At 70.3% G+C, this 57,671-nt stretch carries 42 protein-coding genes (1 of these 42 running past the window's edge); 26 read left to right on the top strand and 16 right to left on the bottom strand.

The window, feature by feature from the left end:
* The 4 genes in view from ACYVIP_RS39925 to ACYVIP_RS39910 are tightly spaced (at most 31 nt apart) and all read left to right on the top strand, a layout consistent with a single transcriptional unit that may run on beyond the window.
* Window positions 1–677, top strand: partial view of a TauD/TfdA family dioxygenase gene (locus ACYVIP_RS39925; RefSeq protein ID WP_460406235.1) — the 3' portion only. It extends 331 nt beyond the left edge of the window; the window shows 677 of its 1,008 coding nt (coding positions 332–1,008); its start codon lies beyond the left edge, outside the window; its stop codon occupies window positions 675–677.
* A gap of 31 nt (window positions 678–708) precedes the next feature.
* A complete protein-coding gene (locus ACYVIP_RS39920) occupies window positions 709–1,938 on the top strand; it encodes a phenylacetate--CoA ligase family protein (RefSeq protein ID WP_460406233.1) in 1,230 nt (409 codons plus the stop codon).
* A gap of 2 nt (window positions 1,939–1,940) precedes the next feature.
* A complete protein-coding gene (locus ACYVIP_RS39915; protein ID WP_460406231.1) occupies window positions 1,941–2,750 on the top strand; it encodes a fumarylacetoacetate hydrolase family protein in 810 nt (269 codons plus the stop codon).
* Window positions 2,751–2,764: 14 nt separating this feature from the next.
* Window positions 2,765–3,280 carry a hypothetical protein gene (locus ACYVIP_RS39910; protein ID WP_460406229.1) on the top strand — a complete coding sequence of 172 codons (516 nt, stop codon included), beginning with the start codon at window positions 2,765–2,767 and terminating at the stop codon, window positions 3,278–3,280.
* Window positions 3,281–3,283: 3 nt separating this feature from the next.
* Here the strand turns inward: ACYVIP_RS39910 and ACYVIP_RS39905 are convergent, their stop codons facing one another.
* On the bottom strand, window positions 3,284–3,733 hold the full coding sequence (locus ACYVIP_RS39905) for a YdeI/OmpD-associated family protein (protein ID WP_460406227.1): 450 nt from the start codon (window positions 3,731–3,733) through the stop codon (window positions 3,284–3,286).
* Between the two features lie 231 nt (window positions 3,734–3,964).
* Here ACYVIP_RS39905 and ACYVIP_RS39900 point away from each other — a divergent pair, with 231 nt between their 5' ends.
* Window positions 3,965–4,753, top strand: a complete 789-nt coding sequence (locus ACYVIP_RS39900) for an alpha/beta fold hydrolase (RefSeq protein ID WP_460406225.1) — start codon at window positions 3,965–3,967, stop codon at window positions 4,751–4,753.
* A 50-nt stretch (window positions 4,754–4,803) separates the two neighbouring features.
* On the opposite strand, the gene ACYVIP_RS39895 is transcribed toward ACYVIP_RS39900, so the two are convergent.
* From ACYVIP_RS39895 to ACYVIP_RS39860, 8 genes are read right to left on the bottom strand one after another with little or no spacing between them, the layout of a single operon-like run.
* A complete protein-coding gene (locus ACYVIP_RS39895; RefSeq protein ID WP_460406223.1) occupies window positions 4,804–6,093 on the bottom strand; it encodes an acyltransferase family protein in 1,290 nt (429 codons plus the stop codon).
* Window positions 6,094–6,108: 15 nt separating this feature from the next.
* Window positions 6,109–7,215 carry a 2Fe-2S iron-sulfur cluster-binding protein gene (locus ACYVIP_RS39890; protein ID WP_460406221.1) on the bottom strand — a complete coding sequence of 369 codons (1,107 nt, stop codon included), beginning with the start codon at window positions 7,213–7,215 and terminating at the stop codon, window positions 6,109–6,111.
* A complete protein-coding gene (locus ACYVIP_RS39885) occupies window positions 7,212–8,006 on the bottom strand; it encodes an arylamine N-acetyltransferase family protein (RefSeq protein ID WP_460406219.1) in 795 nt (264 codons plus the stop codon). Before ACYVIP_RS39885 ends, ACYVIP_RS39890 begins: the two co-directional genes overlap by 4 nt.
* 3 nt (window positions 8,007–8,009) lie before the next feature.
* Window positions 8,010–8,525, bottom strand: a complete 516-nt coding sequence (paaD, locus tag ACYVIP_RS39880) for a 1,2-phenylacetyl-CoA epoxidase subunit PaaD (RefSeq protein ID WP_460406217.1) — start codon at window positions 8,523–8,525, stop codon at window positions 8,010–8,012.
* Window positions 8,489–9,226: a 1,2-phenylacetyl-CoA epoxidase subunit PaaC gene (gene paaC, locus ACYVIP_RS39875; protein WP_460406215.1), complete on the bottom strand. Its 738-nt coding sequence runs from the start codon at window positions 9,224–9,226 to the stop codon at window positions 8,489–8,491. The genes paaD and paaC overlap by 37 nt, the downstream gene beginning before the upstream one ends.
* A complete protein-coding gene (gene paaB, locus ACYVIP_RS39870; protein WP_460406213.1) occupies window positions 9,223–9,510 on the bottom strand; it encodes a 1,2-phenylacetyl-CoA epoxidase subunit PaaB in 288 nt (95 codons plus the stop codon). Before paaB ends, paaC begins: the two co-directional genes overlap by 4 nt.
* A complete protein-coding gene (paaA, locus tag ACYVIP_RS39865; protein WP_460406211.1) occupies window positions 9,507–10,451 on the bottom strand; it encodes a 1,2-phenylacetyl-CoA epoxidase subunit PaaA in 945 nt (314 codons plus the stop codon). The genes paaB and paaA overlap by 4 nt, the downstream gene beginning before the upstream one ends.
* Complete coding sequence (locus tag ACYVIP_RS39860) at window positions 10,448–11,239, bottom strand: tryptophan 2,3-dioxygenase (protein ID WP_460406209.1); 792 nt, start codon at window positions 11,237–11,239, stop codon at window positions 10,448–10,450. Before ACYVIP_RS39860 ends, paaA begins: the two co-directional genes overlap by 4 nt.
* Before the next feature lie 208 nt (window positions 11,240–11,447).
* Between ACYVIP_RS39860 and ACYVIP_RS39855 the strand changes: the two genes are divergently transcribed.
* From ACYVIP_RS39855 to ACYVIP_RS39805, 11 genes are all read left to right on the top strand, one after another.
* Complete coding sequence (locus ACYVIP_RS39855) at window positions 11,448–12,968, top strand: benzoate-CoA ligase family protein (RefSeq protein ID WP_460406207.1); 1,521 nt, start codon at window positions 11,448–11,450, stop codon at window positions 12,966–12,968.
* A 972-nt stretch (window positions 12,969–13,940) separates the two neighbouring features.
* Window positions 13,941–15,275 (top strand): cytochrome P450, encoded by a 1,335-nt coding sequence (locus ACYVIP_RS39850; protein ID WP_460406205.1) that lies wholly within the window; start codon window positions 13,941–13,943, stop codon window positions 15,273–15,275.
* Window positions 15,276–15,322: 47 nt separating this feature from the next.
* Window positions 15,323–16,423 carry a terpene synthase family protein gene (locus tag ACYVIP_RS39845; RefSeq protein ID WP_460406203.1) on the top strand — a complete coding sequence of 367 codons (1,101 nt, stop codon included), beginning with the start codon at window positions 15,323–15,325 and terminating at the stop codon, window positions 16,421–16,423.
* A 118-nt stretch (window positions 16,424–16,541) separates the two neighbouring features.
* On the top strand, window positions 16,542–19,178 hold the full coding sequence (locus ACYVIP_RS39840; protein WP_460406201.1) for a cholesterol oxidase substrate-binding domain-containing protein: 2,637 nt from the start codon (window positions 16,542–16,544) through the stop codon (window positions 19,176–19,178).
* Window positions 19,179–19,180: 2 nt separating this feature from the next.
* Window positions 19,181–20,284, top strand: a complete 1,104-nt coding sequence (locus ACYVIP_RS39835) for a terpene synthase family protein (RefSeq protein ID WP_460406199.1) — start codon at window positions 19,181–19,183, stop codon at window positions 20,282–20,284.
* The gene (locus ACYVIP_RS39830; RefSeq protein WP_460406197.1) at window positions 20,271–22,976 is read left to right on the top strand and encodes a cholesterol oxidase substrate-binding domain-containing protein; all 2,706 of its coding nucleotides are present in this window, start codon (window positions 20,271–20,273) and stop codon (window positions 22,974–22,976) included. Before ACYVIP_RS39835 ends, ACYVIP_RS39830 begins: the two co-directional genes overlap by 14 nt.
* A 333-nt stretch (window positions 22,977–23,309) precedes the next feature.
* On the top strand, window positions 23,310–24,734 hold the full coding sequence (locus ACYVIP_RS39825) for a family 2B encapsulin nanocompartment shell protein (RefSeq protein WP_460406195.1): 1,425 nt from the start codon (window positions 23,310–23,312) through the stop codon (window positions 24,732–24,734).
* A gap of 27 nt (window positions 24,735–24,761) precedes the next feature.
* The gene (locus ACYVIP_RS39820; RefSeq protein WP_460406193.1) at window positions 24,762–26,180 is read left to right on the top strand and encodes a family 2B encapsulin nanocompartment shell protein; all 1,419 of its coding nucleotides are present in this window, start codon (window positions 24,762–24,764) and stop codon (window positions 26,178–26,180) included.
* Window positions 26,181–26,208: 28 nt separating this feature from the next.
* Window positions 26,209–27,240, top strand: a complete 1,032-nt coding sequence (locus ACYVIP_RS39815; RefSeq protein ID WP_460406191.1) for a family 2 encapsulin nanocompartment cargo protein polyprenyl transferase — start codon at window positions 26,209–26,211, stop codon at window positions 27,238–27,240.
* A gap of 15 nt (window positions 27,241–27,255) precedes the next feature.
* Complete coding sequence (gene ispH / locus ACYVIP_RS39810) at window positions 27,256–28,263, top strand: 4-hydroxy-3-methylbut-2-enyl diphosphate reductase (protein ID WP_460406189.1); 1,008 nt, start codon at window positions 27,256–27,258, stop codon at window positions 28,261–28,263.
* Window positions 28,260–30,056 (top strand): 1-deoxy-D-xylulose-5-phosphate synthase, encoded by a 1,797-nt coding sequence (locus ACYVIP_RS39805; protein ID WP_460406187.1) that lies wholly within the window; start codon window positions 28,260–28,262, stop codon window positions 30,054–30,056. Before ispH ends, ACYVIP_RS39805 begins: the two co-directional genes overlap by 4 nt.
* Window positions 30,057–30,063: 7 nt before the next feature.
* Here ACYVIP_RS39805 and ACYVIP_RS39800 read toward each other — a convergent pair whose 3' ends face one another.
* Window positions 30,064–30,633, bottom strand: coding sequence for a TetR/AcrR family transcriptional regulator (locus ACYVIP_RS39800; RefSeq protein ID WP_460406185.1), 570 nt, complete (start codon window positions 30,631–30,633; stop codon window positions 30,064–30,066).
* 125 nt (window positions 30,634–30,758) lie between these two features.
* On the opposite strand from ACYVIP_RS39800, the gene ACYVIP_RS39795 reads away from it, so the two are divergent.
* Entirely contained in the window at window positions 30,759–31,712 is a 954-nt protein-coding gene (locus tag ACYVIP_RS39795; RefSeq protein ID WP_460406316.1) for an ArsR/SmtB family transcription factor, read from the top strand.
* A 152-nt stretch (window positions 31,713–31,864) separates the two neighbouring features.
* The gene (locus ACYVIP_RS39790) at window positions 31,865–33,589 is read left to right on the top strand and encodes a phospholipase D-like domain-containing protein (RefSeq protein WP_460406183.1); all 1,725 of its coding nucleotides are present in this window, start codon (window positions 31,865–31,867) and stop codon (window positions 33,587–33,589) included.
* Window positions 33,590–33,653: 64 nt separating this feature from the next.
* Here ACYVIP_RS39790 and ACYVIP_RS39785 read toward each other — a convergent pair whose 3' ends face one another.
* From ACYVIP_RS39785 to ACYVIP_RS39765, 5 genes are all read right to left on the bottom strand, one after another.
* Window positions 33,654–35,042, bottom strand: a complete 1,389-nt coding sequence (locus tag ACYVIP_RS39785; RefSeq protein WP_460406181.1) for a pectate lyase family protein — start codon at window positions 35,040–35,042, stop codon at window positions 33,654–33,656.
* A gap of 46 nt (window positions 35,043–35,088) precedes the next feature.
* Window positions 35,089–36,252, bottom strand: coding sequence for a right-handed parallel beta-helix repeat-containing protein (locus ACYVIP_RS39780; protein WP_460406179.1), 1,164 nt, complete (start codon window positions 36,250–36,252; stop codon window positions 35,089–35,091).
* Window positions 36,253–36,283: 31 nt separating this feature from the next.
* Window positions 36,284–36,496, bottom strand: a complete 213-nt coding sequence (locus tag ACYVIP_RS39775; protein ID WP_460406177.1) for a hypothetical protein — start codon at window positions 36,494–36,496, stop codon at window positions 36,284–36,286.
* Complete coding sequence (locus ACYVIP_RS39770) at window positions 36,493–37,485, bottom strand: right-handed parallel beta-helix repeat-containing protein (protein WP_460406175.1); 993 nt, start codon at window positions 37,483–37,485, stop codon at window positions 36,493–36,495. The genes ACYVIP_RS39775 and ACYVIP_RS39770 overlap by 4 nt, the downstream gene beginning before the upstream one ends.
* Before the next feature lie 175 nt (window positions 37,486–37,660).
* A complete protein-coding gene (locus ACYVIP_RS39765; protein WP_460406173.1) occupies window positions 37,661–38,635 on the bottom strand; it encodes an alpha/beta fold hydrolase in 975 nt (324 codons plus the stop codon).
* 634 nt (window positions 38,636–39,269) lie between these two features.
* Here ACYVIP_RS39765 and ACYVIP_RS39760 point away from each other — a divergent pair.
* The 3 genes from ACYVIP_RS39760 (at window position 39,270) to ACYVIP_RS39750 (ending at window position 46,873) form a co-directional block, all read left to right on the top strand.
* Window positions 39,270–40,835, top strand: a complete 1,566-nt coding sequence (locus ACYVIP_RS39760; protein ID WP_460406171.1) for an AfsR/SARP family transcriptional regulator — start codon at window positions 39,270–39,272, stop codon at window positions 40,833–40,835.
* A gap of 111 nt (window positions 40,836–40,946) precedes the next feature.
* Entirely contained in the window at window positions 40,947–44,309 is a 3,363-nt protein-coding gene (locus tag ACYVIP_RS39755) for a non-ribosomal peptide synthetase (RefSeq protein WP_460406169.1), read from the top strand.
* Between the two features lie 2 nt (window positions 44,310–44,311).
* A complete protein-coding gene (locus ACYVIP_RS39750) occupies window positions 44,312–46,873 on the top strand; it encodes a penicillin acylase family protein (protein WP_460406167.1) in 2,562 nt (853 codons plus the stop codon).
* 52 nt (window positions 46,874–46,925) lie between these two features.
* On the opposite strand, the gene ACYVIP_RS39745 is transcribed toward ACYVIP_RS39750, so the two are convergent.
* Complete coding sequence (locus ACYVIP_RS39745) at window positions 46,926–48,320, bottom strand: cytochrome P450 (RefSeq protein ID WP_460406165.1); 1,395 nt, start codon at window positions 48,318–48,320, stop codon at window positions 46,926–46,928.
* A 147-nt stretch (window positions 48,321–48,467) separates the two neighbouring features.
* On the opposite strand from ACYVIP_RS39745, the gene ACYVIP_RS39740 reads away from it, so the two are divergent.
* The 5 genes from ACYVIP_RS39740 to ACYVIP_RS39720 form a co-directional block, all read left to right on the top strand.
* The gene (locus ACYVIP_RS39740) at window positions 48,468–50,384 is read left to right on the top strand and encodes a B12-binding domain-containing radical SAM protein (protein ID WP_460406163.1); all 1,917 of its coding nucleotides are present in this window, start codon (window positions 48,468–48,470) and stop codon (window positions 50,382–50,384) included.
* Window positions 50,381–50,527 (top strand): hypothetical protein, encoded by a 147-nt coding sequence (locus tag ACYVIP_RS39735; protein ID WP_460406161.1) that lies wholly within the window; start codon window positions 50,381–50,383, stop codon window positions 50,525–50,527. The genes ACYVIP_RS39740 and ACYVIP_RS39735 overlap by 4 nt, the downstream gene beginning before the upstream one ends.
* A 140-nt stretch (window positions 50,528–50,667) precedes the next feature.
* A complete protein-coding gene (locus tag ACYVIP_RS39730; protein ID WP_460406159.1) occupies window positions 50,668–51,432 on the top strand; it encodes a thioesterase II family protein in 765 nt (254 codons plus the stop codon).
* A 2-nt stretch (window positions 51,433–51,434) separates the two neighbouring features.
* Window positions 51,435–55,733 carry a condensation domain-containing protein gene (locus tag ACYVIP_RS39725; protein WP_460406157.1) on the top strand — a complete coding sequence of 1,433 codons (4,299 nt, stop codon included), beginning with the start codon at window positions 51,435–51,437 and terminating at the stop codon, window positions 55,731–55,733.
* A 1-nt stretch (window position 55,734) separates the two neighbouring features.
* On the top strand, window positions 55,735–57,671 hold a 1,937-nt coding region (locus ACYVIP_RS39720; RefSeq protein WP_460406155.1), incomplete at its 3' end, for an AMP-binding protein.

Here is a 57,671-nt window from a genome sequence, read left to right as displayed (position 1 = left end):
TGGTCGGCACCCCGCTGTTGTCCTACGGGATGCGGTTCAACGGCGACTTCTTCATCGACGTGATCGCGATCAACCGGTACCGGGGCAAGCAGACCGGCTACAGCGACGGGGAGTTGGCCTTCCACAACGACCGCACCGCGCATCCGGTGCGCGCCGACTACATCACGCTGCTCGGGATGCGGTGCCCGGACGAGGACATCACCTACACCGGGTTCGCCTCCGGGCCGAGCGTGCTCGCGCTGCTCAGCGACCAGGAGCGGCACACGCTGCGCCAGCCGTACTTCTACACCCCGTTCGACGTGCTGTCCCGAGACCAGAACACGTCGTTGACCGTCTCGGACAACCACCCGATCTTCTACGACGAGCACAGCGTGCGCTACGTCGACACGCACACCACGGTGGCCGCGGACGCGCCGGGCGAGGCGAAGGACGCGCTGCTGTCGCTGAAGAACGCGTTGGTGCGGGTGGCGAAGGTGCGCCACCGCATCCGCACCGGCGACCTGTTCACCTTCGCCAACCAGCAGGGCCTGCACAACCGGGAGCACATCGAGATCAACGACCAGGAACGGGCGCGCACCCGGTGGCTGCTCAAGACCTACGGCTTCCGGGACCAGGCGGCCGCCGACCGGTTCGCCGACCGCTGGCTGGACGGCGTGCCCGGCCGCGTCGGCGACTGAGCCGCACCACGATGAAACGGATGGTGAACACATGACGGCACAGGTGGATCCCGCGGCGCTGCGCGCCATGCTCGAGCGGGTCGTGGCCGGATCGACCTACCTGCGCAAGAAACTCGACGCGGCGGGCATCCGGCCACCGCAGGTCACCGAGCCGGGTGACCTGTACCGGCTGCCGTTCACCACCAAGGAGGAGCTGCGCGCGACTCCCGTGATGGAGTACGCCGCCGTGCCGGACGAGCGGATCGTGCGCGTGCACGCCTCCACCGGCACCACCGGACGCCGCACCGTCTGCGCGTACACCGCCCAGGACGTCGAGGACTGGACCGAGATGGTCGCCCGCTGCCTCGGCTACGCCGGTGTGACCGCCACCGACCGGGTGCAGATCGCCGTCGGCTACGGGATGTGGGCGGCCGGCACGGGTTTCCAGGCGGGGATCGAGCGCCTCGGCGCGCTGGCCGTGCCCACCGGTGCCGGCAACACCCAGCTGCAGCTGGAGATGCTGGCGGAGCTGCGCGGCACTGTGTTGTGGGCCACCTCGTCGTTCACGTTGCTGCTCGCGGAGCTGATCGCCAAGCAGGACCTGCGATCCGAGCTGGCGCTGCGGATCGCGCTCACCGGCTCGGAACGGTGGGGTGAGGCCACCAGGACGCGGATCGAGTCGCTGCTCGGCGTGCGGACCTTCGACCTGTACGGGCTGACCGAGCTGTGGGGTGGTGGCGTCGGCGTGGAATGCGCCCGCCACGACGGCATCCACGTGTGGAACGACCACTTCCACGTCGAGGTGATCGACCCGGACACGCTCGAGCCGGTGCCCGCCGGCACCCCGGGCGAGCTGGTGGTGACCACGCTGCGCAAGGAGGCGACGCCGCTGATCAGGTACCGCACCAGGGACCTGACCTACCTGTACCCCGACGCGTGTCCCTGCGGCAGCCCGTATCCGAGGATCGGCCGGATCCACGGCCGGTCCGACGACCAGATCAAGGTGCGCGGGGTGATCTTCCTGCCGATGCAGGTGGACACCGTGTTGGCCGAGCTGCCCGGTGCCGGGCCGGAGTTCCAGGCGCACGTCGACCGGGACGCCGGCGGCCGCGACAGCCTGACCGTCCGGGTGGAGGCCGAGGACCTCGGCCTGACCGGCGAGCTCGAGCGCAGGCTGCGCGACAAGGTCGGCCTGCGGATCGGCGTGGAGCTCGTCGAGCCGGGCTCGTTGCCCAGGAGCGAACGGAAGACCCAGCGGGTCTTCGACCACCGCGTGCTCTGAGCATGCGCTACACCCGGGTCCGGCACGACGGCCGGCCGCACTGGGCCGTGGTCGAGGACGACGTGGTCGGCCTGCTGTCCGGCTCACCGATCGGCACGGTTCCGGTCCGGACCGGAACCGTGCCGCTGGCCGAGGTGACACTGCTCCCGCCGGTACTGCCGTCGGTCTTCTACGCCGTCGGCCTGAACTACGCGGCCCACCTCGACCGCGCGCGGGCCGGCGGGCTGCCCGGCGCGTCCCGTCCCGAACGGCCAGAGGTCGGCTACCGGGCCAACAACGCGCTCGTCGGCAGTGGCGGGGCGATCCTCGTCCCGCCCGACCTCACCGGCCCGCTGGAGGCCGAGGGCGAGGTCGTCGCCGTCATCGGCAGGCGGCTGCGGCAGGCCGGCCGGGCCGAGGCCATGGCGTCGGTGTTCGGCTGGACGATCGGCAACGACGTCAGCGCACGAGCCTGGCAGCGCACCGACCGCGGCTTCTGGCGCAGCAAGAACAGCGACACCTTCAAACCGATGGGCCCGTGGATCGAGACCGATGTCGATCCGTTGGCGCAGACCACGATCGTCCGGGTGAACGGGGTGGTTGGCGCCCGGTTCGCCACCGGCGACATGATCTTCGATCCCTGGGACTACCTCGTCGAGGCGTCCCGTTACGTGACGTTCCACCCTGGCGACGTGCTGTGGCTTGGCGCCGACTCGGCCTGCCGGATCGTGCCAGGTGACGTGGTCGACGTCGAGATCACCGGCATCGGCACGCTCTCCAACCCCGTTCGGGACCGGTCCCCGGGCGCGCGGCCTAGCGTCCCCGGGAGGTGACCGAGGAGGCTGGCATGGATCCGATCGTGGTCCTGGGGATCGTCCTGGTGCTGGGCATCGTGGTCGGCGTCGCGATCCGGTACCGCCGGCGTTCCGCGCTGGCCACGCACCTGACCACGCCGGTCTGCGTGTTCTGCCTGCGGCCGATCGCCGGCACCGACCAGGTCGCGGCGATGAAGAAGACCGCGGTGCGTGACCTGCTCGGCCGGGTGCCCAGCACGCAGTCGCCGAGCACCGACCCGCTCGGCAACCCGCGCTGGCTGGGCCACGTCGACTGCGCCAGCAGGGCGGGCGCGGACCTGCGGGTCGCCGGGAAGGTCGCCGGAAAGGTCACCGACGGGTCGGCGCCGCGCGGCGCCGATCCGATGGAGCTGACCTGCCCGGCGTGCGGGCACGGCTTCCGCAAGCCGGATGTCGTGATCACCACCGAGGCCGTCGCGCGCAGGTACGGCTCGAACGCCGAGCAGTGCCCGCGCTGCGACCACATCTGGGACCCCGGCGGTCCGCCGAGGCACATCATCCGCGGCTGAGCGTCAGCGAGCCCTGCCCGCCCGCAACAGCGTGACCGACTTGTCGATGCGCCGTTGGCGGGTCTCCGCCGTCCTGGCGCCGTCGATGTTCAGCACGTGCCAGCGCTGGTTGCTGTAGGACAGCCCGTCGAAGAACGCGCGGGCCGCCGGCTCGGCGGCCAGCGCGGCCGCGAAGTCGGCCGGCACCTCGACCGTGCGCTCCTCGGTGTCCAGCGCGACCTCGACGTCCACCTCGTCGCCCGCGGCGACGGCCGCTCTGGCGCGGTTGTCCGCGGACAGCGGCAGCATGAACCGCCCACCCATCACCGCGACCGTGCTGCGGTAGGTGTGTTCACCGATCGTGACCCTGACCTTCGGCTTCTTGCCGGCCCCCAGCGCGGTGACCACCTCGGCCGGTACCGCGACCCCGGTGGCGGTCTTTCCCGCGAGTTCCACGGTGGTGCGAAAACGCATGAATCCCTCCGCTATCTGACCGGCAGTGCGCACGCTGACCAGGTAGTATACGTATGCATGCAGGAAAAGGCAGTTGTTTTTGTTGCTTCTTTGAAAATGCGGAGCTGAAATATCCGCACCGTGTCGATTCCCTGCGACGCCGTTCGTCGTGTTGTGTAGGACGACGCCGCGCGCGGGCGCGCATGACGAGCCGGAAGGCGTCGGCGACACACAGTACTGAAGGGACCTCGCATGCCTAACGTCACGTCGAAGGACGGCACCACCATCGCGTTCGACCGCAGCGGCACCGGCACGCCGCTCATCCTGATCGGCGGCGCGTTCGCCGACCGCAAGGCCGCGCTGTTGGTGGACCTGGCAGAACAGTTAGCCACACACTTCACGGTAATCAACTACGACCGCCGAGGCCGGGGCGCCAGCGGGGACACCGCTCCCTACGAGGTGGCGCGGGAGATCGAGGACCTCGACGCGCTCATCGCCGACGCCGGTGGGTCAGCGTACGTCTACGGTCTGTCCTCGGGGGCGATCCTCGCCATCGACGCAGCCGCCAACGGGTCGAACATCCTGAAGCTGGCCCTGCACGAACCGCCCTACACCGTGGACGACACCCACGAGGGCCCGCCGGCCGGCCTGCGCAAGAGCCTCGCCGACCTGACCGCCGACGGCCGCCGGGACGACACGGTCGAGCTGTTCCTCACCGTGATGGGCATGCCGGCCGAGTACATCGGCCCGATGAAGGACACCCCGGACTGGGCCGGCCTGGTCAAGGTGGCGCACACGCTGTCCTACGAGTCCGCCCTGGTCGGCGAGGACGGCTCGCTGCCGACCGAGCGGGTGGGCGCGGTGACCGTGCCCACCGTCGTCATCGACGGCGCGAACAGTCCGGAGTGGATGTGCAACGCGGTCCAGGCGGTCACCGAGGCGCTGCCCAACGCGTCCCGGCACTCCCTGGAGGGCCAGGACCACTTCACCGTGGACCCGGCGTCCATCGCCCCGGTCCTGCTGGAGTTCTTCACCGACTGAGCACGACGAAGCGGCCGCCTCGCACCCGAGGCGGCCGCTTCTTTGTCTGGCTACACCGGAGCGGGCTGTGCCGGCTCCTCGGTCGCCTTCCTGGCCTCGGCCCGCCGGGAGATCCGCCGCTCACCGAGCAGCATCAGCGGGCGTTCGAAGGCGTAGTAGCTCACCGTGGCCACCACGACCGTGAGCGCGATGACCGACAGTTCCAGTTCCCAGAAGCCGAAGTCGCCGATCACCGTCCGCACGTCCCAGGCCGGCTCGTTGCCGAAGACGCTCCCGCTGCCGAGCACCCAGTAGAGCACCACGAACTGCCACAGGTACACGCCGTAGGAGATCCGCCCGAGGAAGCGCACCGGCCCGTTGGCCAGCACCGCGTCGATGAACTTCGGCTGTGCCCCTGGCGCGATCATCGGCGCCACCAGCAGTACGGGGAAGACCAACAACAGCACGTGTTGCACCAGCCCGGCGGCCAGCGGCGGGTAGTCGCCGTAGGCCGGCCTGCCGAACGGCTGGATGGCGTTGAGCAGGTACACCACGAAAGCCCCTAGCCAGAACAGGTTCGGCCGGAGCGCCGCGCCGCGGAACAGCGCGGGCGTGTCGCCGGGGGAGTGCTCCGACAGCGCGGACAGCACCCCCATCGCCATGCCGATCGCGAGCACGCCGACGTTGGTGATCGGCAACCAGTAGGCGTTGGGGTACTGGCCCATCTCGGGCGAGTGCACGTAGGCCGACCAGCCGAACCCGGCCAGGATGAGGATGGGCACCGGCAGCATCAGCCTGCGCGCCCGCTGTACCGCGGTGACCCCGCGCCGGGCGTACCGGTGGCACAGCCAGGCGATCAGCGGCATGGCGAGGTAGAAGTGCACCTCGGTGGTCACCGTCCAGGTGATGTCCATGCCGGCCATCCACGTCGGCTCATAGTTCTGCATCAACAGGAACGGCCGCAGCACGTACCAGAGCCCGTCGATGTAGTTGAGGTTGAGCGTCAGCAGCGCGGCCACGGTCATCAGGTAGTAGGCCGGCAGTAATCGCAGACCGCGTCTGAGGAAGTAGGGCCCTAACAACGGTTTCGGGGTGCCGGCGATGACCGAGCGGGCGAACGGGCGGTAGAGGAACATCCCGGACAACGTGAAGAACACCCCGACACACACCGGGAACCCGTTGATCAGGAAGCCGGCGAACGGGCTGCTCGGCGGCTGGTCGTACATGCCGATGAGACCGGCGGCGAAGGCGACGTGGGTGATCAGCAGCGCGAGCGCGCACAGTCCTCGGACGCCTTCGAACCGGGGAACGCGTTTGGCCCCTTGTCTCGGTTGGACGGTGGTGGTGTGGACACTCATCATGGTTCCTTCCTTGCCTCAGGTGACGTCGAAGTCGACGGTCACCTCGTCGGACACGGGTACGGCCTGACAGGTCAGCACATAGCCGTCCGCGGCCTCCTGTGTGGACAGCGCCCAGTCGCGGACCATCCGGACCTCGCCGGCGACCACCCTGGCGCGGCAGGTGGCGCAGACGCCGGTCTTGCACGAGTAGGGCAGCTCCGGCCTCGCCGACAGCGCCGCGTCGAGTAGCCGGCCGTCCGCCGGCACCGGCACGGTCGACGCGCGCCCGTCCAGCAGGACCGTCAGCCGATGGGCGCGCTCGGCCGGCGCCCGCGCCTCGGCCGCGGCGGCCACCGCGGCCGAGCCGTCCGCGTGGAACAGTTCGGTGTGGACAGACGACCCGTCGACGCCGTGCTCGGCGAGTACGCGCCGGGCGCCGCGCACCAGGTCCCACGGTCCACACAGGAACCACTCGCGCACGGTGCGCGGGTCGAGCAGGCCGGTGAAGACCTGCCGGAGGGTGTGCTGGTCGAGCCGGCCGCCGGCCAGCCCGATCCGGGACTCCTCCCTGGAGAACACCGGCACCAGGTTCAGCCTGCGCGGGTAGCGGTTCTTCAGGTCGGCGAGGTCCTCGGCGAACATCATCGAGTCGAGCTGGCGGTTCCCGTACAGCACAACGAACTCGCTGCGCGGCTCGACCGCGAGCGTGGCGCTCGCCAGGCACAGCACCGGGGTGATGCCGGAGCCGGCGACGACCGCGCCGTAGCGCCTGCGCCTGGCCGGGTCGGGGACGGTGACGAAGTTGCCAACCGGCGGCAGCACGTCCAATGCGGTGTCCGGGCGCAGCTCACGGCTGGCGTAGGTGGAGAAGGCCCCGCCGGGCACCGCGCGGATGCCGATCCGGATGGTGCCCTGCCGTGCCAGCTGCTCCGGGACCGAACACAGTGAGTACGAGCGGCGGATCTCGGCGCCGCCGATGGCCGCGCGCACCGTGACGTGCTGTCCCGGCGTGAACGCGAACACCGGCCGTAGTGCGGGCGGCACGCGCAGGGTCACCGCGACCGCGCTGCCGTCGAGGGCCACCGGTTCCACCGCCGTGACGGTCAACCGGTGCGGGCGCAGGCTCACTCGGGGAACGCTCATCGCGGGCCGCCGACCAGCCGCGCCGCCGGCCGGGGCAGCTCGTCGAGGTCGAAGCCGAACCAGGTGCGGTAGGCCGCCCGCACGTCCGCCTCGGCGAGCACCTGGGTGGTCCGGATCCCGTGCTCCCGCCGGATGAGCGTGTCGCCGCTGACGGTGACCCGTCCGGTCGCGGTCGGCAGCGTGCAGAAGTCCCTGGCGAGGAACGGCGAGTCCGCCGCGCTGCGAAACCACCAGATGGTCGCGGCGAAGTCGGCGACCGTGCGGGCCCGCCGCTCCAGCCGGTACTGGTGGTGGCCGTCGCGGAACAGGTCCAGGTCACCGTGCGGCGCCGGGCGTACCTGGTAGGTGCCGTGCGGATCCTCCTGCGGCGCGGTCGAGTCCAGCCGCAGCGGATACCGGAAGCACCGGCCGTAGCCGACGTCGACCAGCCACGCCCTTGGCGAGTCCGCGCCGACCACCCGCATGGCGAGGTGGCCGAACGGATGGCCGAACGCGCCGTCGGTCACCACCCGTCCGGACAGGACGGTGACCCGGTAGCCCAGTGCCAGCAACACCTCGGTGAACGCGGTGTTGAGCTCGTAGCAGCAGCCGCCCCGCCTGCGGCCGACGATCTTGCCGAGGGCGTCGGCCCCCAGGTCGATCGCCTTCCCGAGGCCGAAGTCGATGTTCTCGAACGGCACGGACAGGACGTGCCGCCCGTGCAGTTCGCGCAGCGCGTCGCCGGTCGGCGAGACCGGCCTGCGCGCGCCGATGCGGTCGAGGTAGGCGCCGACCGCCGCGTCGTCCAGCATCGCTCAGTGCCCCTTCAGGTGGTCGAACGGTTCCCGGCAGGACTCGCAGCGCCACAACGCCAGGCACGCCGTCGAGCCGAACCGGGCCAACTCCGTGGTCTCGCCCGACCGGCAGCGCGGACAGGACGGCGACGCGGTGACCAACGGCAGCAACGGCCGGCCGTCGGGCGCGGCCGCCGGTGGCGCGATGTCCGCGGCGGCGAGCTTCGCGCGGGCGGTGTCGCTCAACCAGTCGGTGGACCACGGCGGCGACAGCGAGGTGACCACCTCGACGTCGGTGCCGCCGGCGGCCGTGGCCGCGGCGCGGATGTCCGCCGCGATCACCGCCATCGCCGGGCAGCCGAGGTAGGTCGGGGTGATCGTGACGACCACCCGGCCGTCCTCGTGCGCCAGGACGTCCCGCAGGATGCCGAGGTCCGAAATGGACAGCACGGTGAGCTCGGGGTCGCGTACCTCGGCGACCGCCGCGCGCACCCGCTCGATCACCAATGAGCTCCCGGATGTGCTCGATGTACGCATTGCAGCTCCGTGATGAGGTAACTGAAGGCTTCGGTGTGCCGGCCGCGCCGGCCGCCGGTCGGTGCCCAGCCGTCCGCCGGCCGGCGCAGGGTGGCCGTGCCCAGTACCGGCTCGATCCGCGCCAGCCACGGCTCGCGCAGCGCGCCCGGCTCGGGCACCCGGCCGGCCGGCACCGGCCACGGCTCGAACAGCTCGTGGGTGTAGGGCCACACCTCGTCCACGCCGGCCTGGATCCGGCGGTGGGACTCCTCGGTGCCGTCACCGAGCCGCAGGGTCCACGTGACGGCGTGGTCGACGTGGTACCGCGTCTCCTTGACCGCCTTGGCGGCGACCCCGGCCAACACTGGATCGTCCACTGTGGACAACTGGTCGTAGAGCAGGTGCTGGTAGGTGGCGAAGAACAACAGCTTCGCGATGGTGGTGGCGAAGTCGCCGTTGGGCAGCTCGACCAGCAGCGCGTTGCAGAACTCGCGCTCGTCGCGCAGGTAGGCCAGCGCGTCCTCGTCCCGGCCGAGCCCTTCCAGCTCACCGGCGTAGCCCAGCAGCCGGATGGCCTGGCCGAGCAGGTCGAGGGTGATGTTCGCCAGCGCGACGTCCTCTTCGAGCTGTGGCGCCCCGGCGCACCACTGCGCCAGCCGCTGGGCGGCGATGAGCGCGTCGTCGCCGAGCAGGCACACGTAGTCGAACAGCGTGTCGGTCACAGGTGTTCGACCCCCTCCGGCGGCGGGAAGAAGGTGGGATGCCGGTAGGGCTTGTCGGCCGCCGGGTCGAAGAAGGCGTCCTTCTCGTCCGGACTGGACGCGGTGATCTCGGCCGAGGGCACCACCCAGATCGACACCCCCTCGCTGCGGCGGGTGTAGAGGTCGCGCGCGTTGCGCAGCGCCATCGCGGCGTCCGCCGCGTGCAGGCTGCCGACATGCGCGTGCGTCAGCCCCCGGCGGGCACGGACGAACGCCTCCCACAGCGGCCAGTCCACGGCGCTCATGCCGCCTCCTCCTCGGCCCGGTGCCGCCGTTTGGCGGCATAGGCCGACGCGGCCGCCCGCACCCAGGCGCCGTCCTCGTGGACCCGCCGCCGGTGGGCGACCCGTTGGCGGTTGCACGGGCCGTCGCCGGAGATCACCCGCCGGAGCTCGTCGTAGTCGGGCAGGGTGAAGTCGTAGTGGCCGCGCTCGGGGTTCCACCGCAGCTCGGGGTCGGGCAGCACCACGCCCAACGCCTCGGCCTGCGGCACACAGACGTCCACGAACCGTTGCCGCAGCTCGTCGTTGGTGAACCGTTTGATCCGCCAGGCCAGCGACTGGTCCGAATGGGACGACTGGTCGTGCGGCGGGCCGAACATCGCGAGCGTCGGGTACCACCACCGGTTCACCGCGTCCGCCACCATCTCCCGCTGGGCGGGCGTGCCCCTGGCCATGGTGTACACCGCGTCGAACCCCTGCCGGTGGTGGAACGACTCCTCCCGGCAGACGCGGACCATCGCCCGCGCGTACGGGCCGTAGGAGGCCCGGCACAGCGGGACCTGGTTGACCACCGCCGCGCCGTCGGTCAACCACGCGAACACGCCGACGTCGGCCCAGGTCAGTGTCGGATAGTTGATGAACGAGAGGTACCGCTGGCGTCCGTCGTGCAACGCTTCGAGCAGCGCTTCCCTTGCCACGCCAAGGGTTTCCACGGCCGCGTACAGATAGAGCCCGTGGCCGGCCTCGTCCTGCACCTTGGCGATCAGGATCGCCTTGCGGCGCAGGCTCGGCGCCCGGCTGATCCAGTTGGCCTCCGGCTGCATGCCGACCACCTCGGAGTGCGCGTGCTGCGCCATCTGCCGGACCAACATCCGCCGGTAGCCATCCGGCATCCAGTCCCTCGGCTCGACGCGATCGTCGGCGGCGATCAGCGCGTCGAACCGGTCCTGCCCGGTCGCGTTCACGCGGCGTGGCCACGAACCGCGGCCAGGTCGGGGAAGATCGAGGTGAACAGCGTGCTCTGCAGGTAGGCCACGCCGGCGGAGCCGCCGGTGCCCGGCAGGTTGCCGATCATGCGCTGGACCATCTTCGCGTGCCGGTAACGCCACTGCTGCACGACCTGGTCGAGGTCGACGAGGCGTTCGCAGATCTGGGCCGCGACCCCGTCATCCCGGTACACCCGCCGCAGCACGTCCTGCAGCTCGACGGACGGCTCCATCGGCAGCGACACATCCCGGTGCAACTGCTGTGCGGGCACCGGATAGCCCTGTGCGGCAAGGTAGCCGAGCAGGGAGTCGAAAATGGACGGTCGGGTCATCGCGGTGATGATCCGCTTCCGCTCGACGTCGTCCGTCGCGCGCTCGAGCACCCACTCGGCGCGCCGGCCGAGCGACGCCTCGATCTCCCGGAACTGCACGGACTGAAAACCGCTCCCTCGGCCGAGCGCGCCGCGGAACATCGCGAACTGGCGCGGGGTCATGGTTTCGATCACGTCGATCTGGGTTACCAATACGCGAAGTACGGCCAGTATTCGGTGCAATGTTTGCATCGCGGGCGCGGTGTGACCGTCAGACAATGCGCGCTGTAATCTGGCGAACTCGTACAGCAACTGCTTGAACCAGAGTTCGTGTACCTGATGTACGACAATGAAAAGCATCTCGTCGTGCTCGCCGGACCGAGGTCGCTGCGCCTCAAGGACCTCGTCCAGGGCCAAGTACGACGAGTAGGATAAATCGGACTGGTCGACCGTCATGTTCGCCCCCTAGAATAAAAGAAGCTTTACCGAGATTTTTTGGGGTGTCCTGCCGGAAATCGAAGACTACCCGGACCAGCTATCGACCACGAACAAGAGCGCACTTTGGAAGAAGTGGCAGTACCGCACGACAGAAGAAGCCGGGGTGCGCACCACGATCACACAATGCCCCGGACATCGTGCGGGGGCGCGTTCTCAGGAGGTCTCGATGAATCACCCGATCCTGCCCCGAGCGTTCAACATCGCCAGCCACTTCCTCGACCGCAACGCGGCCGACCGGACCGCGCTGATCACCGACACCGGCCAGACGACCTACGGCGAGCTGCGGAGGCTGGCCAACCGGGTGGGCAACGCCCTGCGGTCCATCGGTGTCCGCCGGGGCGACCGGGTGCTGCTGGCGCTGTCGGACAGTGTCGAGTTCGTCGCGACCTGGTACGGCGCGCAGAAGATCGGCGCGGTCACCGCCGAGGTCTACACCTATCTCCAACCGAAGGACTATCGGTACTTTGTGGACTACGCGACGCCATCGGTGGTCGTCGCCGACGCCGGCACCCTGGACCGCCTGCGCACCGCCGGCGTCGGGAACTTACTCGTGGCCGGCGTTTCGCCGGCCGACCTCCGTACGGGCGAGCACCACTTCGGCTCCCTGGCCGCCGCCCAGTCATCCTCGCTGACCGCCGCCGCGACGACGCCGGACGACGTCGCCATCTGGCGGTTCACCACCGGCAGCACCGGCGCGCCGAAGGCGTGCGTACTGGCCGCCCGCAGTCCGCTGCTGAGCTACGAGTGGTACGCCCGCCGGGTGCTCGGCATCCGTGAGGACGACGTCGTGCTGCCGGTGCCGAAGCTGTTCTTCGGCTACGCCAACAACATGACGACGCTGTTCACCTTCGGTGCTGGCGCGACCGGCATCGTGTTCCCGGAGCGCAGCACCCCGGAGCGGATCTTCGCCATGATCGCCAGGCACCGGCCGACGATCCTGGTGAACGTGCCGACCATGATGCGCGCCATGCTGAACCACCCCGACGCGTCCACACAGGACCTGAGTTCGCTGCGGATGTGCCTGTCGGCCGGCGAGGCCCTGCCGGTGGCGGTGCACCGCGAGTGGCAGGACACCTTCGGGGTCGAGGTCATCGACGGCATCGGCGCGTCGGAGACCTACCACGGCTACGTGTCCAACCGGCCGGGCCGTTCCCGGATCGGCAGCCTCGGCACGGTGGTGCCCGGCTACCAGGTGCGGGTGGTCGACCCGCACGGCGCGCCGCTGCCGGACGGGGAGACCGGGGTACTCGAGGTCACCGGCGGCACCGTGGCGCTGGAGTACTGGCGGGCGCCGGAGAAGTCGGCGGTGACCTTCCCGGCGAAGCACACGGTGCGCACCAGCGACCTGTTCCGCCGCGACGCCGACGGCTACTTCTACTACCAGGGCAGGGCGGACGACCTGCTGAAGGTGGGCGGGGTGTGGGTGGCGCCGACGGAGATCGAGAAGTGCCTGCTGACCCACCCCGCGGTGGCGGCCTGCGCGGTGGTCGGCTACCAGCACGACGGGCTGACCCGCACCCGGGCGTTCGTGGTCGCCGACGGCGAGGTGTCCGCGACCGACCTGCAGGACTTCGTCCGGACGACCCTCGCGCCCTACAAGTACCCCCGCGACGTCCGGTTCGTCGACCGTCTACCGGAAACCCCGTCCGGCAAGGTGGACCGCCAGTCACTCCGCCACATCGCCTAGCGAGCGGGCGACAACGTCGGGAGCCGAAGCCCGGCCGTCCCGGGTCCACTGGGCCGGCCGGGGTCGACCCGACCGAAGTCCGGGCCGGTGTCAAAGCCACCCTCGTCCCCACCCATTTCGAAACAGGCGGCTCACCTGAAAGTCGCTGAGATCACCTCACTGGGTCAGGGATGTTACGTTCCGTGAAGACGCGTCGCAGAACAAAACCTGCTCACGACCCGTGTGATGGCCACACTCCGTGACCTGGTGATGGGGTTGATCCGACAAGCCGGCCACGCCAGGATCGCCGCCACCATCCGAAGGATCAGAAACAACCCACCATCCTCGGCCTGCCACAACCCCCAAGAACACCTCATGAACGGCAGAAACGATTCTGCGTGCCACCCTGTTGACGAACACGGCGGGGTCGTCACCGACTGACGGTGACGCGAATTTGGCACAGTTCCTCCTGATCGACACGGTGTGCGTAGGCGCTTTCCTTAATTGTTAGACCAGTAGTGCACATGAGCCACGCACCGTGATTTCCGTCGGCGAAGTCGCGACAAGAAGGGATGCCCCGACATCGGCGCGCCATCGCCACACGCAGTCGAGCAAGATCAACACGTACGGTGCTCGGCGCACTTCACGGCCGTGGTCAACCCGCGCTCTTCAGGTTCCCGCGTAATCACAGTGTGTGCCGGCCAGTGACGGCTCGCGAGGGGTTATTTCTTTATGCCTTCTTGCCGCCCGTGAGCGACCGCGGCAACCGGCCAGCTCCAACGATATGGCACTCGGCACACTCTTTAGTGCGCCCACCCTTCGTGCGACTAGACGGTTTCAAGACTCCACCGCTAGCGTCGTAAACGACGACGGCTGGCATTCGAGGGTCTGCCTGCTGATTCGTCAACTCCTCGACGCTTTACTCGACATCGTCATTCTCTGATTGGGGGCCGGAGATCGTGACCGACAAACACGGGCCGGAGGAAGAGGGATATGACCAGGCGTTCCGTTGAGCTGCTCAGGACCGACCAGTTGCCCCCGGGTCCCGAGCTCGACGAGCGGCAGTGGCTCGAGGTCGAACGCACGCAGCCCACGAGCCTGCAACGCCTGGCCATGCGTTACGGCTCAGTCTTCACCGTCTTCGGCGCCGGCCGGTCCCCCCGGGTCTATGTCGCGGACCCTGACCTGGTTCGCGAGCTGTTCCTGCGTCACGGCGAGGACCTGGAAGGACAGGGCACCAACCTGTTTCGGCCGCTGGTCGGCGAAGGCTCGCTGACGTTCCTGAACGGATCCAGGCACCAGGAGGCGCGCCGCGTACTCGCCCGATCACTCGCGCCAGAGGACTTGCGGCACCGGGCGCACGCCATGGCCGGCGTCGTCGCCGCGGAGCTGTCCGGTATCCCACCCGACGCGGGCATACCGCTACAGGTGTTCACCAACGACGTGACCCGGAAGATCATCGTCGGCCTGACCTTCGGCGGGCTGGTTGCTGACACGTTCGACACGTTGCTCGACGCCTTCGACCGTGCCGTTGCCTCACTGCACCGGAAACAGGCCGCCATCCTCGCTTCCGCCGAGGACGAGGCCCACGAGGCGTTGCAGCGGTTCGGTGAGGCCCGTGCCGACCTCGACGCCATCCTCCGGGAGCTGCTGTGCCGCCACCGCGCCTCCGCCCGCGTGGAGAACACGATCATCGGCAGCTTGGCCGCCACCTCGGTGTCGGGGCGGTCGCTGTCGGACGAGGAGATCATCTGCTTCCTCATCACGATCATGGTGTCCGGGCAGGAAACGACATCGGCATCGCTGGCCTGGGCGCTGCAACACCTCGCTCGCAAGCCGGAGATCACCGTGCGACTGCGTGACGAGCTCCACAGCACAGCCGCCGATCCCGCCGACTTCCAGGATCTGCCCTACCTGCAGGCGATCTGTATGGAGACGCTCCGACACAGTTCGCCGGTGCCGAACGGAAGCGCGCAGAAGGTCGTCAACGAGATCAGCGCGGGCGGGTACGTGTTCCCGCCCGGGGTCGAGATCGTGCCGTCCATCTGCGTGTCGCATGTGGACAACTTCGCCAAAGGCGGGGACTTCGACCCGGAGCGCTTCCTCGACCGGCGCTACCGGAACAACGAGTACATGCCATTCAGCGTCGGCTCGCGGTACTGCCCGGGGTCGGCGTTGGCAATCCAGGAGTTGGCCGTGGCCATCGGCGTCGTCGTCGGCACCCCCGACGTACGGGTGACCGTTCCCGGCGACTCCGTCGAAGGCGTGTCCTTGGGGCCGACGGTGCGGGTGCCGGGCATGGTGATGATCGAACGAGGCCCGTCGTGAACCGCCTTGTCATCTCGTTCACGACCCGGAAAGGATGAACGGCTTTCATGCCACCGTTCAGGATGCCGAAGTTCTACATGCCGTTTCCGGCCCGGCTCAATCCCCATCAGGAGACGGCTCGCGCGCACAGCAAGGCATGGGCCGACCGGATGGGTCTGCTCGGGCCTGAGCAACAGGCGTGGGACGAGGACTCCTTCGACGCCGACGACTACGCCTCCTTCAGCGCGTGGAACTATCCGTATGCGCCGGTGAACGAGCTGAACCTGGTCACCGACTGGCATGTCTGGGGTTTCTTCCTCGACGACGGGTTCGTCGCGCACTACGACCGCGACAGCGACCCGCGGGAAGTCCAACGGTTCCTCGACCGGTTGGCCGCCCTGATGCCGACGTTCGGGCCCAGCTCCGTCGTGCCGGAGAATCCGCTGGAGCGCGCGCTCGCCGATCTGTGGCCGCGCACGGCATACACCAAGTCTCCGGACTGGCGGCGCCGGTTCTCCCGAAACGTGCGTGCCATCGCCGAGAGCGCGGTACTGGAGATGTCCAATGTGGCCTCCGACCATATCCCCGATCCCGTCTCCTACACCGTGATCCGCCGCGAGACGGGTGGCATGGAGTTTTCGGCGTGCCTGGTCGAACACGCTCGGGGCGTGGAGGTGCCCTCCGGTGTCGACCGGACACGGGCGATCCGGGTGCTGAAGGACGCCTGCGCCGACTCCGACCTGTGGCGCAACGACATCGTGTCCTTCGAGAGGGAGGTCGACGAAGGGCAGACGAACAACGGGGTGCTCGTCCTCCAGCAGGTGTTGGGCGGTGGCCTCCAGGAGGCCGTCGACCGCGTCAACGACCTCGTGACGTCCCGGCTGCGCCAGTTCGAGCACACCGCCGCTGTCGAGCTACCGGAGCTGTTCGATCGACTCCAGCTGGATCCGGTGTCACGTTCCCACATCCTGAGCTATGTCGAGGGCCTCGAGGACTGGATGGCCGGTGATCTCCAATGGACGATGACGACCGGTCGCTACGGCAACGCGGCCTCCACTCCACCGCGCGTCACCACCACCGCACCTGGCGAGTACGACCTGTCATGGGCTGCCGGAGGCCCGAGCGGACTCGGGACGGCAGGAACGCGCATACCCTCGTTGACGATGTGAGCTGAGGAAATCCGGTATGTCATCATTCGAAATGCCCGACTTGTACATGCCATTCACCGCTCAGCTCAACCCGCATCTCGAACGCACCAGAGAGCACTCCAAGGTGTGGGCTTCCGCAATGGGAATGTTCGAACCCGAGCAGGGAGAACGGGTGTGGGACGAGGCCGGCTACGACGCGACCGACTGGGCGTTGTTCGCCGCGCTGACGCACCCCACCGCCGACGCGATGGAACTCGACAACGTCACCGAATGGCACGTGTGGGGATGGTACCTCGACGACTACTTCGTGAGGTTCTTCAAGTGGCGCCGCGACCTTCCCGGAGCCAGGGCCTTCGTGGACCGGCTGCTGTCCTTCGCGCCACCGCATCCGGCGCCGACGCCAACACCCCAGAACGGAGTGGAACGCGGGCTGGGTGACCTCTGGGCCCGCAGCGGAGAGCTCCTTCCCCCGGCTGAGCGCCAACAGTTCTGGCGAGGTCTGAGCAGCATGGTCCGCAGCACGCTGTGGGAACTCGCCAACCTGGTGCACAATCGTCATCCCGACCCGATCGACTACCTCGAGATGCGCCGCGAGACCGGCGGCGGCCACTTCGCCATCAACACCTCCCAGATCGGGGTCGGTGTCAGCATTCCGCCGCAGATCTTGCGATCACGCGCCATGCGAGCGTTGAGCGACGCCTTCTCGGACGTTCTCGTCTTCAGCAACGACATGTTCTCCTATGACAGGGAAGTGGAGGTCGAGGACCACCTCAACAGCCATGTGGTCGTCGCACGGCGGTTTCTCGGCTACGACCTCCAGCGTGCGGTCGGGATGGTCAACGACGTACTCACGACCAGGGTCAAGGAGATGGAGAAGGTCGTCGACGACGACCTCCCTCGTCTGCTCGACCACACGGGCGCGGACACCGCGACCCGTGCGAACGTCCTCGAGTACTGTCAGGGCCTGCAAAGGTGGGCGGCCGGGATCTACCAGTGGAGCATCGGCAACCCGCGCTACGCGGACCCCGCGCTGTGGCCCCGACCGCGCAACGCGATGACCGTCGCCACGGACCGGCCGCCCCACTTCCCCGAGGGCATCGCGGTGTCACGCCAGGAGTTCCGCAACTGGGTGGGCGAGCTGCGGGTGAACGGGGCTTGGACCGCCGCGCCCGCCTCGGCCGACGAGGTCGTGACGCTGGTCAACTGGGCGCACACCAACGGGTGGCGGGTCAGGGCCAAGGGCCGGGCCCACAGCTGGGCGCCGCTGATCGTCCAACCGACCGAAGCGGACAAGGTCCTGCTGGTCGACCTGACAGAGCACCTGAACGCCGTGTCGATCAATCCGGGCACTCCGGCTTCGGTGACGGCACAGTCCGGGGTGATCCTGGAAGACCTGACCGCGGAGCTGGAGGCCGCGGGCTACCGCCTCACGGGCTACCCCGAAGTGGGCGACGTCAGCCTCGGCGGGATTCTCGCGGTCGACGCCCATGGCAGCGCCGTGGCTCCGCCGGACGAGACGCCGGCACCGGGAGAGTCCTTCGGGACCGTGAGCAACTCGGTGCTCGAGCTGACGGCGGTCGTCTGGGACCGTGGCACCGACCGGTACGTGCTCAGGACTTTCCGCCGGTCGGATCCGGAGGCCGCCGCGCTCACCGTGAACCTCGGCCGGTCGCTGATCGTGGAGACCACCCTTCAGGTGGCCGCCGACCACAGGATCCGGTGCCAGAGCTTCGACACCATTCCGGCGAGCACGCTCTTCGCCCATCCCGAGTCGGCCGGGGAGAGCTCGTTTGCGGCCTTGCTGGGCAAGACGTGGCATGCCTCCCTGTACTGGTTCCCCTTCGTCGCCGCGCCCTGGCTCCGGGTCTTCAGCGTCGAGCCGGACAAACCAGCGACGTCGAGGGAGGTCACCACCCCCTACAACTACCCGTTCGCCGACAGCATGTCCGAGACGGCCTCGTCATTGCTCACGCAGGTGCTCGCGGGAAAGCCCGCGTTGACGCCGGCCTTCCAGGCGGTGCAGGCGGCACACGTGAGCGCGGGCCTGACCGCGAGCGGCGCCAGGGACGTCTGGGGGTGGTCGAAGAACATTCTCCTGACCGGGCGGCCGAGCACGTTGCGGGTCACCGCGGGCAGCTGGGCCATCATCACCAGCAGGGCGAACATCCAGCGTGCGGTCCACGAGCTCACCTCGTACCTGAGCTCAACGCTCCAGGCCTACGCCCGCCGAGGCGAGTATCCGATCAACCAGGCGCTCGTCCTGCGTTTCAGCGGCACCGACGACCCTGCGGAGGTCGGTCATCCTGGCGCGCGCTCTCCCCAGCTGTCGGCGGCACGCCACCGGTCAGACCAACCCGAGTTCGACATCATCATGTGGTTGGACGTCCTCACCACACCTGGAGTGTCCGGTACCCACCGGTTCTACCACCAGCTGGAACAGTGGCTCGTGTCCAACTACGCGAGCTATGCGGGCATCCGACCGGAATGGTCGAAAGGATGGGCGTTCACCGACACGTCGGCCTGGAGCGATCCCACCATCCTCGACGAGATCATTCCCGCCGCGTATCGGTACCGCCAGCCCGCCGACGACAACTGGGACACCGCGGTGGAAACCCTGAACGCGCTCGACCCACACGGTGTTCTCACCAGCCCTCTGCTGGACCGACTGTTCGGCACCACTCGTCCCGTCCCGGTCTCCCACGGACACACCGGACTGGGCACGAACAGCATCCGATCAGTTCTCGACAACGCTCGGCTCGCCACGGCAAGGGGTTGATCATGGCACCGTTCGAGATGCCTGAGTTCTACATGCCGTTTCCGGCGCGGCTGAACCCACACCTGAGTGCGGCCCGTGACCACGCCAGGAACTGGGCTGAGCGAATGGGCATGCTCGGGCCGGAACAGCAGGCGTGGAACGCGGCCTCCTTCGACAGGGCCGACTACGCCTCGTTCGCCGCCTGGAACTATCCGGACGCCTCCGAGCAGGAGCTCGAGCTGCTGGTCGACTGGCATGTCTGGGGTTTCTTCCTTGACGACGAGTTCGTGGAGAACTACGGCCGCGAGTTCGCCCCGGACGTGGTGCGCGGGTTCCTGGATCGGATGGCGGCGCTCATGCCGCTGTTCCCACCCAGCCCCGTGGTGCCTGCCAATCCGTTGGAGCGAGGGCTGGCGGACCTGTGGCCACGCACGGCGTACTCGAAGTCCGTGCGCTGGCGGCACCGGTTCTCCGGCCACATCAGGCGCCTTGGCGCGAGCGCGCTGCGTGAGAAGACCAACGTCAACGACAAGGTCATCCCGGATCCCATCGACTACACCGCCCTGCGCCGCGCCACCGGCGGCATGGACTTCTCCGCCTGCCTGGTGGAACACGCCCTCGGTGTCGAGGTACCCGCCGGACTGGACCGGACCCGGCCGATCCAGGTGCTCAAGGACACCTTCGCCGACTCCGACCTGTGGCGCAACGACATCGTCTCGTTCCAGAAGGAGATCGACGAGGAGGGACAGACCAACAACGGCGTGCTCGTGGTGCAGCAACTGCTCCGCTGCGACCTGCAACACGCCGTCGATCGGGTCAACGACCTGGTGACCTCGCGCCTGCGCCAGTTCGAGCACACCGCCGAGGTGGAACTGCCGGAGCTGCTCGACCGCCTGCACCTCGACCCGTTGTCGCGCAAGAACATCGGCACCTATGTCAAAGGCCTCCAGGACTGGCTCGCGGGAGATCTGCAGTGGACGGTGACGACCGGGCGCTACAGCGACTCCGCGCACCGGCCGGACTCCGAGACCTTCCGGATCGGGGGGCCGACCGGGCTGGGCACCGCCGCCGCCCGCATCCCATCGTTGGCCGACACACTGCAAGGAGCCGGACATGGCAGCGCCTGAACTGCCGCAGTTCTACATGCCGTTCACCGCGCGGCTGAACCCCAACGTCGACGCCGCCCGCGAACACAGCAAGGCGTGGGCACGCGACATGGACATGTTGTCGGCGGCGCAGGACATCCCGGTCTGGCACGAAGCCGGCTTCGACCGCGCCGACTTCGCCCTGTTCTCGGCGCTCACCCACCCCGACGCTGAAGCCGCCGAACTCGACATCGCCACCGACTGGCACGTGTGGAGCTGGTACTTCGACGACTACTTCGTCGAGGCGTTCAAGCGCGGCCGGGACTCCGCCGGCGCGCGGGCGTTGGTCGACCGGCTCCCCGCGTTCATGCCACTGGTCACCGCGCCGACCCCGGAGCCCGCCAACGTCGTGGAACGCGCACTCGCCGACGTCTGGCGGCGAACCGTGCCCTTCCTGCCGTGGGAGGAACGGGAACAGTTCGCGAGCGACGTGGTGAGCACGGCGCGAAGCTGGCTGTGGGAACTGGCCAACCTGGTGCACGACCGCGTTCCCGACCCGATCGACTACATCGAGATGCGCCGCGAGACCGGCGGCCACCAACTTTCCGTCAACACGGCGCGACTCGGCCTACGCGTGCGGGTGCCCGACACGGTGCTGACCTCGCCGACCTTCCAGGCACTGACCGACACCTTCGCCGACAGCGTCGACCTGTTCAACGACATCATCTCCTACCGCAGGGAAACCGAGTACGAAGGCGACATCAACAACTCGGTGCTCGTCACCCAGCGGTTCCTGAACTGCGGGGCAGGCGAGGCGGTCGAGGTCGTCAACAGGTTGCTCACCGCCAGGGTGCGTGAGTTCGAGAACATCCTCGCCGCGCGCCTGCCCGCGTTGTTCGAGGAGGTTGAACTGGGCGAGCAGGCACGCGCGGAGGTCGTCACGTACGCGCACGGGTTGCGCGACCTGATGGCTGGGGTCCACGCCTGGTCCCACGACAATCCCCGCTACCGCGACGAGTCCCTGTGGAGCAGCCAGCCGCACGCGGCCGCCGAGCCGCCACCGAACTTTCCGCAGGGCATCCCCCTGTACCGGCAGAACTTCCGCAACTGGTCGCGGGAGACCCAGGTTCCCGGTGTGTGGACGGCGACCCCGTCCACCGGCGAGGACGTGGTCACCCTGGCCAACTGGGCCCACCGGCAAGGCTGGCGGCTGCGCGCCTCTGGCAAGAGTCACACCTGGTCGCCGCTGGTCATCCCACGCGACGACGCGAGCGACGTGGTGCTCCTCGACACGAAGGAGCTGACCGCCGTCACGGTGACGCCCGGTTCGCCTGCCTCGGTGACCGCACAGACCGGCGTCACCATGGAGAATCTGCTCACCGACCTGGAGACCGCTGGGTACGGGCTGAGCGGCTACCCGGAGTCGGGAAACCTCACCCTGGGCGGTGTGCTGGCCGTGGACGCGCACGGCCGAGCTGTTTCCGCGGCAGGCGAGACACGGATACCGGGGCAGTGCTTCGGCACGCTGAGCAACCTCGTCCTGCGGCTCACGGCCGTGGTGTGGGACGAGCCGTCCGGGCAGTACGTGCTGAAGACCTTCGTCCGTTCGGACCCGGCGATCAGCGCACTGCTGGCGCACCTCGGCCGCTCCTTCGTGGTCGAGGCCACGCTCCAGATCGGCGCCGACTACCGGCTACGTTGCCAGAGCTTCGACAACATCCCCGCGGGCACACTCTTCGCCGCCCCGGAGGACGCCGGCCCGGAGTCCTTCGCGGCATGGGTCGACCGGGTCGGGCGAGTCGACGTCGCCTGGTGGGCCTTCACCGACATGCCCTGGCTCAAGGTGTACAGCCGCGAACCGGAGAAACCGCCGACCTCGCGGGCGGTCGACGCCCCGTACAACTACCCGTTCATGGACAACCTCCCCGAGGAGGGCTCCCAGCTGATCGCCCAGATCCTGGCCGGGCACGAAGAGCTGACCCCGGCGTTCCAGGCCACACTGGTCGGCGGCCTGAGCGCGAACCTGACGGCTACGGCGAGCAAGGACCTCTGGGGCTGGTCGAAGGACGTGCTACTCACCTCGGGGACGGAGTCATTGCGGGTCACCACCCTCAGCTGCACCGTGCTCACCAGCCGGAGCCAGATTCAGCGCGTGGTCAACGACTTCTACGTCCAGGTCACCTCCATGATCCATGACCACGCGCTCCGCGGCGAGTATCCAGTCAACGGCAGGCTGGCGTTCCGGGTCACCGGCGTCGACGACCCGGACGAGATCGATCTCCCGGACGCCGTCGCGCCGCAGCTGTCCGCCGCACGGCCGCGGCCGGATCATCCGGAATGGGACGTCATGGTCTGGATGGATCTGCTGACCACGCCGGGTGGACGTGGCACACAGCGGTTCTACCGCGAGCTCGAGCAGTGGGCGATGTCCAACTTCGACGGACAGCACGGAGCGCTGCGACTGGAGTGGGCCAAGTGCTGGGGCTTCTCGGGCACCGCACCCTGGGCCAACAGGGACGTGCTGGAACGGTTCATACCCGACGCCTACCGCACTGGTCAGTCCCCCACCGACAACTGGGACACGGCGATCGCCACCTTGGACTCGCTCGATCCACACCGCGTCTTCACCAACGAGTTCCTCGACAACCTGCTCAAACCGTCGCGGCACGCGCGAACCATTCTCGGCGGTCACCCGGGCACAGGCACGCGAACCGCTCGGGTCGGTCCCCTCTAGGTCGTATCCGGAAGGCAGTTTCTGCCACTCGGCGAAAAATCGAGAAACTGGAGTCGAGTCGCACCAACGGTGCGGCGGATCCGAGTACGCCACAACCCGACTAGAGGGGATTAGCGTCGAATTGTTCAGCCAGCACGACAATGGGTTAACCTCGGCGCACGGCCGAGTTTTCGGGCGCGGGCCACACTCTTGGCACTGCTTCGCGCGATTGCGGACGGTCATCTCTTTAGCTCCCCGGAAGGTCACCCCATTGGATAATTGGCAAGTGATCATTGACCTGAGTAACATCAAATCGGCCAGAGAACACAAACCTGATTGGCGGTGTGAGTAATAGTGACTGTGACGGATTCCTCCAGCCCGGGCATTGAGGACACTGAGACCGAGAAGCCTCGGCTCAGTCTTGGCACGGCGGCGGCCCGCAACCTAGCCACGACGACCAAGTCCGAGCCGCAGATGCAGGCCATCTCGTCGCGCTGGGCGCTGCGGGTCCTGCCCTGGGTGGAGGCCCCGGGCGGTACCTTCCGGGTCAACCGCAGGCTCAGCTACGCCCTGGGTGACGGCCGGCTGACGTTCTCGAACCTCGGGGCCGAGGTGAGTGTGGTTCCGCAGGAGTTGTGTGAGCTGCCTCTGCTGCGCGGTTTCGACGACGTGGATGCCTTGTCCGCACTGGCACGGTGTTTCAACCAACGCGAGTACTCGCCGGGTGACCTCCTGGTCGAACGTGGCCGGTCCCAGGACCAGGTGTTCCTGATCGCGCACGGCCGGGTGAACAAGATCGGTCAGAGCAAGTACGGCGAGGACGCCGCACTCGGTGTCATCGGCGACGGTGACTACTTCGGTGAACGAGTGCTCGCCGGACCGCAGGACGAGTGGCAGTTCACCGCCAAGGCGAACACCGCCGTCACCGCGCTGGTGATGTCGTGGCGGGATTTCGAGGAGCTCAACGGCCAGATGGGCGGGATGCGCGCGCACATCCAGCGTCTGCTGAACTCCGAAGGGCGCCGGCAGAACGAGCACGGCGAGGCCGACATCGACATGTCTGCCGGCCACGAGGGCGAAGCCGACATTCCCGGGACCTATGTGGACTACGAGCTCAAGCCTCGCGAGCTCGAGCTGAGCGTCGCGCAGACCGTGCTGAACGTGCACAGCAGGGTCGCCGACCTCTACAACAACCCGATGGACCAGACGGCCCAACAGATGCGGCTCACCGTCGAGGCGCTGCGCGAGCGGCAGGAGGACGAGGTCGTCAACAACCGCGACTTCGGGCTGCTGCACAGTTCCGACCTGCGCAACCGCATCCGCACGCGCAGCGGCCCGCCGACGCCGGACGACCTGGACGAGTTGCTCTCGGTCGTGTGGAAGGAACCGACAGCGTTCCTGGCCCACGCCAAGGTGATGGCGGCCTTCGGGCGGGAGTGCACCAAGCGCGGTGTCTACCCGCAGACGGTGTCGTTCCTCGACCGTCAGGTGATGTCGTGGCGCGGTGTGCCGATTCTGCCGTGTAACAAGCTCCGGATCAGCGACCGCGGCACCAGCTCCATGATGCTGCTGCGCGCGGGGGAGCGGAACCAGGGCGTCATCGGCCTTACCCAGAACAGCCTTCCCGACCAGATCAACCCAGGGATGAACGCCCGGTTCATGGGCATCAACGACAAGGGCATCATCTCCTACCTGGTCAGCGCCTACTACTCCGCGGCGATCCTCACCTCCGACGCGCTCGGTGTGCTCGAGGACGTCGAGATCGGTCGAGAAAACTAGTCGCGCCAACGAGACGGGGAATCTGACGTGACCGTCACCGAGCCGACCTCTGAGGTCGATCCTCGAGCTGGCGAGGCCGAGCAACGGCGGAGCCTCGGCACCGCCGCTGCCCGCAACCTCGCCAGCACCACCAAGTCCCAGCCGCAGACACAGGCGATCACGCCGAGGTGGCTGCTGCGTCTGCTGCCGTGGGTGCAGACCGAGGCCGGCACCTATCGGGTCAACCAACGGCTCGTGGTCGACGCCGGCGACGGCCGGGTGAGTTTCGTCGCCGTCGGCCGGGACGTCCGCGTCGTTCCCGACGAGCTGCGCGAACTTCCGCCGCTGCGCGGCTTTTCCGACGACGACGTGTTGCTCGCTCTCGCGGACAGGTTCGAACAGCGGGAGTTCGGTCCGGGTGACCTCCTGGCGACCCAGGGCCGGCCGCGCGACCAACTGGTCCTGGTCGCACACGGCAAGCTCGAACGGATCGGCAACGGGAAGTATGGGCAGCCGGCGGTGCTCGGCGTGCTTGCCGAGGGGGCGCATTTCGGGTCCGAGGTCCTCGGCAGCACGCCGAGCGACTGGGAGTACACCGTCAAGGCGGTGACCCCGGTGACCGCACTGGTGTTGCCGCACCGGTCGGCCAGGGAGTTGGCCGACCAGTTCGACGCGCTGCGTACCTATCTGGAGCGAGGACCACGCGAGGCGGCCAAGCCGCACAACAGGCGTGGTGAGGCGACGATCGAGGTCGCCTCCGGTCATCACGGTGAGGCGACGTTGCCTGGCACGTTCGCCGAGTACGAGCCGCAACCGCGCGAGTACTCGTTGAGTCTGGCCCAGACGGTGCTACGGGTACACACGCGGGTCGCGGATCTGTACAACGAGCCGATGAACCAGACCCAGGAGCAGTTGCGGCTGACCATCGAGGCCCTGCGCGAGCGGCAGGAGCACGAGATGCTCAACAACCCGGATTTCGGGCTGCTGCACAACGTCGTCCCCACACAGCACCTCGTCGCCAGCACCGGGCCGCCGACACCGAACGACCTGGACGGCCTGATCAGCCGGATACGCAAGCCCACGTTCCTGCTCGCCCATCCACGGACGATCGCAGCGGTCGGCCGTGAGTGCAGCAAGCGCGGAATCTACCCCCAGACCATGGACATGCAGGGCACGCCGGCCATCCGTTGGCGCAGCGTGCCGCTGCTGCCCTCGAACAAGATTCCCATCACCGAGACGGGCACCAGCCAGATCCTCGTGATGCGTGCCGGGATCGAGGACGGCGGGGTGGTCGCGCTGCACCAGACCGGGCTGCCCGACGAGGTCGAGCCGGGCCTGAGCGCCCGGTTCATGGGGATCGACGACCAGGCCATCATCCGCTACCTGGTGAGCACCTACTACTCGGTCGTCCCGCTGTTGCCCACCGCACTGGGTGTGCTGGACCACGTCGAGATCTTCCGCGACTGACCAGCCGGCCCGCGAACAGGAGCGCCCGATGACCAACCTGGAAGTGACGCGCGGGCACCGCTCCGCGCGTGCGGTGTTGAGCTGGAGCCGGACCATGTTCGATCCGGCGTTGCGGGCGACGGTCGACCGGTTGCCGGACTCGATGCGCACGATCGCGGGCTACCACCTCGGCTGGTGGGACGAGCACGGCCTGCCGACCGGCGGGGAGGGCGGCAAGGCGCTTCGGCCGACGCTCGCCTTGCTGGCCGCCGAGGCGGTGGGCGGCACGGCGGTCGACGCGCTGCCCGCCGCGGTGGCGGTGCAGCTGGTGCACGACTTCTCGCTGCTGCACGACGACGTGATGGACGAGGACACCATTCGGCGGCACCGGCCGACTGCCTGGCGGGTCTTCGGCGTGAGCCAGGCGATCCTCGCGGGTGACGCGCTGCTGGCGCTGGCGATGGAGGTGTTGGCCGACAGCGGCCATCCGGCCACGGCGCACTCGGTCAAACTGCTCAGCGAGGCGGTGCAACGCCTGATCGCCGGGCAGAGCGCGGATGTCGCGTTCGAGCAGCGCGCGGATGTCGGGGTCGCCGAGTGCGTGCGGATGGCCGAGGGCAAGACCGGTGCGTTGTTCGGCGCGTCCTGTGCCCTTGGCGCGTTGTTCGGCGACGGCACCGCCGAGCAGGTGGCGCACCTGCGCGGGTTCGGCGAGAAGCTGGGGCTCGCGTTCCAGTTCGTCGACGACCTGCTGGGGGTGTGGGGGGACGCCACGGTGACCGGCAAGCCGGTCTACTCCGATTTGGACAGTCGGAAGAAGTCCCTGCCGGTGGTGGCCGCGCTGAACGCGGACACGCCCGCCGGCCACGCGCTGAGCGCGCTGTACCACCGCGGCGGCCCGCTCGACCTCGAGCACGTGGCGGACCTGATCGAACGGTGCGGGGCGCGCACGTGGAGCCAGGACCAGGCCGACGAGCTGCTCGCGCGGGCGCTGCACCACCTGCACGCCGTCGACCCGCGCGCGCAACCGGCCGACGAGCTCGACGCGCTCGCCCGCCTGGCCACCCACCGCGACCACTGAGCACCCCAGGGGAACGTGATGCGACCCAGCCCCGAGTACGTGCCCGACCAGAACTCCTCATCCCTGACCCAACCAACACTGTGCGGTTCGGGGAGGCGGGTTGGTCCGGTGGTGCTGTTGGCTTCTCCTCGGTCGTTCTGCGCCGGGGTCGAGCGGGCGGTGGAGATCGTCGAACAGTTGCTGCGGCAGCGTGGTGGCCCGATCCACGTGCGCAAGCAGATCGTGCACAACAAGCACGTGGTGGCCGACCTGGAGGCGCGCGGCGCGGTGTTCGTGGACGAGCTGACCGAGGTCGCCGACGGTGCCACGGTGGTGTTCTCCGCGCACGGGGTGTCCCCGGCGGTGCGCACGGAGGCCGCCGCGCGCGGCATGGAGGTCGTGGACGCGACCTGTCCGCTGGTGACCAAGGTGCACGCCGAGGCACGCCGGTACGCCGGTCGGGGCGACACCGTGCTGCTGATCGGACACGCCGAGCACGAGGAGGTCGAGGGCACCTTCGGCGAGGCGCCGGAGCGGACCGTGTTGGTGCAGACCGTCGAGGACGTCGAGACGGTCGAGGTGGTCGACCCGAACCGGGTCTCCTACCTGACCCAGACCACGCTGGCGGTCGACGAGACCAGCGAGATCGTGGCGGCGTTGCGCAGGCGGTTCCCGGCGCTCAAGGGGCCGGCCGCCGCCGACATCTGCTACGCCACGACCAACCGGCAGGACGCGGTGCGCGCGGTGGCCGACGAGGCCGACGTGGTGCTGGTCGTCGGCTCGGAGAACTCCTCGAACTCGGTGCGGCTGGTGGAGTTGGTGCGGCGGCACGGCAAACCCGCCTACCTCATCGACGATGCCGGGGACATCCAGCCGGAATGGCTGGCCGGCAAGCGGGTGGTGGGGCTGACCGCGGGCGCGTCCGCGCCGACCCACCTGCTGAACGAGGTGATCACGGCGTTGGACGCGAGCGAGGTCCGGGTCAGGGAGACGACCAGCGAGACGGTCCAGTTCACGCTGCCGGCGCAGGTGCGGCCGCGATGACGCTCCTGGAGACGGTGACCACGCCGGCGGCGCTCAAACAGCTGCCAGCCGACTCGCTCGCCCCGCTCGCGGCCGAGATCAGGCGGTTTCTCGTCGACGAGGTGTGCCGTGCCGGCGGGCACCTCGGGCCGAACCTGGGCGCGGTGGAGCTGACCATCGCGCTGCACCGGGTGTTCGACTCGCCGAGGGACGTCCTGCTGTTCGACACCGGTCATCAGTCCTATGTGCACAAGATGCTCACCGGACGGGCCGTGGAGTTCGCCACGCTGCGGCAGTCCGGCGGGCTGTCGGGCTATCCGTCGTCGGCCGAGTCCCCGCACGACGTCATCGAGAACTCGCACGCGTCCACCGCACTGTCCTATGCCGACGGGTTCGCGAAGGCGTTCCGGTTGGCCGGCTCGTCCCGCCGGGTGGTCGCGGTCGTCGGCGACGGCGCGTTGACCGGCGGGATGGCCTGGGAGGCGCTGAACAACCTGTCGACCACCGGGTATCCGGTGGTCGTGGTGTTGAACGACAACGGCCGGTCCTACGCGCCGACCGTGGGCGGGGTCGGCGTCCATCTGGCCGCGCTGCGCGCGGGCGGGCGGCGGTCGGTGTTCGAGGAGTTGGGCTTCGCCTACCTCGGGCCGGTCGACGGGCATGACGTGGCCGGTCTTGAGCACGCGCTCGGCCAGGCGGCCGCCCAGCGGCGGCCGGTGGTCGTGCACTGCGTGACCAGCAAGGGAAAGGGCTATCCGCCGGCCGAGCGGGACCAGGCCGACCACCTGCACGCGGTGTCCGCGGGCGGGTCCGCGGGTGGTCCAACGTGGACGGATGTGTTCGGCGAGGAGATCGTGTCGATCGCCGAACAGCGGGCCGATGTCGTCGGGGTGACGGCCGCGATGCGCGGGCCGGTCGGGCTGGACGGGTTCGCCGAACGCTTCCCGGAGCGCGTGTTCGACGTGGGCATCGCCGAACAGCACGCGGTGACGGCCGCGGCGGGGATGGCGATGACCGGTCTGCACCCGGTGGTCGCGGTGTACTCGACGTTTCTCAGCCGGGCCTTCGACCAGGTGCTGCTGGACGTGGCGCTGCGCCGGCTCGCGGTGACGTTCGTGTTGGACCGCGCGGGTGTCACCGGGCCGGACGGCCCCAGCCACCACGGCATGTGGGACGCCTCCCTGTTGCCGGTCGTTCCCGGTCTGCGGCTGGCCGCGCCAAGGGACTGCGCGGGGCTGCGGGAGTTGCTGCGGGCGGCGACCGCCATCGCCGACGGGCCGACCGCCATCCGCTACCCGAAGTCCTCGGCGGGGCCGGACATCCCCGCGCTGCGCAGGGTCGGGCACTACGACGTGCTTCGCGAGGATCCGGACGCGGTCGGGTTGCTGATCGCGGTGGGGCCGATGGCGCCGGCGTGTCTGCGGGCGGCCGACGAGCTTGCCAGACACGGTGTGCCGGTGACCGTCGTCGACCCGAGGTGGATCGCTCCGCTGGATCCGGCGTTGGTCAAGCTCGCCGCCGCGTATCCGTTGGCGCTGGCGGTCGAGGACACCACCACGGCCGGCGCGTACGGCGGGCGGTTGGCCCAGACGCTCGCGGCCGCCGGCGCGGGTACCCGCGTGGGCACGTTCGCGCTACCCGCGCGCTTCCTGCCACACGGCAGCCGAGGTGAGCTGCTGCGCGCGCACGGGTTGGACGCCGAGGGCATCACCGCGGCCCTGCTCAAGCGGATGACCGACGAGCCGACGCCCTTCGCGGTGCCCGCGCCCCGGGCCGACGGCGACCGCCGGTCCCTGGCCGATCCCCGGGACTGACACCCGGTCAGCCGGCGTCCGGCGGTGGCGCGATCAGGGCCGCGGCGGCCGCGCGGGCGTGCCTTGCCGGTTCGGGGGAGTCGCGGAGCAGGGCGGTGTTGATGGCGCCGGCGACCAGGACGAGCAGCTGGTCGGTGAGGTCGTCCGGCTCGGCGACCGCCGTGTCCTGGACCAGTTCGCGCAGGTGGGCGCGGAACGCTCGCTGATGGTCGCGGACCGCGCGCGCGGCCCCCTGGTTGTCGGCGCCCACCTCGCTGAACGCGTTGGTGAAGGCGCAGCCCCGGAAGCCGGCCTGCGCGAACCAGTCGTAGAGCCAGTCGAAGACCGCGAGCAGCCGGTCCCGTGGGGTCGGGTAGCCGCTGACGTGGGTCAGCAGCGCCTGTCGTGCGGCCACGTCACGTCGGCGAAGGTAGGCCACCACCAGCTCGTCCTTGGACGGGAAACACTGGTAGAGCCGCTTGAGCGGGACACCGGAGGCGTCGCGGATGCGGTCCATGCCGACCGCGCGGATGCCGTTGGCATAGAAGAGCCGGTCGGCGGCGTCGAGCACCCTGGCCCGCGCGTGCTCGGTCTCCATGTCGGCTCCACTACTTGAGAACGCTGGTTCTCCGCACTACGCTACCAGTCGAGAACGGTCGTTCCCGGCGGCGTCGACCGAGCGGGGACGGGGGAGCCGGGAGACGGGGGGATCTGTTGCTGCGTGTGCATTTCACCGCGGGCGACCTGGCACGCACCCGGATCGCCGACGGGCCGGACCCGCTGTGGGAGATCATCCTGAGCGTCCAGCAGCTGGCCGAGCGGCGCCCCGACCCGGTGTTGCGGCCCTGGCTGGCCGAGCAGTGCCCCCGTGGCCGGGCCTCACTGCGGACGGTGTCGCCGTTGATGCCGCCACGCGGCTACTTTCCGGACTTCCTCACCCCGGCCGCGTCCCTCGACAGTGGACTCGAGAACGGCATCGAGGCCGTACTGTGCACGCCACGCAGGCGACTGCGGACCGAGCTGGCCGAGATGGCCACCCGCACCACGCTCCCGGCGTGGACCAGCCGCCTCGCCGACGGCGAGCCCGACGCCATGCGACTGCTCGGCCGGGCACTGCGCCAGCACCACGCCGCCGTGCTCGAGCCGGCGTGGCGACAGATCAGCGAACGCGTCCAGCGGGACCGGCAGCGGCGGATCCAGGCACAGTGCGCGGCGGGCACCGAGGCCATGCTGCGGACCTTCGACGGTGCGGTGCGCTGGGAGTCGCCGGTGCTGATCGTGGACTATCCGGTGGACCGCGACCTGCGACTGGACGGCCGAGGCCTGGTCCTGGTGCCGTCGTACTTCTGCCGGGGCGCGCCGGTGGCCCTTGCCGATCCCGGGCTGCCGCCGGTACTGGTCTACCCCGCCACGGCGCCCGCCAGGAGCACGACGACCGGCACCGAGCTGGCCCAGCTGCTCGGGCACACCCGGGCCGCCGTCCTGGCGACCCTCTCCGACGAGTGCACCACCAGCGAGCTGGCCCGTCGGGCGGGGGTGTCCGCGTCGTCGGCCAGCGAGCACGCGACCGTGCTCCGGCAGGCCGGGCTGGTCACCAGCACGCCGTACCGCAACCGGGTCCACCACACCCTCACCACACTCGGCGCGGCGCTGCTCGCGGGCAACCCACCACGGTAGCGCCGGGGTGTGGGTCCTTCGGCGTCAGCCGAAACATCTCGTGCCGGGCACCGGGTCTGGCTACGGTCATGGCCACAGGTGTGACGGGGGGATACGACACAATGCGAACGAAGAACTACACCATGGTTCTCGTGGCCGCGACGCTGATCGCCATGGCGACTGTGAGGGGTGCGTCGACGGCCACGGCGGTGCAGGCCGAACAGTCCACTCAGGACCAGGAATGCGCGGAGGACACGTCGGCCGCCGACGAGAAGGCGGTGCGGTCGGGGCTCACGTACAACAACCCGGACACCGCCGGGCGCGACGACATCGCCGAGCACATCATCGGCCTGATCTGTGACGCCGAGCCGGAGTCGACGATCTACATGGCCGCGCACCTGTTCGCGCACCGGGGGATCAGCCAGGCGCTCTACGACATGTCCCAGCGCGAGGTGACCGTGCAGGTCATCGTCGACCGTGGTGCGGAGCTGGCGGAGGAGGAGAAGAACTACACCGAGTACTTCTGGCTGGCCAAGAGGTGGATCGAGAATCCACAGGGCGACTCGTGGATCAGGTTGTGCGACCTGGAGTTCCAGCCGAGGGCGTGTATCGGCGGTGGGCTGGAGCAACGCGAGGACGCCAAGATGCACAACAAGTTCCTGCTGTTCAGCAAGACCAGGGGCACCGAGAAGGTGGTCGTGCAGACCTCGCACAACTTCAAGGAGGGCGGCTCGGGCACCGGCATGTGGAACAGCGCCTACACCGTGGCCGACGAACCCAGGGTGTATGACCACTACCGGGAGTACTTCGGGGATCTCATCGCCAACAAGAAGCAGGACGACTACTACAACGTCCTGTCGACGGATCCGTTGGGGAAGTACCGGGTCTACCACTCGCCGAGGGTGAAGGGGAACACGCTCTACGACATCCTGGACCGGGTGGACTGCACGAAGGCCAGCGACACCGGCGGCACCAATCCCGGCCATCGTCCGATCGTGCGGGTGGCGGTGTGGAACGCGAGCGGTGACAAGTGGGACAGCACGGGCACCTACCTGACGCGAAAACTGAAGCACATGGACGACCAGGGTTGTTACGTGGACTTCGTGGTGGACGACATCGGCAGGGGCGCGGGTGGGCACGACGGGCCGCTGGAAGCATTGCTGCGCAAGCCGAAGAGCGAGCATCACGGGCCCGAGGTGCGTGAGTTCTACGCCGAGTCGTCCAAGGGTGGGCTGCACTCGAAGGACATCCTGATCGACGGCTACTTCGACGACAAGCCCAACCAGAAGGTCGTGTTCACCGGGACTTTCAACTTCACCTGGAAGTCGGTCAGGGTCAACGACGAGACACAGCTGCAGATCAACGACGCCGCCGTGCACGACGCCTACCGGGACTACTTCTTCGAGGTCCGCGACGCGGCGAGCCTGACCTGGCAGACCAGCAAGTACACCGGGGGAAACAGCTCGTCGGTTGACATCTCCGGCGAGCTGGACTGCAACGAGACCGAGCAGGAGTACCACGGCAAGGGCTACGTCTACTTCTACGGTCGCGAGAAGTGCGCGGGCGCGCACGGCGCCAGCGACAACAGTGGCGGGGACCGCGACCACGGCGACGACCAGGAGCAGATCCAGAACTGGGACAACAACACGGACTCGATCGTCAACACGACCAACTCGCACATCGAGTTCTACAACTATCCCCAGTACAACGAGACCCCGGCCGGCCAGGAGAAGGGCGACCGGTTCTGCCTCGGCCCCGGCGAGTGGATCAACGCCCTGCAGTACTACGGCGACGCCGACGGCACCAAGGACTGGTGGCGCAACAGCATCAGCTCTCATCGCAAGGTGAGCGCCGAGCGCTGCACCCGATGGTTCGGCTGGGGGACCAACCGAGGGTGACAGGTGGCGGCGGCGACCGTTCGGTGTTGGTCGCCGCCGCCGATTCTCCTGCCCGGAGCTGGTGTCAGATCTTGCCCGCGCCGGAGCCGGCCGAGACCGAGGCCTTGACGGTGCTCACGTCGTCGGCGGTGTAGCTGTACGGGATCGAGGCCACGCTGCCGTTCACCTCACATGGGCCGGAGTCGGTGAGGGAGTTGTTGCGGGCCACCAGCCTGCCGGGGTCGGAGTCGGCGTAGCCGCTGGCCGACCAACAGGCCTGTTGCACGTTCTCGAAGACGTTGCCCTCGACGAGCAGGCCGGCGTCCATCACCGAGGCGATGGCGTAGGAGTCCTCGTTGTTGTCCACATTGGTGTAGTAGTTGTTGAACACGTGGACCGTTTCGCCGAAGCGCACCCGGGGGCTGCGCTCGAACGTGCGGTCGAACCAGTTGTGGTGGTAGGTGACCCGCAGGTGACCATTGTCCTCACCCTCGTTGCTGTCCGAATGGCCGACCAGTGAGGTCTTCCAGTGGTTGCGGACGACGTTCCAGGACACCGTGATGTAGTCGGCTGCGTGGGTGATGTCCAGCATGCCGTCGTAGTAGTCCGGGTCGTTCTCGATGGTGCTGGACATGGTGTTGTGGTCGATCCACACGTGCGTCGCGCTCTCGATCTGGATCGCGTCGCCGCCGACGACACCGCGGATGTTCATGTTCTGGATGATCACGTTGGCCGGGGTCATGTCCTCGATGTTGAGCGTCGTGCCGGAGATCCCCGAGTTGGCGCCGACGCCGCGGATCGTCTTGTTGGCACTGATCTCCACCGTGCCGGAGCCGCTGAGCATGCCGTTGACCTGAATGGTCCTGGCACCCGAGGCCTCGGCCTGGGTACGGAAGTCCGAGAAGCTGCTCACGGTGACGGTGGAGCCGCCATCGCCACCGGTGGTGCCGCCGGCCTGGGTCGCCCAGCCGACGATCCCGCCCGGCGGGTCCGGGATGGTGCCGCCGCCGCCCTCGAAGTCGAGGTAGTCGATGTTGGGCAGGCCGTTGGACGTGGTCGGGTTGAGCCGGATGGTGTTGCTGCCGGCGTTAACCGACACGCTGATCGCCGTGGTCACCCAGGTCGACCAACTGCCAGAGCCGGCGAACGACGGCGTCTGCACCGTCGAGCCGTTCACCACCAGGTTGGCCGGCCGGGCCGCGGTGGTGCCGTTGGCGAACCGGACCCCCAGCGTCGCCGTGCCCGACTCCGCGGCGTTCACCGTGAACTGGACATAGCCGCTCGTGGAGTTGGTGCCGTTGCAGAACCCGCTGCCGGAGAACCCGGACCAGTCGGCGTCGATCGAACCGGTGCACACCGACGGCGAACTCTCCGCCTCGTACCTGGTCGGCGCGGCGTGCGCGGCCGAGGAGGCCACCACCACCAGCGCACCGGCAAGCAGGCTGACACACGCCATCATGGATCTCACTCGCATAGTACGTCTCCGTTGGATCGGCGTCGGGTGACGCGGTGAACGGGTGTCAGCCGCCGAAGGTGACGACGAGGCGACCGTCAGCGGCGAAGTTCCAGCGCAGGGTGCCGGAGTAGGCCGAACACCGGGAACCGTTGGCGCCGGACCAGAACTGGTTGGAGCTGTCGGAGTTGCCGATGATCCGGTCGTTCGATCCGCTGTCGCAGGAGGTGTTGCCCCGGAACACCGACGAGCCGCCGTCGAAGTTGAAGTTGCGTTCCTCGCTGGCGATGCTGATGTTGTCCGACACCGTCATCGTGCCGAGGTTGCGGTTGTAGGTGAACCCGTGTTTGCCGTTGTCGTAGGCGATGTTGCGCCGGATGACGTGGTTCACCCCGATGTCCTCGCCGCCGAGCTTGTAGCCGTTGCGGTCGCCGTCGCCGGCCTGGGAGCCGTCGGACAGGATGCCGTTGTCGTAGGACAACGAGTCCTCGATGGTCACCGCGCCGATCGGGCCGGTGTCGTCCTTTGTGTACAGGTCGTAGCCGTCGTCGATGTTGTTGTGGGACACGGTGTAGCGGAACACGTTGCCCGACCCGACGGTGAGCTTCGGGGCGAACCCGTCGGCGTCCTCGCCATCGGAGTCGGCGTTGTCGTGCGACTCCGCGCTCAGGATCAGGTTGTTGGCCGGCCACTGGCTCGCGGGCGCCCCGGCCGCCCACCGCGACAGCTGTAGCCCGGTGTCCCGGTTGAACCGGGTCACCGTGCGCTCGACGATGTTGTTGTTGCCGGCGAGGAGAATCCCGTTGTCCCCCGCCCGCTCCACGACGATGCCGTAGATGTGCCAGTACGACGCGACCATGGCGAGTCCCCGGTTGGCCGAGTCCTCGCTCTGCGCGGAGAAGTTCAGCACCGGGGTCTCACCGGGGTAGGCGGACAGGGTCGTGCGCGCGCTCGCGTTGCCGTCGCCGCGGTCGATGACGACCGTCTGCGATGGACGGTAGGTCCCGCCGCGCAGGTAGATCGTGCCGCCGGGCTCGACGCGGGTGATGGCCGAGGTGAGCGTCGTCGGGTCCGACTCGGTGCCGGCCGCGTCGTCGCTGCCGTTCGGGGCGGCGTACAGCTCCCCGGCCGACGTGTGGCGTGCCGTGTCGGCCACCGCCGAGCCGGGGGCCAGCACGCCGACCATGCCGGCGAGCAGGGCGGTGCTGGCGATGAGCGGCAGGGATCTCATCATCATCTCCTAGGGTTGTGGACGCGCCCGGTCAGAAGCGGGCCCCGACCTCGGCGCCGTTGGCCGGGCGCAGGAACGTGCTGGCCGGGATCGTCCCGGCCGCGGTTCGCGGTCCGGTGATTGTGCCGGGATCGGTGCTCCGCAACGGCCAGGAGCCACCGATGTCCCAGGAGTTGCCGCTGCCGACGGAGTTCTCGCCGAGCGAGACGTCGGTGCCGTTGGCCACCGCGAGGTTGCCGGTCAACGTGCTGGCCGACCGGTTGGCGTTGAACCCGGTCCCCGGGTTGTCCCACGCGGTGCACCGCTCGACGCGGTGTTGGGCGGGATTGTTGTTGTCGATGATGCCGCCGACCGCGTTGTCCCACGCCATGCTGTTGCGCAGGGTGTGGCTGGCGGCGACCCCGTTGCCGCCGAGCTTGAACCCGTTGCCGTCGCCGGTGTGGTCGGCAGGTCCCAGCGGTTGAAACCGTTGCCCCAGGCCAGACTGTCCTCGGTGTGGATCGGCGACTCGAACATCCAGTAGTCGAGGCCGTCGTCGGAGTTGTTCCACAGCCGGGCGCCGCGCACCACGTTGCCGCTGCCGGCGCCTTCCTTGATCGCCAGGCCGTCCGCGCTCTCCCCGTTCTTGCGTGGATCGCGGTTGCCGTAACTGTCCAGGTTCAGGATCTGGTTGTCGCTCGAGCCGAGCACCAGGTGGAACCCGGACTCGTAGTTGTCGCGAGTGATCAGGCGGTCGTAGACGTTGTTGCTCGAGTCGAGGCCGAAGACGCCGTACGGGCCGTTGATGATCTCCAGCCCGGACAGTCGCCAGTGGTCACCCTCGATGTGGATGGCGCCCCGCTGCGGACGCGGGATGGTCGAGTCGATCGCCCCGGGGGTGTAGGGCATGTTCTCGCCGTCGAGGATCACCCGCTCGCCGCGGTGGTTGCGCAGGGCGATCGGCTGGCTCGCGGTGCCGTCGCCGAGGATCTGGATGTTGGTGTCCGGCGCGTACGTGCCGCCGCGGATCTCGATCGTGGTCCCCGACCGGGCGAGGTCGACGGCACGCTGAATGGTCCGCAACGGCTGGGTGAGCGTCCCCTGGTTGGCGTCGTCGCCATCGGTCGCCACGATCAACACCTGGCCGGCGTCGACAGCGGGTAACGCGCCGGAAGCGTTGGTACCGTTGCACAACAGCGTCCCGGCCAGCAACGCGGTGCCCACGATCAACGAGCGCGGTCTCGTTCGCATCATTCGCCACTCCGAGCGCCGACAGTCCTATATGGAGCTACAGGTCATCTGTCAACCAGGCTAGGGACACGAGCGTGGACAATTGCGTGCACCACGTGGACTTTGGAGAACCCGCGACCATGCCTCGGCCCCGCGCGGCTGGACCGCGCGGGGCCGAGGCGGTGGTGCTGCTGGCTGGTCAGGCCACGCAGTTGGTCAGTTCCTGGCTGGGCGCGGGCACCCCCGGTGGCCCGAAGAACAGGGTGGCGCAGGCAGTGAGGAACGCGGGGTTCTCGTCGGCGATCCAGTGCCCGCTGTCCGGTGCGACCACGCCGCGGACGTCATCGGCGACCTGACCGAACGAGCCGGCGACCCCCTGGCCGAAGGCGAACTCCGCGCCCATCGCGAGCACCGGCAGCGTGAGCCGCTTGTGCGCATTGGCCTGGTTGTTCGCCGCGTCGGCCGCGAACGCCCGGTAGTACTCGTAGCCCGCGGTCCGGCGGGCCGGGGACGCGTAGGCGCGGAAGGCGGCGGCCTGGTCGATGCGGTCGGGATGCCGGGCGCCGCTGAACAGCCAGCCGAGGTAGGTCGGCACGTCCTCGTCGTCGATGAGCTTCTCCGGCACCGGGCCCGCGGTCTGGTTCAGGCCGAGGTGGAAGCTGATCCCGTAGACGTCTTCGAGCCCGAAGCCCGACAGCGGCGACTCGAGCACGGCCATCCGGACGACCTCGTTCGGGTAGTCGCGGGCGTAGGGGTAGGCGATGAGCGCCCCGGTGTCGTGGCCGAGCAGGGACACCTCGGTGAAGCCGAGTTTGTGCACGCCCTCGCGGATGCGCTTGGCGGCGGTCACCTTGTCGTAGCCGCCGGAGGGGATGCTCGACTCGCCGGCACCCGGCAGGTCGAACGCGATCACGGTGTGGTTCTCGGCGAGCGCCGGCATGACCTTCGCCCACTTCCACCAGGTCTGCGGCCAGCCGTGCAGCAGCACCAGCGGCGGCCCGGAGCCACCGCGCACGTAGTGCAGCGTGGCACCCTGGACGGCCACGGTGCCGTGGCTGAAGCCGGGAAGGTCCCTGGACTTCTGCTGGTCGGCCACCGGCGACTCGGCGCTGGCGGCCGATCCGACCAGAAGCAGCACGACGGCGGTCAAGGCGGCGTAACAGCCTCGGCTCACGCGCCGAAAAGGACTGTCTCCTCGAAACACTCAAGTTCTCCTTCTGGCTGAGCGAAAGTGACGTCAACGTAGTCCAGGGAGTCGTGCGTGGACAACCCTTGCCGATATCAAAGAAAGCAACCAGAAAGAAGAGGTTCGGCGAACTCCGTGCTACGAGCGGAAAGCGTGGCCCGACTGCTGGTGCCGGCTCGGGTTCCGAGAATGTCCGCCGGCGCCAGGTCGCCGTGATATGTGTAGCGCTCCCAGTCAATTATTCACACTTGCCGGGTTGGCGTGCTTTTTGCCGAGGTACTTGGTAATTTGGTGTGGCGCGGTCCGCGTGCCCGGTCCTGCCGGCGCCGACAAGGGCCGGACCGCGCCTTATACGATCTCGGGTGTCGTTGTCAATCGGTTAACCGACCCACACCGTTCGGCGGGTGTGTCCGATACGTTCAGGTGGTCCGTCGGCAGGTCGCCGGACACCTCGCGCACGCGGCGACCACCATGGGCGCATTTCGATAACGCGCCAGGGGCATGGCGCCTAATTCGATCCGTGTTGACAAAATGGCGAACAAATGACGTGTCGTGGTTTTACGGTAGGTCGATCACCCGACCGGACTGGCAAACCCGTGCCGGCGCGATGGATGGGGGTCCGTTGAGGCATCGGTTCACGGTTCTCGGGCCGGTTCGAGCGTGGCGGGAGACCACCGAGCTGACGTTGACCGCGCAACTACGCGCGTTCCTGGCGATCCTGCTGATCCGTCCCGGCCGGCCGGTCGCGGTGGGGGAGATCGTCGACACCCTGTGGGGTGAGCGGCCGCCGACCAGCGCGGCGAACTCGGTACACAAGCACGCGAGCAAGCTGCGCCGGCTGCTCGAGGAGCACATCACGCCGAGGGAACAGGGCCGCTGGCTCGTCCGGCAGGACCGCAGCTACCTGTTCCGGGTCGCCCCGGAGCAGCTCGACCTGCTCAGCTGGCGGCGGCTGGTCGAGCGGGCCCGGCTCGAGCGTGACCGCCAGGACCTGCACCGCGCGTTCGAGTCCTACACCGGCGCGCTGCGCCTGTGGCACGGCCGCTGCGGAGCCAACCTCGGCGGGCGGATCCGCCAACTGCCGGCCTTCCACGCGGTCGAGCGTGAGTTCGAGTCGGCGGTCCGGGAGGTCGCCGATCTCGCGCTGGTCCTCGGGCGCGCGGGCCAGGTGCTGCCGATGGTCCGCGAGGCCGCCGCCGCCGACCCGCTCGACGAGCCGATGCAGGCCAGGCTGCTGCTGGTACTGGCCGCGAGCGGGCACCAGTCGCGGGCGCTGTCGACCTACCGGGCCGTCCGCGACCGCCTGGCCGACGAGCTCGGTGTCGACCCGGGCGCCGAGCTCCGCCTGGCCTACGAACGGGTGCTGCGCCAGGAGGTCGGCACGGTCGTGCCCCGCCGGGCCACGCCGATCGTGCGGCCGGCACAGCTCCCGGCCGCGGTGCCCGGCTTCGTCGGCAGGACCGAGGCCCTCGCCGCGCTGGACGCCGCGGCGACGTGCACGGAGTCGGGACCGCTGACGGTGCTCGCCGGCGGCCCTGGCATCGGCAAGTCCGCGCTCGCCGTGCACTGGGCCCATCGCGGCGCCCACTGGTTCCCGGATGGACAGTTGTATGTGGACCTGCGCGGGTCGTCGCCGCTGGGCGCGTTGGACCCGGCCGACGCGCTGCGCCACTTCCTGACCTCGCTCGGCCAGGCGCCGGACTCGTTGCCAGACTCCAGCGCCGACCGCGGCGCCCTGTTCCGCTCCCTGCTGGCCGGCAGGCGGGTGCTGGTCGTGCTCGACGACGCGGCCGCGGCCGACCAGGTCCGCCCGCTGCTGCCCGGCGGGACCGGCTGCCTGGTGCTGGTCACGAGCAGAGCCACGCTGACCGGACTGCGCGCGATGAACGGCGCGCGGTCGATCGCCGTCGACCCGCTGACCCCGGCCGAGGCCCGGTGCCTGCTCGCCGTCCTGGTCACCGAGGCCAGGGTGGCGGCCGAACCGGACGCGGCGGCCGCGCTGGGGCGGCTGTGCGAACACCACCCGGTGGCCCTGCGGGTGGCCGCGGTCCGGCTGGCCGCCGAGCCGACCCGGCCGATCGCCGACTACGTGCGCGAGCTGACGCTGGCCGACCGGCTGGCGTCGCTGCGGGTCGAGGGCGACGCGGCGACCGAGGCCTTCTCCGAGTTCGTCCAGCTGTCGGGGTAGCCACCGACAGCGCGCCCCGTGCTCCGGGTGCTCTCCCGACTTGTCGACCAGGTCACCCGCTCACCAGGCTCTCTCCCGTTGCCCGTCGAGCCATGCCGTGTGGAGTGGTGGATGCCAGAAGACGAGCTGTACGCCGCGTTCGAACGGCTGTCGCCGGCCAAGCAGGCGCTGCTCACCCAGGAGCTCACGCGCCGGTCCACCGCCGGCCCGGCGGTGCCGCGCGTACCGAGGGGTGCGGACCTGCCGTGCTCGTTCGCGCAGGAACGGCTGTGGTACCTCGACCAGGTCGACGCCGGCTCGGCCGCCTACGCGATGCCGGCCGCGGTCGCGCTGACCGGACCGCTGGACCGTGACGCGCTGCGCCGCGCGCTGAGCGCGATCGTCGCCAGGCACGAGGTGCTGCGCACCGGGTTCACCGGCCGGGACGGCCTGCCGGCCCAGCGGATCCGGCCGGCAGCGGACCTGCCGGTCCCGGTCGAGGACCTGCGCGCCGAGCCGGACGTGGACGCGGCGGTCGCCGCCCGCTTCCGGGACCAGGCGACCCGGCCGTTCGTCCTGGCCGACGGCGCGCTGGTCCGGGCGGTCCTGCTGCACACCGCCGCCGACGAGCACGTGCTGCTGCTGACCACCCACCACATCGTCTCCGACGGCTGGTCGCTCGGCGTGCTGCGCCACGAGCTGGCCACCCTGTACGCGGCGTTCGCGGCGCACGAGCCGGATCCGCTGCCGCCGCTGCCCTTCCAGTACGCCGACTTCGCGGCCTGGCAGCGCGACCGGGCCACCGATCCCGCCGTGCTCGACCAGCTCGCCCACTGGCGGGCCCGACTCGCGGACGCGCCGGTGCTCGAACTGCCCGCCGACCACCCGAGGACCGCGCGCCGAGGCGCCGCCGGCTCCTCGGTGCCGATGCGGTTGCGTCCCGAGGTCATGGCGCGGGTCGAGCGGCTGGCCGACCAGCACCAGTCGACCTCGTTCATGGTGCTGCTCGCGGCGTTCGTCGTGGTGCTGTGGCGGTGGAGCGGGCAGGACGACCTGGTGGTCGGCACCCCGGTCGCCGGGCGTAACCCACCGGAGACCGAGGACCTCGTCGGGTTCTTCGTCAACACGCTGGCGCTGCGGTTCGACGTGTCCGCCGATCCCACCTTCGAGCGGCTGCTCGCCGAGGTCGCGCGGGAATGCCACGCCGGGTACGCCAACCAGGACGTGCCGTTCGACCGGGTGGTGCAGGAGGTGCGGGCCGACCGCGCGACCGGGCCGGTGCCGCTGGTGGCGGTGATGTTCGCGTTGCGGAACACGCCGATGCCGCTGGCTGGGCTCGGCGAGGTCACCATGACCCCACTGGACCTGCCGAGCGAGACCACCAAGTTCGACCTGTGCCTTGACCTGGTGCCCGAGCCGGACGGGGCGATCGGCGGCCGCGCCGAGTTCAGCACCGACCTGTTCACCGCCGACACCGTGCGCCGGCTGACCGACGCGCTGTACCTCGTGCTCGACGCGGCGCTGGCCGACCCCGGCACCCGGTTGTCCCGGCTGCCGATCGCCACCGAGGCCGACCGCGCGCACATGGTGGCCGCGTTCAGCGGCGGCGGCGGCGCGGCCCCGGCGACCACCGCCGGCACCCTGCACGGCCTGTTCCAGCGCCAGGTCGACGCCCGGCCGGACGCGCAGGCGGTGAGCGGCGGCGCCGCGCTGACCTACCGGGAGCTCGACGAGCGCGCCAACCAGCTGGCCTGGTACCTGCGCTCGCTGGGCGTCGGGGCCGAGCAGATCGTGGGCATCTCGCTGACCAGGTCCCCGCGCATGGTCGTGGCCGCGCTCGGCATCCTGAAGGCGGGCGCGGCCTACGTCCCGCTCGACCCCGGCTACCCGCGCGGGCGGATCGCGGACATGGCGGTCGACGCCCAGGTCCGCCTCGTGGTCACCGAGTCCGGCGTGGACGAGGAACGGTTCGGAGACGCCACCGAGCTGGTCCGCCTGGACGCCGACGAGGAGCGGATCGCGGCGTTCCCGACCGGGCGGCCACCGGAGCTGGTGGCCGAGCCCAACCTCGCCTACGTCATCTACACCTCCGGCTCCACCGGCCGGCCGAAGGGCTCGGTGAACGAGCACGGCCGGGTGGCCAACACCGTGGTCGGCATGAACGGCGTCTACCAGCTCGGGCCGGCCGACCGGATGCTGGCCATCTCCTCGCTCAACTACGACATGTCGGTCTACGAGGTGTTCGGCACGCTGGCCGCGGGCGCGACCGTGGTGGTGCCCACCGACGCGGAGGCCACCGACCCGGAGCTGCTGGCCGCCCTGCTGCGCCGGGAGCGGGTGACCGCGTGGAGCTCGGCGCCCGCGTGGCTGGACATGCTGGTCGGCTACTGCGGTTCGCGCGGCGGGCTCGGTGACGTCGCGTTGCGGGTGGTCGGTGTCGGCGGCGACCGGATGCCGCCGTCGCTGCCCGAGCGGCTGCGCGCGCTGGCGCCCGGGGTACGGCTGTTCAACCTGGCCGGCATGACCGAGGTGTCCTACTGCACGACCGCCCACCTGATCGAGGACGTGGTGGCGGCCAGGTCCGGCGTGCCGTGGGGGCGACCGCTGCCCAACCACCGGATCTACGTGCTGGACCGGCACAAGCAGCCGGTGCCGGTCGGGGTGCCGGGGGAGCTGTTCATCGGCGGCGCCGGTCCCGGCCGGGGCTACTGGCGCCGGCCAGGCCTGACCGCGACCAAGTTCGTGCCCGATCCGTTCAGTCCGGAGCCGGGGCAGCGGATGTACGCGACCGGCGACCACGCCCGGTTCCTGCCCGGCGGCGACCTGCAGTTCCTCGGCCGCCTGGACCACCAGATCAAGATCCGCGGGTTCCGGATCGAGCCGGGTGAGGTGGAGGGCGCGCTGGCCGCGCACCCGGACGTGGCCGAGCCGGTGGTGCTGGCCTACGAGGACGGCGTCGGGCAGCGCAGGCTGGCCGCCTACTTCACCACCCGCGACGGCGCTGCGCCAGAGGCGGCCGACCTGCGCCGTTTCCTCGCCGAGCGGCTGCCCGACCACATGGTGCCAAGCGCCTATGTGCTGCTCGACCGGTTCCCGTTGCTGCCGAGCGGAAAGCTCAACCGGGCCGCGCTGCCGGAGCCGACGCTGGAGCGGCCGGGCACCGACCACGAACCACCGGCCGACGCGCTCGAGCAGGTGCTGGCCGGGATCTGGGCCGAGCTGCTCGACCTCGACCAGGTCGGCGTGCTGGACGACTTCTTCGACCTCGGCGGGCACTCGCTGGTGGCCACCCAGGCGGTGTCCAGGTCACGGGACCTGTTCCGGGTCGCGCTGAGTATCCCGGACTTCCTGGCCGCCGGCACGGTCCGCGAGCTGGCGACCCACCTGCGCGCGGCCGGCACCGCCGCCGGGGTCGACGTGGCCGCGACGGCCGAGCTGGTGCTGGAGGTCAGCGCGTTGTCCGACGACGAAGCGGAAAGGCTCCTGCCAGAGTGACGGTGACCGAGGAAGAGGAGACCCAGGAGACCACCCCGCCGCCACCGCGTCGCCGGCGCAGGCTGCGCAGGGCGTTGCTGGTCACCGCGATCGTGGTGCTCGTGCTGGCGCTGGCCGGTGCCGGGTTCGTGGTGTGGACCGTGCGCCAGTCCTTCCCCCAGCTCGACGGCGAGGCGGCCGTGCCGGGGCTGAATGGCGAGGTCGAGGTCGTGCGCGACAGTCTCGGCGTGCCGCGGATCTACGGCGACGAGGCCGAGGACCTGTTCCAGGCACAGGGCTATGTGCACGCCCAGGACCGGTTCTGGGAGATGGACGTCCGGCGGCACCTGAGCGCGGGCCGGCTCGCGGAGATGTTCGGCGAGGGCCAGGTCTCGGTGGACAAGGTGGTGCGCACCATCGGCTGGTACCGGGTCGCCGAGCAGGAGGTCGAGCTGCTCTCCGCGCGGACCCGCGGCTACCTGCAGGCCTACGCCGACGGGGTGAACGCCTACCTCGCCGAGCACGACGGGGCGAGCCTGAGCGTGGAGTACGCGATCCTCGGCGTGACCGGCGGCGACTACCAGCCGCCGCCGTGGCGGCCGGCCGACTCCATCGCCTGGCTCAAGACCATGGCCTGGGAGCTCAACGGCGGCATGGACGTCGAGGTGCAGCGCTCGCTGCTCGCCTCGGCCATGCCCCAGGAGGTCGTCGACCAGCTCTACCCCGAGTACGACTTCGACGCGCGGCCGCCGATCGTCGGGCCGGGCGAGTCCAACGGCGCGGCCGTGCGGCCGGTGGCCTCGGTGCGCGCCGACCAGCGGGTCGAGTCCGTGCTGCGGGAGATCGACACGGTGTCCGGCGTGCTGGACGGCCTGCTCGGGCCGCGCGGCATCGGGGTCGGCTCGAACTCGTGGGTGATCGGCGGCAGCCGTACCGCCAGCGGGCAGCCGATCCTGGCCAACGACCCGCACCTGGCGCCGCAGCTGCCCTCCACCTGGTACCAGGCCGGCCTGCACTGCCGCGCGGTGACCGAGGACTGCCCCTTCGACGTGTCCGGCTTCGGCTTCGCCGGCATGCCGGGGGTGGTGATCGGGCACAACGCCGACATCGCCTGGGGGCTCACCGATCTCAGTGCCGACGTGTCCGACCTCTACCTCGAACGGGTCCGCGACGACCGCTACGAGCTCGACGGCGCGCAGCTGCCGCTGACCACGCGGGAGGAGACCATCGAGGTCGCCGGCGGCCCGCCGCAGCGGCTCACCGTGCGCTCGACCCGGCACGGCCCGCTGATCAGCGGTGTCCTGGGGTCGGTGGACGAGGTGACCGAGCACGTCGAGGACGGGCAGCGGATCGAGATCGCGCTGCGGTGGACCGCGCTGGAGCCGGGGCGGACCATGGACGCGATGCTCGGGCTCAACTCGGCCACCGACTGGGGGTCGTTCCGGGCGGCGCTGGCCGATCTCACCTCGCCGACGCAGAGCGTCGTGTACGCCGACCGCGAGGGCCACATCGGCTACCAGACCCCCGGCCTGATCCCCCGGCGCGGCAAGAGCGACGGCCGCGCGCCGGCGGCGGGCTGGACCTCGGCCAACGACTGGGCCGGCTTCGTGCCCTTCGACGAGCTGCCGAGCGTGTACGACCCGCCGAAGGGCTACGTGGTCACCGCGAACAACGCGGTCAGCGCGGACACCGAGGACCCGGTCAGCCGGGACTGGGGCGCTGGCTACCGCAGCGACCGGATCGCCGAGCTGATCGAGCGCGGCGCGGACCTCGACGTCGAGGACGTGAGCCGGATGCAGCTGGACAGCCACAACGCGAACGCCGCGCAGCTCACCCCGCACCTGCTGCGGGCCAGCCCGGAGCCGTCGGCCGAGGCGGCGCGGAACCTGTTGCGGGACTGGGACTTCACCCAGGGCACGGACTCCGCGGCGGCGGCGTACTTCAACGCCGTGTGGCGCCACCTGCTGGCGCTGACGTTCACCGACGACCTGTCGCGGACCCCGGCGCAGGCGGTGCCCGACGGCGGCGGGCGGTGGTTCCAGGTGGTCGGCGACCTGCTGTCCCGGCCGACGGATCCGTTGTGGCGCAACGAGGAGGACCCACGCGACCTGCGTGACCGGGACGACGTGCTCGCGGCGGCGCTGACCGACGCGGCCGCCGAGCTGACCGAGGTGCTCGGCGAGGACCCGGCGGACTGGCGGTGGGGTGACCTGCACGCGGTGGAGCTGCGCAACCAGACCCTCGGCGCGGGTGGTCCCGCCCCGATCGAGTGGCTGCTCAACCGGGGGCCCTACGAGCTGGGCGGGGGCACCGACTCGGTGAACGCGACCGCGTGGGCGCCCGAGTCGGGCTACGAGGTGATCTGGGCGCCGTCGATGCGGATGGTGGTGGACCTCGACGACCTCGGCCAGTCCCGCTGGATCAACCAGACCGGCCAGTCCGGCCACGCCTACCACGACAGCTACGTCGACCAGGCCGACCTGTGGGCCATGGGCGAGACCACCGCCTGGCTGGCCGAGGAGGCCGACGTCCGCGCGGCCGCCGAGAACACGCTCCGGCTGGTCCCCGCCGGCCGAGAGCCCTGAATGCCCCATTCAGGACGTTGACCGTCGCCAATGCCTCATTCAGGGCATGGGGCTAGTCGTCGGCGACGTGGATGGCGGCGGCGGGGCACTGGAAGGCGATCTCGCGTAGGCGGGCCGCGGGCAGGGTCGCCGCCTCGGGGGTCGGCTCGGCGAGGTCGTCGGGGCCGAAGCGGAAGGCGGTCGGCTCCTCGACCACGCACCGGCCGGAGCTCAGGCAGCTGTCGTGGTCGATCCGTACCGGGGTGCCGGCCGTCGGTGCGCCGGAGGACAGCAGGACCGGGTAGCGCGCCCAGTACACCCGCTCGGTCGTGGTGTCCCGGACCGGCGCGTCGGCCGGGTCGAGGCGCACGTCGTGTTCGAACAGGCGGCGCACGGCCAGCGCGATGAGGCCGAACAGGTGGCCCTCCGGCGCCGCGCCGGTGTCCCGGTGCACCACCCCGGCGGCGAGGTCCTGGCCGATGCACACGTGCATGCCGGCGGCGAAGCTCAGCCCGTAGGGCGCGATGCCCGGCGGGATCACCCGGTCCGGGCGGAACTCGGCCGCGTCCGGACCGTAGACGTCCTGGTCGCGGTTGACCGCCCGCAGGTCGATGACCACCACGCTGTCCCGGGGGAGCAGCACGCCCGAGCGCAGGGTGACCTCCTGCGCCGCGCGCCGCATGCCGACCGTGCTCGACGGGTTGAGCCGGATCGTCTCGTGCACGCAGCGCTGCACGAAGTACGGGTCGGTGCGCAGCCGGTCGACGTCGGCCGGGTGGTCGGTGAGCCACTCCAGCAGGTGGTGTGCCGCGCGGACGAAGGCGGTCGCGCTGGTGTGCGCGGCGACCAGCAGGAAGAACGCGGTCTCCCGCTGCAGCACGTCATCCGGCAGGCCGAGGTCGTGCTGGTGTCCGACCAGGACACTGAGCACGTCCCGGGGCATGGTCGCCCCGTCCCGGTGGAGCGCGAGGCGCCTGCGCTTGGCCGGCAGGTAGAACTGCTCGGTCCACTCCGCGAGCGCCTCCTCGATCGCCGCCCTGCGCTCCGCCTTGTCCAGTGTGGACTGCTTGAGGGTGAGCGCCTCGATGAACAGGCTCAGCTGCCGCTGCAGGTCGGCCACCGCACCCTGGTCGGCGTGGTCCACGTCCAGGCCGGCGACCAGCGCGGCGACGTGCAGCATCATCTGGTGCCCGGCGTGCACCAGCTCGATGTGCCCCGCCTGGCCGCCCCGCGCGAGCACGCCGTCGATGACGCCGGGCAGGACCTCCCGCTCGTAGTGGTCGAAGGTCTCCCGGCGGAACAGCGTGTTCTCCACCCGGCGGCGGTCGCGGTGCTCGGTGCCGTGCAGGTTGACCAGCACGTCGGCCATGATGACGTCGCCGTCGTCGTACTGCGCCTGGCGCAGCTCCTTGCGCCGGTAGGCGTCCTGGGCGTCGGCGTACCGGTGCAGCACAACACGTTCGGTCATTGCCCCAAATCTAGTGAGCCCGGCCGGTCACCGGCTGTGGGGAACTCTCCCGACTGTCCTGCCAGGACGGCGATTGTCACGCTTCCGGCACAAAGCTCGGCCAGGAAGGAATTCCTGAAACATGCCATCACAAACCTCGGGCTGGTTATGCGCCTGACCCTGGTGCAGCCGCCGAACGGTTTTCTCGACTATTACGACCTGGCACCGCCGCTGGGTTTGCTGACGCTCGCGGCCGTCGCCAGGCTGAACGGCGCGCGACCCGCGCTGGTCGACCTCAACCTGCGCGGGATGCAGGACCCGACGTTGTTCGGCGACGACTTCCACGACCGGGCGGTCGCGCTGATCGAGGAGACCAACCCCGACATCGTCGGGTTCACCTCGATGGCCCTCGAGTCCCACGTGTGCCTCGAACTGGCCCGCAGGCTCAAGGCGAGCAGGCCGGAGGTGGTCACCGTCTTCGGTGGCCCGCACTTCTCCGCCATCGCCAGGCAGACCCTCGAGCTGTACCCGTTCGCCGACTTCGTGGTCACCGGCGAGGGCGAGTACGCGGTGCGGGCCCTGCTGCGCCACCTGCGCGGCGAGGAGGGCGAGCTGCCGGCCAACGTGTGCTTCCGCCGCGACGGCGAGGTGGTGCTGCGCCGCGAGCTGCGGACCATCCAGTCGCTGGACGAGGTGCCGTTCCCGGCATACGACCTGGTCGACGTGAACGAGTACTTCGCGCTCAACCCGTTGCGGTTGCTGAACTTCGACTCCGGCCGAGGCTGCATCTTCCGCTGCTCGTTCTGCTACAGCCCAGGGCACTGGGGGCAGGGCGAGCAGGTGCGCAGCCCGAGCAACGTCGCCCAGGACGTCCTCCGGCTGCACGCGATGGGTGCCCGGCACCTGTTCTTCGTCCAGGACAACCTGGTCAACTCCGTGCCGCGCACCATGGAGCTGTGCGACGCGTTGGTCGAGTCCGGCACCGGCATGACCTGGAACGCCTACACCACCATGCAACGGCTCACCCCGGAGCTGCTCGACCCGCTCGCGGCCGCCGGCTGCACGGAGGTCTTCGTCGGCGTGGACGCGGTGTCCACCGAGGCGCAGCAGGCGTTCGGCAAGAAGTTCTTCAAGGGCTGGGACGGGCTGAAGAAGCGGTTGACCGACTGCCTCGACCGGGGCATCGTGCCGACCTGCGCGTTCATGGTGGACGTGCCGACCGACGATGACCACGCCAACACCGACGCGGTGCTCACCACCGCGCTGCTGACCCGCAACCTCGGTTGCGGCATCCGGCTGAACACCCTGACCGTGTACAACGACACGCCGACCGAGAAGCAGTTCGCCGACCACCCGAGGCACTACTCGGAGCTCAAACCCCGACTGTTGCTCGACACCCCGCCCGCGGTGTTCCAGAACGACTACGCCAGGGTGAACCCGGAGCTGTTCCCGTTCCACAGCACGCTGCTTCCGCTGCCGACCTACGAGCGGTTCGCCACGGCGATGCACGTCGCGTACACGTTGTTCACCAGCTTCTCCCGCACCCTGCTGCAGTACGTGGTCACCGACCGGCAGTCGCCGTGGCTGCTGCTCGCCAGGATCGCCGACCAGGTCGGTGACCTGCTCGCGGTACCCGCCAGGGAACGCCGGCAGCTGGAGCGCACGGTCTTCGCCCGCGAGTTCGCCACCATCGAGGTGTCCCGGCGCACCCGGGAGGCGTTCGAGCTGGAGAGCGCGGAGCTGACGCTGAGCGTGACGCCGCCGGGGGAGGACCTGCAGGTGACGAGCGCGGGGACGAGCGGCTGGTACCGGCCGGAAGCGTACGAGTTGGTCCGGCTCAGTGAACCTCTCGCCGTGCTGTCCCGCGACGACGGGGCGACACGCGTGGAGAAACCCGGTAACTACCTGGTTCTCCGGGAGGGCGGTCAGCTCAGGTACTTCCTCGTGGATGACGAGCTCGTCGGCGAGCTGAACCGCATTGGTCAGGCCAGGACGGGTCGGCAGCCGGTCGCACTGTCCGCCGACACGCTCTCCGGCCTGACTACGGCAGGAGTCCTGAAACCCATGAAGGAGGTTAGGTCATGATCGAGGAGATCGGCGCCCGGCGCCCAGTTCCGGTCCGGATCGCCCAGGAAGGCATCGCGCACGAGCGCACCGCCCAGGAGGGCATCGCGCACGAGCGGACGGCCCAGGAGGGCATCGCCCACGAGCGGCTCGCCGCCCGCTGACGGTGGTGAGACGGGGCTGAGCCGCCTGGCGCGGACAGTCCGGTTCTGCAGATCAGGAAACCCCCGGAGCGGGGTGTGGCCGCGACCCGGCCACACCCCGCTCCGGGGCTGGCTTACGGCATGAAGGTGGCGGGTACGTGATGGCGCGTTGGCTGCGCGACTGGACCGCGCGGGACGGTGCGGCGGCGCGGCTGCTGTGTTTCCCGCCCGGTGCCAGCGGGCCGCAGATCTACCGGCGGTGGGCCAAGCGGCTGCCCGGCCGGATCGCGGTGCTGGCGGTCGAGCTGCCCGGCCACGGCGCGCGGCTGCGGGAGCCGCCGCCGCGCAGTGTGGCGGAGGTGGTCGACGGCCCGCTGCTGGACGAGGTGGCGGCGCTGACCGACCGGCCGCTGGTCGTCTACGGGCACAGCATGGGCGCGTTGCTCGCGCTGGAGTTGTTCCGCCGGCTCGGTCACCGGCCGGCGTTGTTCGTCGCCGGTGCGTGTGCCGCGCCGGAGACCGAGCACGTGCCACCGGAGGTGGCGACGATGAGCGACGAGGACGTGCTCGCCTTCCTGCGGGCCAGCGGCGGCACCGATCCGGCGATCATGGCCGACCCCGAGTACCTGTCGCTGCTGATCCCGTTGGTGCGCGCGGACTTCGGCATGATCGCCGGGCACCGGTTCGGCACCCGGCCGCCGCTGGACTGTCCGGTGCGCACCTACCTCGGCGCCGAGGATCCCGAGGCGACCGCGCGGAACGCGGCCGGCTGGGCCGCGCAGAGCGACGGCGACCACGACGTGGCGGTGTTCCCCGGCGGGCATTTCTTCATCCAGAGCGCCGAGGACGCCGTGCTGAGCAGGCTGACCGGCGACATCGACGCGATGCTGGCCGTGGCGCCGGGCGCCCGGCAGGGGAGCGAGTAGCCATGCGTCTGGCGAACCTGTCCGACTCCCAGCGCGACGCCCTCGACCGGTTGCTGGCCGACCGGGGCCTGCCGGTGCCGGCCCGCGAGACGGTCACCCGGCGGGCCGACCGCACCGGCTTCCCGCTGTCCTATGCCCAGCAACGGATCTGGTTCTTCGACCGGCTGCAGCCGGGGTCGACGCTCTACAACATCGCCGGCTCGGCCCGGCTCACCGGCCGGGTCGACGTGGACGTGCTGCGCGCGAGCCTGGACGAGGTGGTCCGCCGGCACGAGGTGCTGCGCACCACCTACCACCTCGCCGACAACCGCCCGGTGCAACGGGTGAACCCGCCGCGGCCGGTGTCGCTGCCGGTGGTCGACCTGAGCGAGGTGCCGGCGCCCGACCAGGAGGCGCGGCTGCGCGCGGTCGGCCTGACCGAGGCGGCCCGGCCGTTCGACCTGGAACGTGACCAGTTCCTCCGGCCGCTGCTGGTCCGGTTCGGACCGCGGCGGCACGTGCTCGTGTTGTGCCAGCACCACATCGCCACCGACGGCTGGTCGCTTGGCGTGCTGCTGACCGAGCTCGGCGCGATCTACCGCGCGTTCGCCGCCAACCGGCCCTCCCCGTTGCCGGAGCTGTCGCTGCAGTACGGCGATTTCGCCGCGTGGCAACGGGAATGGCTCACCGGGTCCACATTGGACGCTCAGCTCGACTACTGGCGGGACCGGTTGGCCGGCGCGCCGCTGCTGGACCTGCCGGCCGGGCGGCCCCAGCCCAACCTCCGGTCCTGGGACGGGGACTCGGTGCCCTGCCGGCTGCCCGCGCCGCTCGTGCGTCGGCTGCGGGAGCTGGGTGAGTCCGCTGGCGCGACGCTGTACATGGTGTTGGTGGCCGCGTTCGCGGTGGTGGTGTCGCGGTGGAGCGCGCAGGACGACGTGGTGGTCGGCGCCCCGGTGGCCAACCGGAACCGGGCCGAGATCGAGGGCATGATCGGCTGTTTCGTGAACACCCTGCCGCTGCGGCTGCGGGTGGCGCCGGAGACGAGCTTCCGTGAGCTGCTGGCGGGTGCGCGGCAGGCGTGCCTGGACGGTTACGCCAACCAGGACGTGCCGTTCGACCGGATCATCGAGGCGGTGAACCCGGAGCGGACGGCGTCGGCGGCCACGCCGATCGTGCGGCACATGTTCGGGCTGCACAACACCGCCCCGCCCGCGTTGGACCTGCCGGAGCTGGAGGTGGAGCTGGCCGGGCTGGACACCGGCAAGGCCCGCTTCGACCTGGAGTTCGAGCTGTACCCCGACGGCGAGGCTATCGACGGGTTCGTCTGGTTCGCCGTCGAGCTGTTCACCCGCCCGATGGTGGCCAGGATCGTCGACGGGTTCACCGCCGTGCTCGCGGCGGTTGCCGACCGGCCGGACACCCCGGTGGCCGCGCTGCCCGTCGCGGCCGGCACCGGCACCGAGCCCACCGCCGGCCACGACACCGATCCACTCCAGGCGGTCGCCGACACGGCGGCGGCCGCGCCGGCCGCGGTGGCCGTCGAGGTCGCGGGCGAGCAGGTCACCCGCGCCGCGCTGGCCGGCCGCGTCGGCCGGCTCACCCACCTTCTGCTGGGGCACGGCGTCGGGCCGGAGCGGCCGGTCGTGGTGTGCCTGCCGCCATCGGCCGACCAGGTAGCCGCCCTGCTCGCGGTGCTGGCCGCCGGCGGCGTGTACGTCGCGGTGGACCGGCCGGAGCTGCTCGCCGAGGTCGCCGGGGAGACCGGGGCGGAGCTGGTGGTCACCCTCGGCACCGCCGAGTCGGCGGGCTACCGCGTCTGCCTGCTCGACCGCGAGACGCTCGGCGCGACCGCCCCGGCGCGGCCGGCCGACCTCGGCGCCACGGCCGTGCTGACCAGGGCCGCCGACCGGTGGCTGGTGGTCACCCGCGCCGGGCTGGCCGCCAGGATCGGCCAGCTCGCCGCCGACCAGCTGGCCGCCGACACCGTGGTGGTCGCCAGCTCACCGGCCGGCGACGCCTGGCCGGCGGAGGTGCTGTGCGCGCTCGGCGCGGGCGCCCGGCTGGTCCTGCCGGCGGCCAGGGACACCGGGTCGCTGCGGCGGCTGCTCGCCGACCACCCCGCCGCCGTCGCCTGCCTGCCGTCGACGACCCTGGCCGGCCTGCTCGGCCCTGGACTCCCGGCGGCCAGGATCGCGGCCAGCGGGGAACCGCCGTCGGCCTGGCTCACCCGGGCGGCCGCCGCGTCCGTGTCGTTCCGGTACGGCCCGGCGATCGCGCCGACGGCCATCGCGACCGGTGGCGTGCCGGCGGCCGGCGTCCGGATCGCGGTACTCGACGAGCGCGGCCGGCTGGTGCCCGACGGTGTGTGCGGCGAACTGTGCGTCGGCGGTCCGGCGGCCGCACCCGGCTTCTGGGGACAGTCCGAGGCCACCGCGGCGGCGCTGGTGCCCGACCCGGCCCATCCCGGCGAGCGGCTGCTGCGCACCGGCGAGCTGGCCACCTACGCGCCCGAGGAGGGCGTCCGGCTGCTCGGCCCGGTCACCGACCGCGTCCCGGTGAACGGGCACGCGGCGGCCACCGGACAGGTCCGCGCCGCGCTGGAGACCCATCCGGCCGTCGTCGCGGCGCTGGCCAACCGCGAGCCGGACGGCACGACCGTCGCCCACGTCCAGCTCGCCGCCCCGCAGGACCCGCCCGACGACCGGTCCCGCTTCGAGCAGGCCTACCTGGAACGCCCGGTCCAGGAGGACCCGGCGCTCAACCTGTCCGGCTGGACCAGCCCGCACAGCGGCGCCTACCTGGCCGAGGACGCGATGCGGGACTGGGCGCAGACCACCGCGGCCCGCGTGCTGGACCTCGCGCCGAAACGGGTGATCGAGGTCGGCTGCCGCACCGGCACCCTGCTGTTCCGCCTCGCTCCCCGGTGCGTTGCCTACTGGGGCGTCGACCCGTCGGCCAACGCGCTGGCGCACATCGAGCAGCACCGCGACTGGCTCGCCGGCCGCACCGACGCGGTGCGCCTGCTGCGGCACGCCCCCGACCACCTGGCCGACATCGAGGACGACACCGCCGACCTGGTCGTGGTGAACTCCCTGACGCGGTACTTCCCGTCGGTGAACTACCTGTGCGCGGTGCTCGAGGAGGCGCTGCGGGTCGTCGCGCCCGGTGGTGCGGTACTGCTGACCGACCTGCGGTCCTGGCCGCTCGAGCTCGCCGCCAGGACCGCGGACCTGCTCGACGTCCTGCCGCCGGAGACCACCGAGGGCCAGCTGTGCGCCACCGCCGCGGTGCGCGCGCAGGCCGAACCGGAGCTGTTGCTTGACCCGGCCGGGTTCGCCACGCTCGTCGGCGACGACCGGTTCGCCGCGATCACCGGTGTCTCGGTGCTGCCGCGCACCGGCCGCCGGCACGACGAGCTGTCCGCCGGGCGCTTCGACGTCCTGCTGCGCACCGGAACCATCCCGGCCGAGGACATCGACTGGGCCGATGACCCGGACGTACTGCGTACCGCGGGCGACCGGCTCGTCGGCCTGCGCGGCATCCCGGATGCCCGGCTGGCCCGCCGGTCCCGCGCCCGGCTCGCCGGCCGGCACCCACACCGCACGATCGGCCAACTGCCGCCGGACTCGACCGCCGGGGCCGACCCGGCGGATCTGGCCGAGATGGCCGCGGCGCACGGACGCCGGGCGGAGTTCACGCTGGGCGCTGGCGGCGCGGACACCCTCGACGTGGTGTTCGTGCCGGCCGGCGCGGCCTCGCCCGCGCTGTGCCACGGCCCGGTGTCCGGCACCCTGCGCGACCACGCGAACGACCCTGGCCGGGCGGCCGACGCGGCGCGGACCGTCCCGGTGGTGCAGGCACACCTGCGGGCGTGGCTGACCGAGCACCAGCTGCCGGCACAGGTGATCCCGGTGACGGCCTGGCCCGTCGGCCCCGACGACCGGATCGACCCCGCGCTGCTCCCGGTGCCCGTCACCGCGAGCGCGGGCGCCGGTCTGGATCAGCACGAGGAGCCGCGTACCGAGCTGGAGCGGGTGATCAGCACGATCTGGTCGGAGGTGCTCGGCATCGAGCAGCTCGGCGTGCGCGACGACTTCTTCGCCCTCGGCGGGCATTCGTTGATGGGCGCGGAGGTGGTGGACCGCATCCGCGAGGTGTGCGACGTGGACGTGCCGCTGGGGCAGCTGTTCGCCGCGCCGACCATCGCCGAGGTGGCCGCGTTCGCCGCCGAGGCGAAGGCGGGCGCGGAACCGGCGGCCGCGCCCATCCGGCGGGTCGACCGGAGCAAGCGCCGGGTGCCGTCGCGCCAGGAGGCCTGAGGTGGCCGACTCCATCGCGGAGGTGTTGCACGCCAGAGCCGAGGACTCCGGGTCGCGGACCGCGTTCACCGTCCTCGACGACGAGGACACCGCTCACCCGCTGACCTACGCCGAGCTCGACCGGCTGGCCGGCGCGGTGGCCGCGGCCATCACCGACGTGGCCGCGCCGGGCGCCACGGTGCTGCTGATGTGCCGGCCGGGCGCGGAGTACGTGGCCGGGTTCTTCGGCTGCCTGTACGCCGGGATGATCGCCGTGCCGGCACCGGCGCCCACCGGGCGCACCGGCGGCGAGCGGGTGCTCGCGGTGCTCGCCGACTCCGGCGCCGAGGTCGTCCTGGTGGACCGGGCGACCGTGCCGTCGCTGCCCGACCGGCTCGCGGCCCAGCACGTGGTCATCGTGGACGAGGTGCCAGCAGAACTGGCCGACGACTGGACGTTCACCGCGCCCCGGACCGAGGTGCCGGCCTTCCTGCAGTACACCTCCGGCTCCACCGGTGACCCGAAGGGCGTCGTGGTCGGGCACGACAACCTGCTGCACAACGCCGAGGTGCTGCGCCAGGTGCTGGACGCGGGCGCGGACACCGTCGCGGTCAGCTGGTTGCCGCCCTACCACGACATGGGGTTGATCGGCGGCATCGTGCAGCCGGTGTACGCCGGGTTCCCGGCCGTGCTGCTGTCGCCGATGTCGTTCCTGCGCCGGCCGGTGCGCTGGCTGCGGGCCATCGGCGAGTACCGCGCCACCGCGAGTGTGGCGCCGGACTTCGGCTACGCGGAGTGCGTGCGCCGGGTGAGCGACGCCGAGCTGGCCGGACTGGACCTCAGCTCGTGGCGCACGGCGCTGGTCGGCGCCGAGCCGGTGCGCGCGGCCACCCTGGACGCGTTCACGGCGCGGTTCGGCCGGGCCGGCTTCCGCCGGGCGGCCTTCCAACCCTGCTACGGACTCGCCGAGGCGACCCTGTTCGTCACCGGCGGCTCGGGTGCGGTGACCACGAACCCGCCCGACGCCGGGCCGCCGCTGGTCGGCTGCGGGCACGCCAGGACACCGGACACGGTCGCGGTGGTCGACCCGGACACCGCACAGCCGTGCCAGGACCGGACCGTCGGCGAGATCTGGGTGGCCGGCCCGACCGTGACCCGCGGCTACTGGCGGGCCGACGCGGCCACCCGCGAGGTGTTCGGCGGCGCGCTGGCCGGCGACCCGCGACGCTTCCTGCGCACCGGCGACCTCGGCTTCCTCGACGACGGCGAGCTGTACGTCACCGGCAGGCGCACCGAGCTGATCGTGCTGCGCGGCCGCAACCACTACCCCCGCGACCTCGAGATCGTTGCCCAGCAGGCACATCCGGCGCTGCTGCCCGACCGGGGCGCGGCGTTCCAGGTCGACGACGGGCACAGCGCCCGGCTGGTCCTGGTGCACGAGGCCACCCTCGGCGGCGACCAGGACGAGGTCGTCGCCGCCGTGCGCGCGGCGGTGGTCCTCGAACACGGCGCGCACCTCGACGACGTCGTGCTGGTCCGGCGCGGGACGCTGCCCCGGACTTCCAGCGGCAAACCGCGCCGGCTGGCCGCCAGGGACCGGTACCTGCGCGACCGGTTCCAGCAACGCGCCCCCGTCGCCACACCGGGGCTGGTGCCCGACGAGCCGGTCGCGCGGACCGTCGCGGAGGTGCTCGGCAAGCCGGTCGACCCCGACCGGCCACTGGTGGCCCAGGGCCTGGACTCGGTGCGCGCGGTGGAGCTGATCGCCGAGCTGCGCCAGCGAACCGGCCTGGACGTCACGCCGTCCTGGCTGCTCGCCGGTGCCACCGTGACCGCGCTGGCCGCCCGGCCGCGCCGCGCCGACCCACAGGCGCCACCCCCCGCGCCGACGGGCACCCGACCGGCGACCGACGGCCAGTCCCGGCTCTGGTTGCTGCACGAGATCGGCGCGGGCGAGGC

The organism is Actinophytocola sediminis (genome assembly GCF_054779715.1).
The sequence above is the reverse complement of the archived record's forward strand: the minus strand, read 5'-3'. Positions and strand labels throughout refer to the sequence as shown.

Coding starts and splice junctions, on each gene's coding strand:
- ACYVIP_RS39815 (WP_460406191.1), top strand. CDS start 26,209: ATGACCAACCTGGAAGTGACGCGCGGGCACCGCTCCGCGCGTGCGGTG.
- ACYVIP_RS39790 (WP_460406183.1), top strand. CDS start 31,865: ATGGCGACTGTGAGGGGTGCGTCGACGGCCACGGCGGTGCAGGCCGAA.
- ACYVIP_RS39745 (WP_460406165.1), bottom strand. CDS start 48,320: ATGACCGAACGTGTTGTGCTGCACCGGTACGCCGACGCCCAGGACGCC.
- ACYVIP_RS39740 (WP_460406163.1), top strand. CDS start 48,468: ATGCGCCTGACCCTGGTGCAGCCGCCGAACGGTTTTCTCGACTATTAC.
- ACYVIP_RS39785 (WP_460406181.1), bottom strand. CDS start 35,042: ATGCGAGTGAGATCCATGATGGCGTGTGTCAGCCTGCTTGCCGGTGCG.
- ACYVIP_RS39915 (WP_460406231.1), top strand. CDS start 1,941: ATGCGCTACACCCGGGTCCGGCACGACGGCCGGCCGCACTGGGCCGTG.
- ACYVIP_RS39910 (WP_460406229.1), top strand. CDS start 2,765: ATGGATCCGATCGTGGTCCTGGGGATCGTCCTGGTGCTGGGCATCGTG.
- paaB (WP_460406213.1), bottom strand. CDS start 9,510: ATGAGCGCCGTGGACTGGCCGCTGTGGGAGGCGTTCGTCCGTGCCCGC.
- paaD (WP_460406217.1), bottom strand. CDS start 8,525: ATGCGTACATCGAGCACATCCGGGAGCTCATTGGTGATCGAGCGGGTG.
- ACYVIP_RS39730 (WP_460406159.1), top strand. CDS start 50,668: ATGGCGCGTTGGCTGCGCGACTGGACCGCGCGGGACGGTGCGGCGGCG.
- ACYVIP_RS39735 (WP_460406161.1), top strand. CDS start 50,381: ATGATCGAGGAGATCGGCGCCCGGCGCCCAGTTCCGGTCCGGATCGCC.
- ACYVIP_RS39890 (WP_460406221.1), bottom strand. CDS start 7,215: ATGAGCGTTCCCCGAGTGAGCCTGCGCCCGCACCGGTTGACCGTCACG.
- ACYVIP_RS39755 (WP_460406169.1), top strand. CDS start 40,947: ATGCCAGAAGACGAGCTGTACGCCGCGTTCGAACGGCTGTCGCCGGCC.
- ACYVIP_RS39845 (WP_460406203.1), top strand. CDS start 15,323: ATGCCACCGTTCAGGATGCCGAAGTTCTACATGCCGTTTCCGGCCCGG.
- ACYVIP_RS39905 (WP_460406227.1), bottom strand. CDS start 3,733: ATGCGTTTTCGCACCACCGTGGAACTCGCGGGAAAGACCGCCACCGGG.
- ACYVIP_RS39885 (WP_460406219.1), bottom strand. CDS start 8,006: ATGCTGGACGACGCGGCGGTCGGCGCCTACCTCGACCGCATCGGCGCG.
- ACYVIP_RS39830 (WP_460406197.1), top strand. CDS start 20,271: ATGGCAGCGCCTGAACTGCCGCAGTTCTACATGCCGTTCACCGCGCGG.
- ACYVIP_RS39770 (WP_460406175.1), bottom strand. CDS start 37,485: ATGATGCGAACGAGACCGCGCTCGTTGATCGTGGGCACCGCGTTGCTG.
- ACYVIP_RS39855 (WP_460406207.1), top strand. CDS start 11,448: ATGAATCACCCGATCCTGCCCCGAGCGTTCAACATCGCCAGCCACTTC.
- ACYVIP_RS39800 (WP_460406185.1), bottom strand. CDS start 30,633: ATGGAGACCGAGCACGCGCGGGCCAGGGTGCTCGACGCCGCCGACCGG.
- ACYVIP_RS39805 (WP_460406187.1), top strand. CDS start 28,260: ATGACGCTCCTGGAGACGGTGACCACGCCGGCGGCGCTCAAACAGCTG.
- ACYVIP_RS39840 (WP_460406201.1), top strand. CDS start 16,542: ATGGGAATGTTCGAACCCGAGCAGGGAGAACGGGTGTGGGACGAGGCC.
- ACYVIP_RS39725 (WP_460406157.1), top strand. CDS start 51,435: ATGCGTCTGGCGAACCTGTCCGACTCCCAGCGCGACGCCCTCGACCGG.
- ACYVIP_RS39850 (WP_460406205.1), top strand. CDS start 13,941: ATGACCAGGCGTTCCGTTGAGCTGCTCAGGACCGACCAGTTGCCCCCG.
- ACYVIP_RS39895 (WP_460406223.1), bottom strand. CDS start 6,093: ATGATGAGTGTCCACACCACCACCGTCCAACCGAGACAAGGGGCCAAA.
- ACYVIP_RS39920 (WP_460406233.1), top strand. CDS start 709: ATGACGGCACAGGTGGATCCCGCGGCGCTGCGCGCCATGCTCGAGCGG.
- ACYVIP_RS39835 (WP_460406199.1), top strand. CDS start 19,181: ATGGCACCGTTCGAGATGCCTGAGTTCTACATGCCGTTTCCGGCGCGG.
- ACYVIP_RS39900 (WP_460406225.1), top strand. CDS start 3,965: ATGCCTAACGTCACGTCGAAGGACGGCACCACCATCGCGTTCGACCGC.
- ACYVIP_RS39860 (WP_460406209.1), bottom strand. CDS start 11,239: ATGACGGTCGACCAGTCCGATTTATCCTACTCGTCGTACTTGGCCCTG.
- ACYVIP_RS39780 (WP_460406179.1), bottom strand. CDS start 36,252: ATGAGATCCCTGCCGCTCATCGCCAGCACCGCCCTGCTCGCCGGCATG.